At 67.9% G+C, this 57,455-nt stretch carries 51 protein-coding genes (1 of these 51 running past the window's edge); 17 read left to right on the forward strand and 34 right to left on the reverse strand.

Going from position 1 to position 57,455, the window contains the following annotated elements; all coding sequences use genetic code 11:
• The 8 genes from A5624_RS02985 to A5624_RS03020 form a co-directional block, all read right to left on the reverse strand.
• Positions 1–366 (reverse strand): DUF222 domain-containing protein (locus A5624_RS02985; RefSeq protein WP_156748765.1); only part of this gene is annotated, 366 nt, incomplete at its 3' end.
• An 82-nt stretch (positions 367–448) separates the two neighbouring features.
• Positions 449–1,567, reverse strand: a complete 1,119-nt coding sequence (locus A5624_RS02990; RefSeq protein ID WP_066861300.1) for a Xaa-Pro peptidase family protein — start codon at positions 1,565–1,567, stop codon at positions 449–451.
• Positions 1,557–2,792 carry a Xaa-Pro peptidase family protein gene (locus tag A5624_RS02995; protein ID WP_066861303.1) on the reverse strand — a complete coding sequence of 412 codons (1,236 nt, stop codon included), beginning with the start codon at positions 2,790–2,792 and terminating at the stop codon, positions 1,557–1,559. The genes A5624_RS02990 and A5624_RS02995 overlap by 11 nt, the downstream gene beginning before the upstream one ends.
• Positions 2,789–3,961: an amidohydrolase family protein gene (locus tag A5624_RS03000; protein ID WP_066861447.1), complete on the reverse strand. Its 1,173-nt coding sequence runs from the start codon at positions 3,959–3,961 to the stop codon at positions 2,789–2,791. The genes A5624_RS02995 and A5624_RS03000 overlap by 4 nt, the downstream gene beginning before the upstream one ends.
• A gap of 23 nt (positions 3,962–3,984) precedes the next feature.
• Positions 3,985–7,506, reverse strand: coding sequence for a carboxylic acid reductase (car, locus tag A5624_RS03005; RefSeq protein WP_066861306.1), 3,522 nt, complete (start codon positions 7,504–7,506; stop codon positions 3,985–3,987).
• 19 nt (positions 7,507–7,525) lie between these two features.
• Positions 7,526–8,473, reverse strand: a complete 948-nt coding sequence (locus A5624_RS03010; protein WP_066861311.1) for an SDR family oxidoreductase — start codon at positions 8,471–8,473, stop codon at positions 7,526–7,528.
• Positions 8,467–9,690, reverse strand: a complete 1,224-nt coding sequence (locus A5624_RS03015) for a cytochrome P450 (protein WP_066861314.1) — start codon at positions 9,688–9,690, stop codon at positions 8,467–8,469. The genes A5624_RS03010 and A5624_RS03015 overlap by 7 nt, the downstream gene beginning before the upstream one ends.
• Complete coding sequence (locus A5624_RS03020; protein WP_066861317.1) at positions 9,687–10,409, reverse strand: TetR/AcrR family transcriptional regulator; 723 nt, start codon at positions 10,407–10,409, stop codon at positions 9,687–9,689. Before A5624_RS03020 ends, A5624_RS03015 begins: the two co-directional genes overlap by 4 nt.
• 136 nt (positions 10,410–10,545) lie before the next feature.
• Between A5624_RS03020 and A5624_RS03025 the strand changes: the two genes are divergently transcribed.
• A complete protein-coding gene (locus A5624_RS03025; protein WP_066861320.1) occupies positions 10,546–11,022 on the forward strand; it encodes a nitroreductase family deazaflavin-dependent oxidoreductase in 477 nt (158 codons plus the stop codon).
• Positions 11,023–11,062: 40 nt separating this feature from the next.
• On the opposite strand, the gene A5624_RS03030 is transcribed toward A5624_RS03025, so the two are convergent.
• The 3 genes from A5624_RS03030 to A5624_RS03040 all read right to left on the reverse strand — a co-directional run bounded on the left by A5624_RS03030 (position 11,063) and on the right by A5624_RS03040 (position 13,134).
• Positions 11,063–11,554: a DUF2231 domain-containing protein gene (locus tag A5624_RS03030; RefSeq protein ID WP_066861323.1), complete on the reverse strand. Its 492-nt coding sequence runs from the start codon at positions 11,552–11,554 to the stop codon at positions 11,063–11,065.
• A gap of 27 nt (positions 11,555–11,581) precedes the next feature.
• Entirely contained in the window at positions 11,582–12,208 is a 627-nt protein-coding gene (locus A5624_RS03035; RefSeq protein ID WP_066861326.1) for a hypothetical protein, read from the reverse strand.
• Positions 12,209–12,321: 113 nt separating this feature from the next.
• Complete coding sequence (locus A5624_RS03040; RefSeq protein ID WP_066861329.1) at positions 12,322–13,134, reverse strand: SigB/SigF/SigG family RNA polymerase sigma factor; 813 nt, start codon at positions 13,132–13,134, stop codon at positions 12,322–12,324.
• An 849-nt stretch (positions 13,135–13,983) separates the two neighbouring features.
• Between A5624_RS03040 and A5624_RS03045 the strand changes: the two genes are divergently transcribed.
• Positions 13,984–14,904, forward strand: a complete 921-nt coding sequence (locus A5624_RS03045; RefSeq protein WP_066861332.1) for an SDR family NAD(P)-dependent oxidoreductase — start codon at positions 13,984–13,986, stop codon at positions 14,902–14,904.
• A gap of 28 nt (positions 14,905–14,932) precedes the next feature.
• On the opposite strand, the gene A5624_RS03050 is transcribed toward A5624_RS03045, so the two are convergent.
• The 3 genes from A5624_RS03050 to A5624_RS03060 all read right to left on the reverse strand — a co-directional run bounded on the left by A5624_RS03050 (position 14,933) and on the right by A5624_RS03060 (position 16,974).
• Positions 14,933–15,568, reverse strand: coding sequence for a cutinase family protein (locus tag A5624_RS03050; protein WP_066861335.1), 636 nt, complete (start codon positions 15,566–15,568; stop codon positions 14,933–14,935).
• A gap of 142 nt (positions 15,569–15,710) precedes the next feature.
• Entirely contained in the window at positions 15,711–16,217 is a 507-nt protein-coding gene (locus tag A5624_RS03055) for a hypothetical protein (protein ID WP_066861338.1), read from the reverse strand.
• A gap of 85 nt (positions 16,218–16,302) precedes the next feature.
• Positions 16,303–16,974 (reverse strand): TetR/AcrR family transcriptional regulator, encoded by a 672-nt coding sequence (locus A5624_RS03060; RefSeq protein ID WP_066861341.1) that lies wholly within the window; start codon positions 16,972–16,974, stop codon positions 16,303–16,305.
• A gap of 205 nt (positions 16,975–17,179) precedes the next feature.
• Here A5624_RS03060 and A5624_RS03065 point away from each other — a divergent pair, with 205 nt between their 5' ends.
• A complete protein-coding gene (locus A5624_RS03065) occupies positions 17,180–18,946 on the forward strand; it encodes an amidohydrolase family protein (RefSeq protein WP_066861344.1) in 1,767 nt (588 codons plus the stop codon).
• Between the two features lie 43 nt (positions 18,947–18,989).
• On the opposite strand, the gene A5624_RS03070 is transcribed toward A5624_RS03065, so the two are convergent.
• Positions 18,990–19,589 carry a TetR/AcrR family transcriptional regulator gene (locus A5624_RS03070; protein WP_066861346.1) on the reverse strand — a complete coding sequence of 200 codons (600 nt, stop codon included), beginning with the start codon at positions 19,587–19,589 and terminating at the stop codon, positions 18,990–18,992.
• Positions 19,590–19,708: 119 nt separating this feature from the next.
• On the opposite strand from A5624_RS03070, the gene A5624_RS03075 reads away from it, so the two are divergent.
• Positions 19,709–20,254, forward strand: a complete 546-nt coding sequence (locus tag A5624_RS03075; protein WP_066861348.1) for a bifunctional 2-polyprenyl-6-hydroxyphenol methylase/3-demethylubiquinol 3-O-methyltransferase UbiG — start codon at positions 19,709–19,711, stop codon at positions 20,252–20,254.
• A 16-nt stretch (positions 20,255–20,270) separates the two neighbouring features.
• Here the strand turns inward: A5624_RS03075 and A5624_RS03080 are convergent, their stop codons facing one another.
• From A5624_RS03080 to A5624_RS03095, 4 genes are all read right to left on the reverse strand, one after another.
• Positions 20,271–21,644 (reverse strand): DEAD/DEAH box helicase, encoded by a 1,374-nt coding sequence (locus tag A5624_RS03080; RefSeq protein ID WP_066861450.1) that lies wholly within the window; start codon positions 21,642–21,644, stop codon positions 20,271–20,273.
• A 274-nt stretch (positions 21,645–21,918) separates the two neighbouring features.
• On the reverse strand, positions 21,919–22,269 hold the full coding sequence (locus A5624_RS03085; protein ID WP_066861350.1) for an SH3-like domain-containing protein: 351 nt from the start codon (positions 22,267–22,269) through the stop codon (positions 21,919–21,921).
• Positions 22,270–22,283: 14 nt separating this feature from the next.
• Positions 22,284–23,000, reverse strand: coding sequence for a thiocyanate hydrolase subunit gamma (scnC, locus tag A5624_RS03090; protein ID WP_066861353.1), 717 nt, complete (start codon positions 22,998–23,000; stop codon positions 22,284–22,286).
• Positions 22,997–23,857 (reverse strand): SH3-like domain-containing protein, encoded by an 861-nt coding sequence (locus A5624_RS03095; protein ID WP_066861356.1) that lies wholly within the window; start codon positions 23,855–23,857, stop codon positions 22,997–22,999. Before A5624_RS03095 ends, scnC begins: the two co-directional genes overlap by 4 nt.
• 104 nt (positions 23,858–23,961) lie before the next feature.
• Between A5624_RS03095 and A5624_RS03100 the strand changes: the two genes are divergently transcribed.
• The gene (locus A5624_RS03100) at positions 23,962–24,801 is read left to right on the forward strand and encodes an enoyl-CoA hydratase-related protein (protein WP_066861359.1); all 840 of its coding nucleotides are present in this window, start codon (positions 23,962–23,964) and stop codon (positions 24,799–24,801) included.
• Here the strand turns inward: A5624_RS03100 and A5624_RS03105 are convergent.
• The 8 genes from A5624_RS03105 to A5624_RS03140 all read right to left on the reverse strand — a co-directional run bounded on the left by A5624_RS03105 (position 24,798) and on the right by A5624_RS03140 (position 33,477).
• The gene (locus A5624_RS03105; protein ID WP_066861362.1) at positions 24,798–26,507 is read right to left on the reverse strand and encodes an FAD-binding protein; all 1,710 of its coding nucleotides are present in this window, start codon (positions 26,505–26,507) and stop codon (positions 24,798–24,800) included. The genes A5624_RS03100 and A5624_RS03105 overlap by 4 nt on opposite strands.
• On the reverse strand, positions 26,504–27,853 hold the full coding sequence (locus A5624_RS03110) for an aromatic ring-hydroxylating dioxygenase subunit alpha (RefSeq protein WP_231998007.1): 1,350 nt from the start codon (positions 27,851–27,853) through the stop codon (positions 26,504–26,506). Before A5624_RS03110 ends, A5624_RS03105 begins: the two co-directional genes overlap by 4 nt.
• A gap of 76 nt (positions 27,854–27,929) precedes the next feature.
• The gene (locus A5624_RS03115) at positions 27,930–29,459 is read right to left on the reverse strand and encodes an acyl-CoA synthetase (protein ID WP_066861368.1); all 1,530 of its coding nucleotides are present in this window, start codon (positions 29,457–29,459) and stop codon (positions 27,930–27,932) included.
• Between the two features lie 7 nt (positions 29,460–29,466).
• The gene (locus A5624_RS03120) at positions 29,467–30,339 is read right to left on the reverse strand and encodes an enoyl-CoA hydratase-related protein (RefSeq protein ID WP_066861372.1); all 873 of its coding nucleotides are present in this window, start codon (positions 30,337–30,339) and stop codon (positions 29,467–29,469) included.
• 19 nt (positions 30,340–30,358) lie between these two features.
• On the reverse strand, positions 30,359–30,595 hold the full coding sequence (locus A5624_RS03125) for a biotin/lipoyl-containing protein (RefSeq protein WP_066861375.1): 237 nt from the start codon (positions 30,593–30,595) through the stop codon (positions 30,359–30,361).
• The gene (locus A5624_RS03130) at positions 30,588–31,586 is read right to left on the reverse strand and encodes an alpha-ketoacid dehydrogenase subunit beta (RefSeq protein ID WP_066861377.1); all 999 of its coding nucleotides are present in this window, start codon (positions 31,584–31,586) and stop codon (positions 30,588–30,590) included. The genes A5624_RS03125 and A5624_RS03130 overlap by 8 nt, the downstream gene beginning before the upstream one ends.
• A 3-nt stretch (positions 31,587–31,589) precedes the next feature.
• Positions 31,590–32,570, reverse strand: coding sequence for a thiamine pyrophosphate-dependent dehydrogenase E1 component subunit alpha (locus A5624_RS03135; RefSeq protein ID WP_066861380.1), 981 nt, complete (start codon positions 32,568–32,570; stop codon positions 31,590–31,592).
• A 43-nt stretch (positions 32,571–32,613) separates the two neighbouring features.
• Positions 32,614–33,477: a mycofactocin-coupled SDR family oxidoreductase gene (locus A5624_RS03140; RefSeq protein ID WP_066861383.1), complete on the reverse strand. Its 864-nt coding sequence runs from the start codon at positions 33,475–33,477 to the stop codon at positions 32,614–32,616.
• A gap of 257 nt (positions 33,478–33,734) precedes the next feature.
• Between A5624_RS03140 and A5624_RS03145 the strand changes: the two genes are divergently transcribed.
• From A5624_RS03145 to A5624_RS03160, 4 genes are all read left to right on the forward strand, one after another.
• Entirely contained in the window at positions 33,735–34,991 is a 1,257-nt protein-coding gene (locus tag A5624_RS03145) for a CaiB/BaiF CoA transferase family protein (RefSeq protein ID WP_369827432.1), read from the forward strand.
• A 257-nt stretch (positions 34,992–35,248) separates the two neighbouring features.
• Positions 35,249–35,536 (forward strand): ANTAR domain-containing protein, encoded by a 288-nt coding sequence (locus A5624_RS03150; protein WP_066861389.1) that lies wholly within the window; start codon positions 35,249–35,251, stop codon positions 35,534–35,536.
• 246 nt (positions 35,537–35,782) lie between these two features.
• Entirely contained in the window at positions 35,783–36,658 is an 876-nt protein-coding gene (locus A5624_RS03155; protein ID WP_232002190.1) for an AraC family transcriptional regulator, read from the forward strand.
• 7 nt (positions 36,659–36,665) lie between these two features.
• Complete coding sequence (locus A5624_RS03160) at positions 36,666–37,490, forward strand: SAM-dependent methyltransferase (protein ID WP_066861392.1); 825 nt, start codon at positions 36,666–36,668, stop codon at positions 37,488–37,490.
• 15 nt (positions 37,491–37,505) lie between these two features.
• Here A5624_RS03160 and A5624_RS03165 read toward each other — a convergent pair whose 3' ends face one another.
• Positions 37,506–39,338, reverse strand: a complete 1,833-nt coding sequence (locus tag A5624_RS03165; RefSeq protein ID WP_066861395.1) for a DUF4407 domain-containing protein — start codon at positions 39,336–39,338, stop codon at positions 37,506–37,508.
• A gap of 226 nt (positions 39,339–39,564) precedes the next feature.
• On the opposite strand from A5624_RS03165, the gene A5624_RS03170 reads away from it, so the two are divergent.
• Positions 39,565–40,122 carry a hypothetical protein gene (locus A5624_RS03170; RefSeq protein ID WP_066861398.1) on the forward strand — a complete coding sequence of 186 codons (558 nt, stop codon included), beginning with the start codon at positions 39,565–39,567 and terminating at the stop codon, positions 40,120–40,122.
• A 106-nt stretch (positions 40,123–40,228) separates the two neighbouring features.
• Positions 40,229–40,657 carry an SRPBCC family protein gene (locus A5624_RS03175; RefSeq protein WP_197498191.1) on the forward strand — a complete coding sequence of 143 codons (429 nt, stop codon included), beginning with the start codon at positions 40,229–40,231 and terminating at the stop codon, positions 40,655–40,657.
• 21 nt (positions 40,658–40,678) lie between these two features.
• Here A5624_RS03175 and A5624_RS03180 read toward each other — a convergent pair whose 3' ends face one another.
• The 5 genes from A5624_RS03180 to malQ form a co-directional block, all read right to left on the reverse strand.
• Positions 40,679–40,948: a LapA family protein gene (locus tag A5624_RS03180; RefSeq protein WP_066861401.1), complete on the reverse strand. Its 270-nt coding sequence runs from the start codon at positions 40,946–40,948 to the stop codon at positions 40,679–40,681.
• A 101-nt stretch (positions 40,949–41,049) separates the two neighbouring features.
• Positions 41,050–42,792 carry a molybdopterin-dependent oxidoreductase gene (locus A5624_RS03185; protein ID WP_066861404.1) on the reverse strand — a complete coding sequence of 581 codons (1,743 nt, stop codon included), beginning with the start codon at positions 42,790–42,792 and terminating at the stop codon, positions 41,050–41,052.
• Between the two features lie 307 nt (positions 42,793–43,099).
• Positions 43,100–43,570, reverse strand: a complete 471-nt coding sequence (locus A5624_RS03190) for a nuclear transport factor 2 family protein (RefSeq protein WP_066861407.1) — start codon at positions 43,568–43,570, stop codon at positions 43,100–43,102.
• On the reverse strand, positions 43,567–44,448 hold the full coding sequence (locus tag A5624_RS03195; RefSeq protein WP_066861409.1) for an LLM class F420-dependent oxidoreductase: 882 nt from the start codon (positions 44,446–44,448) through the stop codon (positions 43,567–43,569). Before A5624_RS03195 ends, A5624_RS03190 begins: the two co-directional genes overlap by 4 nt.
• 36 nt (positions 44,449–44,484) lie before the next feature.
• Entirely contained in the window at positions 44,485–46,641 is a 2,157-nt protein-coding gene (malQ, locus tag A5624_RS03200; RefSeq protein WP_066861411.1) for a 4-alpha-glucanotransferase, read from the reverse strand.
• A gap of 421 nt (positions 46,642–47,062) precedes the next feature.
• Here malQ and eccB point away from each other — a divergent pair, with 421 nt between their 5' ends.
• Positions 47,063–48,580 carry a type VII secretion protein EccB gene (gene eccB, locus A5624_RS03205; RefSeq protein ID WP_066861415.1) on the forward strand — a complete coding sequence of 506 codons (1,518 nt, stop codon included), beginning with the start codon at positions 47,063–47,065 and terminating at the stop codon, positions 48,578–48,580.
• Positions 48,577–52,743 carry a type VII secretion protein EccCa gene (gene eccCa / locus A5624_RS03210; RefSeq protein ID WP_066861418.1) on the forward strand — a complete coding sequence of 1,389 codons (4,167 nt, stop codon included), beginning with the start codon at positions 48,577–48,579 and terminating at the stop codon, positions 52,741–52,743. The genes eccB and eccCa overlap by 4 nt, the downstream gene beginning before the upstream one ends.
• Before the next feature lie 53 nt (positions 52,744–52,796).
• On the opposite strand, the gene A5624_RS03215 is transcribed toward eccCa, so the two are convergent.
• Positions 52,797–53,960, reverse strand: a complete 1,164-nt coding sequence (locus tag A5624_RS03215) for a cytochrome P450 (protein WP_066861421.1) — start codon at positions 53,958–53,960, stop codon at positions 52,797–52,799.
• 306 nt (positions 53,961–54,266) lie between these two features.
• On the opposite strand from A5624_RS03215, the gene A5624_RS03220 reads away from it, so the two are divergent.
• The 4 genes from A5624_RS03220 to A5624_RS03235 all read left to right on the forward strand — a co-directional run.
• Entirely contained in the window at positions 54,267–54,461 is a 195-nt protein-coding gene (locus A5624_RS03220; protein WP_066861425.1) for a ferredoxin, read from the forward strand.
• Positions 54,462–54,958: 497 nt separating this feature from the next.
• Positions 54,959–56,197, forward strand: coding sequence for a PPE family protein (locus tag A5624_RS03225; RefSeq protein WP_066861428.1), 1,239 nt, complete (start codon positions 54,959–54,961; stop codon positions 56,195–56,197).
• A 42-nt stretch (positions 56,198–56,239) separates the two neighbouring features.
• Positions 56,240–56,536, forward strand: coding sequence for a PE family protein (locus tag A5624_RS03230; protein ID WP_066861431.1), 297 nt, complete (start codon positions 56,240–56,242; stop codon positions 56,534–56,536).
• 7 nt (positions 56,537–56,543) lie between these two features.
• A protein-coding gene (locus A5624_RS03235; RefSeq protein WP_066861434.1) for a PPE family protein crosses the window boundary here: on the forward strand, positions 56,544–57,455 show its 5' portion. The gene runs 306 nt beyond the window's last position; only the first 912 of its 1,218 coding nucleotides appear in the window; the start codon lies at positions 56,544–56,546; the stop codon falls past the right edge of the window.

The raw sequence follows: 57,455 nt of genomic DNA on the forward strand, positions 1-57,455 counted from the left end.
GCCCCGGCGTTGTCCGGCGGCGGTGGCGGGCAGCATCGGGCCCAGCGGTTCGCCGGTCAGGCCGTGGCGCGGGCCCAAATCGCGTGCCTCGTTGAGGCGGCGGGCGGCTTCGGCACGGCTGATCAGCGTCGCCTCGGCGATGGCGTGGACCACCGTGGCGCCGAGTTCGACCGAGGGTGCTTGACGGGCCAGGGAATTGATCACGGGGTGCTCGACGGCCGGGATGCGCCGGCGCTGCTTCTCGCAGTGCGCCAACACCGCCAACTGCTGCCGGGGCTTCAGCGCGTCGACGTTCAGCGCGCACACCCGATCCCAGGCGGCATCGAGCGCATCGAACGCCGCCTCGACATCCTGCTCATCACTCACACCGCCAAACTAGCGATGCCCACCGACAAAACGTCCCGCTTTGTGACCACTGAAACCAAAGTGGCACAAGTTATTTCAGCCGCTAACCCCACGATCGACTGGTGGTCAGTACATCGACACCATTAACGGTGATGTGCACGGTGTCCCGGCGGTACACCGCGCCGAGGCCCTCTCGCCACACATATCCGGTGATCGCCAACACCATCCCCGCCTCGAGCACGTCGTGTTCGCCCGCGGCCAGCAGCGTTTCGGACACCACGGGCGGATCGAACCCCAACCCCAGCCCGTGCGCGACCGGCATCGGCGGCACCGGCTCACCGGCCGTCGCGTAGGCGGCGAGCAGGTCGCGGGTGGACGCGCCGGGGCGGCATGCGGCAACCATCTTGTCGTACAACACATGCGAGCGCTCGAAGAGCGTGCGGACCTCGTCGGTGACGGTATCGCCGGCCGGCCGGGTCCGCCCCACCTCGGCGACATAGCCGTTCGCCAGTGCGCCCGCGGCGAACGCGACGAGGTCACCCGGCCGGACCTCGGACGCGGCGGCGCGACGCCACGGTTGTTCGCGCGACGTCACCCACGCGGCGTCCTGGGTCGCCGGCGTGCTCACCCCGCCCGCGGCCATCGCCTCCATCATCACCCCAGCCAGCGTCCGCTCCGACACGCCCGGCGCCAATTCGCTGAGCGCGGTTGCCAGTCCGTGTTCGGCGACCCGGACGGCCTGGCCCATCGCCGCGATTTCGTCCGGCGTCTTGATGCGTCGCGCCGCCCGCATGGCGGGCTCCGCGTCGACCAGCTCGGCATTGGGGAACGCCTCGGGCAGCAACGCCGCGAAAGTCGGTGTGATCGCATCGGTTCCGACCCGCCGTGCCGCGTCGGCGCCCTCGATCTTCTTCAGGACGTCGATGAGGGTCAGTGGGTTCCAGGCCAGCCCGTAGAGGTGGTCGTGGCCGATCTCCTCCGGCACACCCTCGTCGTCGGTGCTGTTGAGATAGATGTCTCCGGTGTCGCGCACCAGCACACACATCGGGCCGAACGGGCGGGTGCCGGCAATCCATAGCTGCGGGGCGCCGGTGACGTAGCGGATATTGGCCTGCCGGCCCAGTACCAGGATGTCGAGGTCGTGCTCCGCCATCTGGGCCAGCGCCCGTTCCCTTCGGCCCGAACGCAATTCGCGCGCGTCGGGCAGGACTTCAGTCGCCATACGGGGTGTAGGGGTAGTCGGTGATCGGCGCGTAGCCGTCTTCGGTGATCACCACGATCTCCTCACTGCGGTAGCCTCCGGTGCCGTCCTCCCACATCACCGGCTCCAGAACCAGCACCATGCCGGGCGGAAAGACGAAGTTGTCGTCGAACTCCGCGCCGAGATCCGTTCCGATCATCGGCGCCTCCGCGGGGTAGGTGCCGATGCCGTGACCCAGATAGAAATGCGGCAGCCATGGTTTGCGGCCACCGTTGGCCGTGATCGCGGCGCGCGCCAAATCCCCCGAAGTCACACCGGCTTTGGTCACGGCGAGCACGGCGTCCAGGACCGTGCGCCACTGCCGGAACTGACCTTGCTGCCGCGGCGTGGGCCGGTCGCCGACGATCCAGGTGCGGCCGAAGTCCGAACAGTATCCGTGGTAGGTGATGCTGATGTCGGTCCACAGCACGTCGCCGGCGGACAGCTCCCGGTCGGTGGGCAGCAGGGGCAGCGCCAGATCGCCGTGCGTCGTCCACACGCCGGCTTCCCGCGAACTCGGCATCACCTGCCAGATCGCCTCGAGCATGTTGGTGGTGGCACCGAGTTCGAACGCCCGCCGCACGAAGGTGGCCGAGAGATCGATCTGTCGTACGCCCGGCTTCAGCGCCTCCTGCACGTCGACGATCGCCTGTTCGGTGATGCGGGCGGCCCTGCGAAGACAGGACAGCTCGTCGCGGGTCTTGACCAGTTGCGCCGCCCCGAGCACGATCGCCGCGTCGGTCGGCGGGCCACCCGGGAACAGCGTGGACGTCGAGCGGCGCATGGCGCCGGTGAGTTCGTCGACGGCCACGCTGGCGCCCGGCGGAATGAGATCGGACAGTTTCCGAGCGAAATCCTCGACGCCGGAGTCGAACTCGAGGTAGGCGGGGCCGTGCAGGTGGTCGTCTGGCACGGGGTACTCCGCGGACGCCCCGCTGCGCAACGGCATGAACAGGTGTGGATGCACGTCGTCGGCGAGCACGACGGCGACCGGACGCTCGACGTGGGACAGGCCGGCGTCCAACAGCGGCCAACTCACCCCGGTCGCGTATCCGACGTAGCCGTTCATCAGCAGGATCAGCGCGTCGACGCCGTGCTCGGACATGGCGGACCGCAGCCGCGCTCCTGTCTCGATGCGCATGCGGGCCCAGTCGGGTTCGTCGGGTATATCGAGCGCCGAGGTGCGGGCGGCCACCGAGTTCGTCATGCCGAGATCCCCAGAAAATTCCTGATGTTGCCGCCGACCACCCGAACGGCGTCATGCGCACCGACGGCGTCGACCACGGCGGCCAGGGACCGCTCCGAATAGCCGAAAGTGCTTTCGTTGTGCGGATAATCGGATGACCACATCACCTTGTCGATCCCGATCTCCTCGATCTGCCGCAGCCCCAGCGGATCGACCATGAACGAGGCGCACATGTGCTCATCCCAGTAATGGCGGACCTCCCGCTCGGGTTGGTGCGCCAGCATGTGCCGGTAGGAGGCCAGCACATGCTCGGCGTCCTGCAGGGCCGTCGGCACCCACGCGATGCCGCCCTCGAACCAGCCGATCCGCAGCTGCGGATGCCGGTCCAGGATGCCGCCGAAGATATACTTGGAGAACATCTCCCGGAATGAGTCGATGTTGACCATCATGGCCACCGCGACGCTGTTGACCTCGCTGGGAAACTTGGGCTGGCTCTCGCCGATGTGGTGCGTGACGGGCAGCCCGGCCTCCTCGATCTCATCCCAGACCGCACTCATCGCCGCGCTCGAATAGTCGATGGGCTGGCCGTTGGCATCGTTGCCGGGGCTGATCGGCATCAGAAACGTGGTGAGCCCCAACGACTTCAACTCGGCCAAGGTGCGGCGCGCGCCGGCCGGATCCCACCAGTTGATCAGTCCGACGCCGTAGCACCGCCCGCGGGAGCGTTCCTGAACGCCAGCGATGTGCTCGTTGTAGACGCGAAAGATCCGCTCGCGGATCTGGTGGTCAGGGTGGTGGAACAGCGCGAGCACCGCGTTGGGGAAGGCCAGTTCCCTGTCGACGCCGTCCTCGGCGAGCTCGCGAACCCGGGCTTCGACGTTGTTCGTGGCCGCCCCGGCCAGATCGTCGTATTGCATGAGCACCGCGCTGAAATCGCCGACCACCATGGATTGCCCGGGCGACCCGAGCAGATACGCGCCGTCCTCATACCAGATCCGCGGGGCCTGCTCCTTGAGCTCGTCGGGAAAGCCTTGGTAGAAGATGTCATCGGCCACCGAGACGTGATTGTCGGCGGAGAACACCTCGGTGCCGGGTGGCAGGCCGGTGCTGAACTCCGCGGCGTGACCGCGGCGATCCTTGGGCGCGCCGATCACGCCTTCGGGGTAAAGCGTTTGGGCTGGGCTGGACATCATCGTCCCTTCGTTGCGATCACCTACGTTTTGAACCGGGGGGAGAGCACACCGATCCGTTCCAGGTCTTCGAGGTACTTCTCGATCAACTGCTGCGAGACATGCGGGATGGTGCGACCCGAATGTTCGACGGCCGCCCGGAATCGCGCCCCGGGCACCGGCGACCCGGCTATCGCGGTCATGGGTTCACGGTAGACGTCCAGCACGCCGAGGACGGACTGTGCGCGCTGGCGTTCGGGTAGCGCGCGCATTGCCGTCTCGAACCGCGCCAGCCAGGCCGGATAGTCGTCGATCTTCTCGACCGGATAGCCCGCCGCGACGATCCAGTCGACGAAGGTGTCCAGCGAGATTCCGTCGTCGTGCGGATTTGTCGTGTTGTAGGTGTCGAAGCTGATGCCGTGCCGTGGCCCGATCGAGGCGATCGCGTCCGCCAGGAAGTCCACCGGCAGACCCTCGTAGTGTGGGCGGGCGCCGTCCGGATCGTTAGCGCCCCGGTAGAACGAGCGCGGAGCGACGCCGGTGGCGACCAGGCTGAACAGCAGCCGGGTGAAGATGTCAGGCACGTTGATCTGTCCCGCGTGCCGGCTGTCGGCCAGGATCATGCCGGGCCGGAACACCGCAATCGGTAACCCGCACACGTCGTGTGCCTCGCGCATCAGGACCTCGCCGGCCCATTTGCTGATCCCGTAACCGTTGGCGTAGTCGTCGCCGATTGTGCAGCTGGGCACCGAGCGGCGGATGTCGGTGTCCTCGTCGACGAGTTGATGGGCGACGGCGCTGACCCCCAGGGTGGAGACGTAGTGAATCGGCTTGAGCCTGGCCGTGATTGCCAGCCGGATGATTTCGGCGGTGCCCACGACATTGGGCGTGAAAAGTTGGCGATAGGGCAGCACGTGGTTGACGTGCGCCGCCGGGTGCACGACGAGGTCGACGGTGTCGGCCAGGCGCCGCCACGTCGCCTCATCCAGCCCGAACCGTGGCTTGCCGATGTCACCCGGGACGACTTCGAGATGATCGGCGGCGAGGGACCGGAAGCGTTCCAGCAGCGTGGGATCCGAGCCCAGCGCCGCCTCGATTCGCTGACGGGCCTGCACGGCATCGGCACCCCGGGTGAGGCAGATCAGGTTGCCGTCCTTGCCCGCAACCCCCTCGAGCCATTCCATGGCGAGGAAACGGCCGAGGAAACCGGTTGCGCCGGTGAGGAGAACGGTGCGCACCTCGGCTGTCGGCGGTGGGAGCAGCGTCGCGGACTTCAAAATGTCGTCGTCGAGGAACTTGTTCAAGGTCAGGTCTTCGGCGTGGACCTCGACGCCGTCGGTGCCGTGGACCGACGCGAAGCTCAGTACGTCGGAGTCCCGATGCCGGTCGATGTGGTCGGCGATGGTGAGCAGGTCACCGGTCGGGTCGATCACCACGCCGACCGGAACGTCGACGCCGTAGATGTCGGTAAGCAGGGTCGAAAAGGTCAGCGCCGAAAGGGAATCACCGCCCAGGTCAATGACTCGCGCCTCCGGGGACACATCGGCCGCGGGCACGCCGAGGGTGGCCTGCACCGCCTTGGTGACGGTGGCCAGCACCGGCTGATCGGCGCCGCCGGTGCGCAGGGCGCGAAGCTGCCCGAGCTGGTCGTCGGCCATGTCGGCGTAGAGCTGTTCGAGCCGCTCACCGTAGCGCTCTCTGAGCTTGGGTCGTAGGAACTTTCCGACGCCGGACAGCAAGCCGTTGGCCAGACTGAACGGTTCGGTTTCGATCAGGAATTCGCGGGGGATCTCGTAGCCGTTGAGGTGGTTGTCGCGTGCGATCTGCCGCAGCGACCGGGCGATCGCCGACGCGTCGGCGCCGCCTTCGGCCGGCACGATCACGGCCAGCAGGAAGGAGCGGGCGCTGTTGCCGTAGATGTAGATCTGATGGATCAGGGCGCTGGTCGAATACAGCGCCTCCAGGCGAGAGACCGCCACGAACTCACCCTGGGCGAGCTTGATCACGTTGTTGCGGCGGTCGACGTAGCGCAACTGGTCCGGGCCGACCTCGGCCATGATGTCACCGGTCTTGTAGTAACCGTCCTCGTCGAACATCGTGGCGGTCAGGTCGGGCCGGTTGTAGTAGCCGGCCATGAAGCGAGCCGACTTTACCGCCAATTCGCCTCGCGGATAAGGCTTGTCGGTGGTGAAATAGCCGAGTTCGGGTACGTCGAGCAGTTTGTAGTCGATGACCGGGGGCCGCAGCACGTGCTCGTCGGCCACGATCATCCCGCCGGCGATCTCGGTGGACGAATAGCCGATCAGCAGGTGCTGATCGAGCACCTCCTCCATGAACTCCTTGATCTCCGGCGACAACGCGGCCGAGCCGCAACCCACCGCCAGCACGCGACCACCTAGGATCTCCTCGCGGATCGCCGTGGTGATCTGCGCCCCGGCGGTATCGGAGTCGGCACCGGCCATGACGTGGCGGTCCAGCTCGCGCTGGTAGTGGTGAAAGAACATCTCACAGACCCGTGGCACCAGGCTCATGGAGGTGGGCCGCACCAGTGCCAGGTCCTCGAACAGGGTCGAGAGGTCGCTCTTGGCGGCGAAATAGCTGGTGCCCCCGTTGGCGAGGGTCAGGATTACATATCCGTAACCGATCAAGTGACTCATCGGCATGTAGCTCAGCGTGATGACGGGCTGGTCGGATTGCGCCAACCAGGTCCCTATACAAAGGCTTTCGGTGAACATCGCGCCCTTGGGCGTGCCGGTGCTGCCCGACGTGTAGAAGACCCAGGCCAACGGGTCTTCGCCCGCCGCGGCGACGTGCAGGGGCGCGGGTGGCAGGACCGCGCCGTGGGTGGCGACGGCATCGATCGTCTCGATGGTCAGCGCACTGCCCGCCTCGGACAGCCGCGCGACCGCGGCCTCGAAGGCGGCGCGCTGGTCATCGTCACGCAGCTCGTAGTCGAACACGATCAAGCGATCGGGCGCGGTGCCCGCCAAGGCCGCCTCGACGGCGGTCGCGAGGTTGTCGAGGCCCACGGCCAGAACGCGCGGCCGGGTCTCGGCGAGGATCGGCGCGTGCTGGGCGGCGGGTGCGCTGGTCTGCAAGGGCACCACCACGGCGCCGAGGTGGATGCAGGCGCATTCGATGGCCGTGTAGTCGATGCTGGCGAACCCCAGCACGCAGACGAAGTCCCCGGCGCGAACCGGGAACCGTCGGTGGTGATGCCAATCGGCGGCCGTGGCCTGCACCCGCGCCCACAGATCGGCATAGGTGATCGTCTCGAAGCGCGGCAGGAAGTTCAGCGCCGAACGGCCCGTTTGCGGATCGGTGACGACCTCGCGGGCGCGCTGCGCGAGCGCCGGCCGCCCGGCGTAGCCCTGCAGGACGGTGGCCATCACCTCGGCGATCCGCAGCCCCGGAGCGCGTGCGGCCGCGGCGATTTCGTCGTCGGGCTTGGTATTGCGGAACTGTTCGTCGTCGGCGTACAACCGCTCACGCCTGCGCGCCAGGCGTTCCCACTGGTCCTGCTGCGCACCCGGATCTTTGACGTCACTGCGACCAACGAACGCCATCTATCACCACTTTCTGAGGTCAATCCGGATAGCTGAAACCGGTGAGCCGTTCGGAGAGCCCCCACAGCTCGCGCAGGTCGGCCTCGCTGCGCGCCAGCCGGGGGACATTCGCGAAAGTGACACCGCCCCGGACCGTTTCGTAGAAGCCACGCGGCCCGTAGTATGTGGCGCCCTGCGCATCCGGGGACACCGCGGCGTACAGCGTCGGCTTGATGCCCTCGTCGATGTCGAGCCACATGAACGGCAGCAGCCGCCACGTCAGCTGCGTCAACCGGGCCTGCAAGGTCGGTGTGGTGCGACCGTACGACGCGCCGCTGAGCAGGTTCGTCTTGGTCAGACCCGGGTGCGCGGCGTTGGACATCAATCCCCACCCCCCGCATCGACTGCGCCGATCCAATTCGACGGCGAACATCAATTGCGCCAGCTTGGCGACCCCGTACGAACGCATGGGTTTATAGCCGCGTTGCGCGTTGACGTCGCCGAAGTCGAGATTGCCCTGGGTCGCGGCGAGGCTGCTGACCGTCACCACCCGCGCGGACTCCGCCGCCCGCAGCAAGCCCAGCAACCGTCCGGTCAGCGCGAAATGCCCCAAATGATTTGTGCCGAACTGCAATTCGAATCCGTCACGGGTCTGCTGCCGGCGCGGCGGCGTCATGACGCCGGCATTGTTGATCAGGATGTCGATCGGGCGGCCTTCCGCGGTCAGCTCTTCGGCCAGCCCGGCCACGCTCGGTAGCGACGACAGGTCGAGTTGCCTGATGGTGAGCTTGGCCTGCGGCACCTCCCGGCGGATGTCGGCGACCGCCCGCTCGCCCTTGGCCCCGTCGCGGACGGCCAGCACCACCTCGGCACCCGCGGCGGACAGCCGCTTCGCCAGGCCGAACCCCAGACCGCTGTTGGCCCCCGTCACGACGGCGAATCTGCCCCGCAGGTCGGGAACGTCCAGCGCGAGATCGGGTTTCACCATGTCACGGGCAACTCGTAGAGACCGTAGGCCAGCGCGTCGTGTTTGAACGGAAGCTCATCCAGTGGCACGGCGAGCCGCAGGGTCGGGACGCGGCGCAGCAGGGTGGGCAGGACGATCTGCAACTCCATGCGCGCCAGCTGCTGACCCACGCACTGGTGGCGTCCGTAGCCGAACCCGACGTGCGGCCCGTCCTCGCGCAGCAGGTCCAGCCGGTCGGGATTGGGGAACTGGCGCTCATCCCAGTTCGCGGGGGCGACGTCGAGGATGATGCCGTCACCGGCGCGGATGGTTTCGCCGCCGATCTCGATGTCCTCGACGGCAATTCGGCGCTGCCCGGTCTGGATGATGCTCAGGTAGCGCATCAGCTCTTCGACCGCGGTGGCGATGACCTTGGGATCGTCGGTGTCGTGCAACAGCGCTCGTTGATCCGGGTGTTCGAGCAACGCCGCGATGCTCAGGCTGATCATGTTCGCCGTGGTCTCGTGGCCCGCGATCAGCACGCCGGTGGCCAACTGCGCGGCCTCGCGCACGCTGATCTCGTCGGCGTTGACCCGCTCGGCCAGGTCGGATACCAGATCCTCTGACGGGTCTTGCATTTTCGCCCGCACCAAATTGGCCAGATACTTGGCCAACGAGGCAGCACCCTGGGCGGTGTCCTCCTCGGTCGCGTAGCGGCCCATGCCCCGCTGGGCCTGAGCCTGGAAGAATTCCGCGTCCTCATAGGGCACGCCCAGCAGTTCGCTGATGACCAGCGAGGGGACCGGCAGCGACAGGGTGCTGACGATGTCACCGGGCTTCGGGCCGGCGAGCAGGGCATCGATGTGGTCGTCGGTGATCTTCTGGACCGCCGGCCGCAGCGCCTCAACCCGCTTGAACGTGAACGGTTTAGACAGCATCCGGCGGAACCGGGTGTGTTCTTCGGCGTCGGAGGTGAACACCGAGCGGGGGCGCTTGTGCACCGTGGCCAGCATGCCTTCGTTCCAGTGCGGATAGCCGGGCAACCGGTCGTCGACGCTGGTGCGCGAATCGGTGAACAGCGCGCGTATCGCGTCGTAGCCGTGGATGAGCCAGGGGGTGCTGCCATCCCAGATCCGCACCCTGCTCAGCTGCTTGTCGGCGTTGAGCGCCAACACCTTCGGGGGTGGGGCGAACGGGCAGCCGGGGGCCCGCGTCATCGGGAACTCCGGGAGATCGGTGGCGGTGGATCCTGCGGTCATCGTGCTCCTCTGTTGTCGGCCTGCGCGGTGGTGTGTCCCGGCTGGCCGCCGGCCGCACCCACATGGACGGGCGCGCGCCAGAGGCCGACGATCGCGTCGATCAGCCCTTCGCCGGCCACCGGCCACGCCGACCGCGACCGCGGTCCGTGTTCGGCCAGTGCGCCCTCGTGTTCGGCGCAGGTGTGCATGAGTAGGTTGCGCACCATCACCATCCGTTCGGCACGCACTCGCTTGGGTAGCTCCGGCAGGCAGCGGTTGATGCCGTCGAGCGTGCGGACCAGCAGCGGTGACGCCAGGGCGTCCTTGGTGACCACATGCCGGTATGTCGGGTCGGCCATCGCCTGCGCGGCGAACCGGGCGTACCAGGTCGGGGTGCCCAGCGCGGACAGATGATCGGTCAACGGGCGAACCAGCGCGCCGACCCAGTCCCGCAGCTCGCTCGATTCGCCGATGGCGCCCAGCATCTGGGCGCGCAGTTCCTCGATCGGCTCGCGGTGCTTGCTCTCGATCGCGCGGAGCAGGTCGACCCGGGTGCCGAAGTGGTAGCACGCCGCGGCGTTGTTGCCCTGCCCGGCCGCCTCGCTGATCTGCCGATTGGACACGGCGTACATCCCGCGTTCGGCGAACAGCACTTCGGCGGCCGACAAGATCGCCTCGCGAGTGCTTGTCGACCTATCGGAGCGGGCGACCCGCTCGGCGGTCATCGCCTCAGTGAACACGCCGCGCCGGATTAAATCAAGCAATTTATTTATCCGGCGGCGATCGGTCGCGAGCCGTCGCCGAAACCCCGGTTCGTCAGCGGTATTTCATCGACGCGTCGCCCTAGTCCGGCACCGGGGGCCATACAGTCGTCGCATGAATCCGCTGCAGCGGTGGGCCCGCAACCCGACGGTCTACCGCGTGCTGATCCTGAACGGTCACCGGCTCGTGGAGTGGCTCGAAGCCGCGCTGCGTTTCCTGACCAACGGACGCCTCGGCGTTTTGGATGTGGCCGGCCTGCCCAACGTGCGGATCACCGTCTCTGGTCGCAAAACCGGCCTCGCCCGCAGCGCCACCGTGCAATACGTCCCCCTCGATGGGGCCCTGTTGCTGATCGGAGCAAACTGGGGGCACGCACGCCACCCATCCTGGTCCGCGAATCTCAAAGCGGCGCAACGTGTCACCATGCGCCGGCGTGGGCACCGTTGCGTGGCGGCGGTGCGCCTGCTCGATGGCGCGGAACGCGAAGAAGCGTGGGACAAGGCGCTGGCGTCCTGGCCGAATTATCGCCTCGCCCAGGAACGCGCCGGCCGGCGCCGATTCCGGTTGTTTCTACTCACGCCCGCCGGTTGAATCGCGATCGGCCGTCCTGCTTTTGGCCGACAGGGGGCCCTCAGCCCGCGTGGCTCTTGGTCAGGCGCGCGATCTCGGTGCCCCAGACGGATTGAGCACCAGCGTCGCCCACCCGGTAGATCTGGACCATCGACGAGATCCCCACCGCCAGCGCGACTATCGCGACGAGTGTCCGGGTGGCGGCGCGGCCCTTGTCGGATCGGCGTTCGATCACCCGCACGACGACGAGCACGACCGCGGTCGCCAGCAACGCGCCGGCGAAATAGGCCATCAGGCTGCCCCGCTCGGCGTGCTCGCGCAAGATCGGGCTGGGGTTCGCCCTCAGGTCGTAGAGCCATCCGCCGGCGTTGATGGTGATGGGCGTCAACACCATGGTGACCACGGCAAGGATCAGCGTCAGCCACAGCAGCTGTCCGCGCCGGGCCGCCGGCCATAACCCGCAGACGATCACCAGCAGGGCGGTCAGCGGCACCAGCACCAGGACGAAGTGCAGCCATAGGGCGTGAGCCGGCATGCCGTTGATGACGTTCATGGCGTCCCTCGCGGTTTGAAGCGGCGCCTAGCCGCCGAGCCCCTTCTTGATGGCCGCGTCCTGCTTCTGGCCGACGTCGTTGACGAAGTCCGGGGGTGCCAGCGTGTCGGTCGGCCCGTCGAACTCCAGCGTCGCGAGCGCCTTGCCCTCGGTGAAGAGCAGGATCACCACGCCCTTGCTGCGGTCGGGGGTGTTGCCCATCAGCATCGTTCCACCGCTGCCGATGTTGGACGGCTGCGTGGTGGGATCTTTGATCGCCCCGCCCTGTTGACCCTTGGCGGTGTTCAGCGCGTTGGTGGCGGCGTCGGGGTCGTCGTACACGTTGATGGTGACCTTGATGGCGTGGCTGCCGTCGTCGTCTTTGAAGGTGGTCGCCACGCCCGGCTGGCCGTTGGGATTGTCGGTCGGGGGAGCGGCGGTGAAGGGGACCGGGGCGTTGATGTCACTGGCCTGGATCAGCAGCTTGGTGTACTCGTTGGGCTGCGCCGGCGCCGGTGACGCCGGCGCCGAGCTGCTGGGTGCGGAGGTTGCCGAGGTGGCCGATCCCGACTTCGACGGCGACGGCTGCGGTTTGTTGTTGCCGCAGCCGGCGACCGACACCGCAAGTGCCGTCGTCGCTGCGACACCCGCGAGCACCGTTCGTGACATCCTCATCGCATCGAGCTCCTTCCAGGTTTTCCTGGCGACACCGTCGGGTGATCTTTCGAATCGCACAGTACATTGCTGCGCGGCGGCGGATGCCGCGCAGCGCCCTGGGGAGCCGAGCGCTACTCGAGCTGATCGCGCAGGCAGCTCAGCGTGTTGGCCAGGATGCGGGACACCTGCATCTGGGACACGCCGATGCGCTCGGCGATCTGGCTCTGGGTCATGGATTCGAAGAACCGCATGCGCAACACCTCGCGTTCGCGCTCGGGGAGGGTGGCAACCAACACCCGCAGCGCTTCCCGGTTGGTGATGTGCTCGATCTGCGGATCGATGTCGCCGACCGAGTCGGCCACCGAGCGAGGAGTTCCCGAACTGTCGGCGCCGAGGGGCGCGTCGAGGGAGTCGAGCCGGTAGGCGTCGCCGGCGACGAGGCATTCCACGATCTCCTCGCGCGGAACCTCGAGCACCTGCGAAAGCTCACCCGCGGTGGGCGCACGGCCGAGTTGTTGCGACAAATCGGCAGTCGTCCTGCTGATCTGCACGTGCAACTCGCGCAGCCGCCGCGGGACGCGCATTCCCCAGCTGTAGTCGCGGAAGTAACGCCTGACCTCGCCCATCATCGTGGGGACCGCGAAGCCGATGAAGCTCGGACCCTTCGCGGGGTCGAACCGGTTGACGGCGTTCATCAGGCCCAGCCGAGCAACCTGAATGAGATCGTCGAGGCCCTCGCCCCGGCGGGCGAAGTGGCTGGCCACGTGGTCGGCCAGCGGCAGGCACCGGGACACGATGCGTTCGCGCTGATGGGCGTATTCGTACGATTCGGCCGGCAACTCCTGCAGTACCAGGAACATTTCGACGACATCGTCGTAGGAATCATCGGATTTGGTGGTCCGCGTGGTCGGGGCCGGACGGGTTGCAGAAATTACGTTGGTCATCGGCTGGCGCACCCCACGTTCACTCGAAGAATCGGGTAAACGGTTGCGCGAAAACAAGTTTGCATCGCTGACTCCTAGAGTCGTCCGCGGTGAAGGTTTGCAGCTATGCGCACTTCTCGCCCCCACAGCATCTCGATCCGCAGGACGGTCGGTGGGCCAACGCGCGACACGAAGCGAAAGGTGACTCGGGCTGATTCGCCGGAGCCATACCAAGCTCAGTAGCCATGCGGCTGACTGGACCGCTTTTAGCTAAACGGCGACACGTCCACAACGGACTTCATTGGAGACTATACGCCCCCTTGCACCATCCGGCGATCGCTCGGGGCGACGGATTCAGATAATTTCTGAACAGTTTCCACGGTGTAGCAGCGGGGGGTCGGCAACCCGCGGTTGCAGGGCTTCGACGCCCTCCCGAGCGCTGGCGCACGTCCCCCAGCTGCGGTGTTATCGAGGTGCTGCGGCCCGCGGGGAAGCGCCCGGCAAACTGATTCGGGCCGATTCGGGGCCACTTCTACCTGAGGTGATTGCTTTACCTTCCACGCCCGGTGGACGGTACGCGGCTTTGCCCGGCGGGGCAGCGGGGCCGCACCCGGCGCCGCCGGGGGTGCGTTTGTGCAGCGCGATGGCGGCGACGAGGTGCCGAACCTGCCCGTGTTGGCGGGTTGCCGGCGGCGTGCAGCGCCGCGTGCGAGGTAAACGTGGGTTTGCGTTCTCATTTCTGAGTCGGCTGGGTACTGTTCGCCTAATGTTCGTGACCACCGTCGAGCGCGTGCCCATCAGCCGGCCGCGAGAGCAATTCGCGGGCAACGCTTTACGGTGCGCACCGGTTGGCGCACACCGGAGCTTGCGATGAGCCGAATCGGTCCCGAGGGCCCGCTGTCGGGGCAAGGTGTGGTGGTTTCGGGCGGTAGTCGCGGTATCGGCCGCGCGGTCGCCGAGCTGCTGGGCAGCCTCGGTGCCGGCGTCGTCGTCAACGGGCGCGACGAACAGGCCGTGCACGAAACGGTCGCGGCGATCACGGCGGCCGGCGGGCGGGCCCACGCGGTGGTGGGAGCCGCGGACGACGAGCGCGTCGCCCGTCGGCTCGTCGACGCATGCGTGAGCACGTTCGGGCGGTTGGACACGCTGATCAATTGCGCCGGGATCGCCGAACCGCCCGGTTCGTCGATCCTGACCGTCTCCCCGGCCGAGTTCGACCGTCTGATCAGCGGTCACCTCGGCACGGTGTTCCACACCTGCCGGGTGGCCGCTCCGGTGCTCGCCGCCCAGGGGCACGGCGCCATCGTCAACACCAGCTCGGTGGCGTTCCTGGGTGACTACGGCGGCACCGGATATCCGGCGGGCAAGGGCGCCGTCAACGGCCTGACGATGGCGATCGCCGCCGAACTGAAGCCCTACGGCGTGCGGGCCAACGTGGTGTGCCCCGGGGCCAGGACCCGGCTGTCTACCGGCGCCGACTACGAGAAGCACATCGAAGACCTGCACCGCCGGGGGCTGCTCGACGAGATGACCATGCGGGCCTCGCTCGACAGCGCTCCGCCCGAGTTCGTCGCACCGGTCTACGCGTATCTGGCCGGTGACCTCTCGCGCGACGTGACGGGTCAAATCCTTGTTGCCGCAGGCGGTTTCGTGGGCAGTTTCGATCGCCAAACGCCGCGGCTGCTGGGCTACCGCGACCACCACCAAGCCGGGCCGTGGTCGGTGCAGGACGTGCACGAGATGGTCGGCGGCACGCGCGCCGAAGAACCGGCCGGAAAGTCGGCGACCTAGCCACGCCTGAGGCGTCCGCGCGCCCCGCTTACGAGAGGCGCTTGGCGGCGAAATCGGCCGCCTGGTCGACCATGCCTGCCTCGACGTACTGCCGGTGCGCGGCGGGGTTGCCCCCGTCGGAACACACCGGATCGCCGGGCACGCACAACTCGAGGGTCTTCGCCGCGTACAGCGGCCCGATGGTCACCGGCGGCTCGTTGATGATGCTCATGAACTGGCTCGACGGCTTGCCGAACAGCGCCACCGCGGCCACGTGGTTGGCCACCTCGGCCGGCATCGGCTGCAGCGCCTGCACCAGGTGCACGCCGTCGGGTACGGCGCTTTCGGTGACGAAGCCCATCACCGCCGCGCCCTGCGAGTAGCCGCCCAGCACCATCTTGGTGCGCGGGCAATTCGCGGCCATCTGCTCGACGTGATTGCCGGCGTCGCTGATGCCGTCGGCGGCGGTGGGAAAGTCGGTAGTGGCCGGATAGTTGACCGGATAAACCCCCACCGACTTCCCGCCGACGTGCGAACGCAGGGTGTCGACGAAGCTCTGGCCGATGCGGCCGATACCTGGGGGCTCGGTGGTGCCCCGGGCGAACACCACCTCGACGTCGGGGCATGGTTCTGCGGACGCCGGCTCGACCGGGCCGATCAGCAGAGCCGAAAACGGCGACAGCACAGCACAAGTCAACACGGCGAAAGGATGGGCCTTCACATCGCGATCCTGCCACAGGACGCCGCCGCGCGCGCGTCGTGCGGATCGTCCCCGCCCCGGATGTGACGAAGACCTCCACGTCGACTGGTCACGTCGACGAGCTGCGCTACCTGTGGGCGCGACCCTGCCGCTTCGCGCGGAACGCGGACTGGGCGGCGTGCAGCGCTCCGCGGAATGTGTACGCGGCAGCCACCACGCACAGCAGGATCAACACGACGAACATCGGCAGCCAGTTGTCCCTGCTGTGACTGACGTTCCACCAGACGATCGTGAAGAGCACGGCACAGAGCAGCAGGACCCCGTCCCGCCAGTTGCCGTGGTAGGACAGCGCGGCCCGGCGCAGCACGCGGCTGCGGTCCGCCGCATCGATCAGGTCGTCGACGCGACCCTCGATGCTGCGCCGCAATTCGGCGCGCCTGTCGACGTCTTCGGGCGGGAGTCGGTCGAGCAGGTCCATGTCCTGCTTGATCGCTTCGCGGTAATCACGACCCCGGAATTGCCCGGCCGCCACCGCGAGCAGCGCGCCACCAAAGATGGGCGCGCTGTTCAGCGCGACCTGTGCCAAACCCACCACGTCGAGGCCTCCTTCGATCGTTGGACAGCGTCGGCCCATTGAGGATTAGCGCATCGCCCGCGCGCGACTTCAAGACATAACGGCGAATGTGTATGGTCAAAATCGCCGCTCCGACCGCCCGGGATCAGGACGCTTTCGAGGACCGGCGGCGCGTTGGGGCCGGCTCGGGCGCGCCGAGGGCATCCATGGCGCGGACCAGCTGCGGGTAGGCGATCGCCGGCCCGATCCAGCGGCTGAGGTAGCGGCGCAGATCGTCGCCGGTGCGCGGTGGCCGTCCCGGGTCCGCCAGGAAGGAATGCAGAACCCGCAGCGAGAATTCGTTCAGCTCGTCCAGGCCCGCTTCGTCGAAACCGTAACGCTCCCAGTCGATGTCGTAGCGGTGCAACATCGAACGGCCGAACGCCAACGCGGTATCGGAGACGATCGACACCTTCTGGCCGCCGCGGTGGCGCTGGTTGAGCACGAATTCGACCTGGTTGTCCGAGGCGAGCTCTTCGACCGCGAAAGCCATGCCTTCGGTGATGGCCACCACCGGATCGGTGACACCTTCGAGATGGGCTGCCATGCGATCGAGGAAGCCGTCGGCCGACCGCATCGCCGACGCCACCAGCAAGGCCTGCGTGCCGGGAAAGTACCGATAGACGGTCTGGCGGGTGACCCCCAGCGCGCGTGCCACGTCGGCGATCCGCATCGCCGAGCCGCGTTCGTCGATGATCTTGTCTGCTGCGTCCAGGATGCGCTCGATCGCCTCCGCGTCCGAGGCGGGGGTGTTTCCCGCCCAACCGTGACTGCGCATGATTAACGGACGGCAAACCCGTAGCCGATGAACCCCACCGCTGGATCATATCGTCTGCCGGGGCGTCATCGGTGCTGGCTAACCGCGCGGTCGGGCGCCGATTACGCGGCAAGACAAAACGGGCATTATGTATGATCACTGCGGAACTCCGAGGCAGCGGCCCGACGGTCTCCCCACGCGCCCGGCGCAACAGAAAGGCCGACCGATGCAGTACGACACCGTGATCGCCAATGGACGCTGGTTCGACGGGACGGGCGGGCCGTCGGCCTACCGGGACATCGGCGTGCGGGACGGGCGGGTCGTCACCATCGCCAAGGGCCCGCTGGACACCACCGGCGCCCGGGTCATCGACGCCACCGGTCAGTGGGTGATCCCCGGCATCATCGACATTCACACCCACTACGACATCGAAACCCTCTGTGAGCCGGCGCTTTCCGAATCGCTGCGACACGGCGTGACGACCGTGATGTTGGGGTCCTGCTCGCTGTCCACGGTGTACCTGGACAATGTCGACGCGGGCGACATCTTCGGCCGCGTGGAGGCGATTCCGCGGCGCTATGTCATCGAGCAGCTCAACGCGACCCGGTCGTGGAACAGCCCCAAGGAATATGTGGCCGCGCTCGAGCGGCTGAACCTGGGCCCGAACATCGCGGCGTTCATCGGGCACTCCGACATGCGCGCCGCCACGATGGGCCTGGACCGGGCGACCCGCAAGGACGTCCGCCCGTCGGCGGCCGAACTCGCGCGGATGGAGGCGATGCTGGAAGAGGCGCTCGACGAAGGCTTCGTCGGGTTGTCCTCGCAGCAACTGCTGTTCGACAAACTCGACGGCGAGGTCTGCCGGTCGCGCACCCTGCCGTCGACCTATGCCAAGCCTCGCGAGCTGCGGCGCCTGAACGCCATCCTGCGGCGGCGCAATAAGATCCTGCAGTCGGGCCCCGATATCAAGAACCCGCTGTCGATCGTTTCCCAGTTGGCCACCTCCCTCGGGGTGGGGCGCCGCCGGTTGAAGACCAGCCTGCTCTCGGCCGCCGACGTCAAGTCCCTGCCGCCCGTTATCTACCTGATGGACTGGCTGGCGCGGATGGTCAACGCGCTCGGCGCCGATTTCCGCTGGCAGCATCTGCCGGTCCCGTTCGAGGTCTACGCCGACGGGATCTCGCTGGTGATCTTCGAGGAGTTCGGCTCCGGCGCCGCGGCCCTGCACCTACAGGACGAGATCGCCCGCAACGAGCTGATGCGCGACGAGGACTACCGGCGGCAGTTCCGCAAGGACTACGACCAGAAGTACGGCCCCCGGGTGTGGCACCGCGACTTCTTCGATGCCGACATCGTGGCCTGCCCCGACGAATCGGTCGTCGGTAAGTCGTTCGGGCAGGTGGGCCTGGACCGCGGCGGCCTGCACCCGGTCGACGCGTTCCTCGACCTGGTGCTCGAGCACGGCGAAAAGCTGCGCTGGCGCACCACGATCTCCAACCACCGGCCCGAACTGCTCAAGAAGCTGGCGCAAAGCCCGGGCGTGCAGATGGGGTTCTCGGACGCGGGCGCGCACCTGCGCAACATGGCCTTCTACAACTCCGGGCTGCGCCTGCTGCGCCACGTGCGCGACGCCGAGAAGCGGGGCACGCCGTTCATGTCGATCGAGCACGCCGTGCACCGGCTCACCGGCGAGCTCGGCGCCTGGTACGAGCTCGACGCCGGCACCCTGCGGGAAGGCGACCGCGCCGATATCGTCGTGATCGACCCCGAGAGGCTCGACGACTCCCTCGACGCCTATGCCGAACATCCCGTCGAATCCTACGGCGGGCTGTCGCGGATGGTGAACCGCAACGACGCCACCGTCACGGCGGTTTTGGTGTCCGGCAACCTCGCGTTCGGCGGCGGCAAGGCGTCGCCGGAGCTGGGCGAGAAACGATTCGGTGAGTTCCTCCGGGCGGGCGCGTCGGCGCGAAAGCCTGCCTACGCCGGCTAGCCGCGCCGATTGCACGGGGGTTTGTGCTGGGGCGCCGCAGTTTTCAGGCCACCGACGCACCCAGGATGAGGTTGACCGCCTCGTCGAGCTGCCCGGAGATCTCGGCGAAGCTGACGAACCGGGCGGTCATCAGCGCACCCGAAAAGGTCATCTGCAGCGTGGATCTCACGGCGCGGGGCCACCCCGGACCGAGCGCGGCCGCGATCCGCTTGGCCACTTCCTCGCCGATCTGTTCGCGAAGGGGGGTGACCGCCGGATCATCGGCCATCAGGGCCGCGCCGCAGGCGGCGGTCAGTTCCGGCTCGTCGGCGACGACGACCGCCATGTCCCGCAGGGTTGCGCTCACCCGGGTTTTGGTCGTCTCGTTGACGTCGGTGTGCAGCGGCAGGTCCCGCAGGAAGCGCAGATACACCGCCGCCACCAGCGCACTTTTCGACGGGAAGTAGGTGTAGGCGCTGGCCGGCGACACCCCGGCGCGCGTCGCCACCGCGCGCATCGTCAGATTCGCGTACGAGGATTCCCGCAGCTCCGCCAGCCCGGCGTCGAGCACCTTGCGGATGGTCTGCCCGGGCCGGCGGTCGGATCGGCGGGCCGCGCCGACCGTTTTCCCGGCGACCGCCGGGGACGACGCATCTCTAGACACCCGTCCAGTGTAGAAACGGGTCCTGCCACCAACAACTTCCATCGCGGGCGGTCGGCGCGAGCGCGGGATCCCGATAACGGACAAGTGTCCAGAAGAAGCCGGGTTCTAGAGTGGCGGCTATGGGCGAAGCGGACCGGCGTCGCTGGGACGATCGGTACGCGGCCAAGGGGCCGCCACCGTTGAGTTCGGTTGCGCCTCCTGGCGTTTTCGCGGGCCACGCGGATGTGTTTCCCGCCGCGGGGCGGGCCCTCGACCTGGCCTGCGGGCAGGGGACCGGCTCGGTCTGGCTGGCGGCACGCGGCCTGCAGGTGCTGGGCCTCGACGTCTCGCCGGTGGCCATCGCCCACGCGCGGGCACTGGCCCAGCGGGCCGGCGTGGGTGACCGCTGCCGCTTCGACGTCGTCGATTTCGACGCCGGCCTGCCGGCGGGGGCGCCGGTCGATGTGATCCTGTGCTGCAAGTTCCGCGACCCCCGCCTCGACCGGGCGATCGTCGATCGGCTCGCGCCGGGGGGGCTGCTGGCGATCGCCGCATTGAGTGAGGTCGGGGCGAGCCCGGGTCCCTTCCGCGCCGTGGCCGGCGAACTGCCCGCCGCGTTCGCCGGCCTGGAGCTGATCGGCGCCGGCGAAGGCGACGGTCAGGCGTGGCTGCTGGCCCGGCGCTGACCGCCGCGACCGCGGGCTAGCCGGTAGCGCCCTGCGCGCGGCTGGCGCGGCGGCGATCCGGCCGTCGTCGAGGCGCAGCGGTGCGGTGCGACATCGCCGATTCCGTGGGGGTGGGATTGGTCCTCGGCGACCTGCTGGTCCGGCGGCGCCGCTGCCCGCCGGAGTTGGCCCGATGCTGCACCGGCGCGTGCGAGGGCGCCCGGGCCGGCGCGGGGGCCTGGTAGGGCGCGACCTCGCCCACCAGCGCCTGCACCGCCTCGGACGCGGCGGTTACCTGCACCGGGGCGACCTGGATGCCGGCCTTGCGCATCAGCAACTGGGTGTCACGGCGCTGCTCGGGCAACACCACGGTGACCACGTCTCCGGCGCTGCCCGCCCGCGCCGTTCGCCCGGACCGGTGCAGATAGGACTTGTGCTCGGCGGGCGGGTCGATGTGCACGACGAGCTCGACCTCGTCGACGTGCACGCCGCGCGCGGCGATGTCGGTCGCCACCAGCACCCGGGCGCCGCCCGAGGCGAACATCGCCAGGTTGCGCTCGCGTGCCGGCTGAGACAGGTTGCCGTGCAGGTCGACTGACGGAACTCCCGATTCGGTGAGCTGCCTGGCGAGCTTGCGGGCCTGATGCTTGGTGCGCATGAACAGAATCCGCCGACCGGTGCCGGAGGCGAGCCGGTGCACCACCTCTTTCTTGGCCTCGGCGTTGGCGACGTGGAAGACGTGATGGGTCATTTCGGGCACCGGCGAGTTGGGCTCGTCGACCGAGTGCAGCACCTCGTTGCGCAGGAATCGCTGTACGAGCTTGTCGACGCCGTTGTCCAGGGTGGCCGAAAACAGCAGTCGCTGGCCGTCTTTCGACGTCGCGGCCAGGATCCGGGTGACGCCGGGCAGGAAGCCGAGATCGGCCATGTGGTCGGCCTCGTCGATGACGGTGATCTGCACGGATTCCAGGCTGATCAGCCGCTGCTTCATCAGGTCCTCGAGCCGGCCCGGGCAGGCCACCACGATGTCGACGCCGGACTTCAGCGCGGCCACCTGGCGGCTTTGCGAGACGCCGCCGAAGATCGTGGTGATCCGCAGGCCGGCGGCATTCGCCAGTGGCTCGAGCGTCGCTGTGATCTGCGTCGCCAGCTCCCGGGTGGGGGCCAGCACCAGGCCCGAGGGCCGCGAGGGGCGCCGGCTGCCCGACGCGAGGCGGCTGACGAGCGGGATGGAGAAGGCCAGGGTCTTGCCGCTGCCCGTCTTGCCGCGACCGAGCACGTCGCGACCGGCCAGGGTGTCGGGCAGGGTCTCGATTTGAATCGGGAAGGGATGGGTGAGGCCGCGCTTGGCGAGCGCATCGACCAGGTGGGTGCGCACGCCGAGATCGGCGAAAGTCTTACTGGTGGTCACTTTTCGGTGCCTTTCGGGCATCGGTGGTGCCGCGCCGGAGGCGAGAACGCCGCGCGGCATCGGCACGAGGTGGCGAGATTGCCGGATGGCAAAATCGATCGCCGCGAGACAAGCTAGTGCGCGATGCACGGATCATCTAGGTGACAAGCGCGATCTTTTCGCTGGCACCGGAGGGATGAGGAAGCGTTCCACGACGGTGTTGGCATGCAGTGTCATGAAGCCAACGTTGCTGCCAGCGTAGCGTATGCGACGCCGAACGGCTAAATGGCGTAGCTCACTCTTCGAGCCGCGCACGAACGGCCGCCAGCCGCGCCGCCAGCTCGTCTTCGTCGATGACGCCGCGCGCCACCAGCGAGTGCGCCAATGCCACCAACCGATTCTCCGGATAGGGCAGGCCCGCGTAGACGGTTGCCGACAGCGCGTCCTCGTCGCTGCGCCGCTCGGCGAAACTGAGTACCTGTGCCCCGCAATTACTTTGATCGAGGGCATCGCAGATGCCGTCCAGGCTCGTCTGCCACGGGGGCACCGGGTTGCCGACGCCGTGTTTGGCCGCCATGCGGCTCCAAATCTGGTTGCGTTCAACGATTTTCGTCAGCGGCGCGATGCTGGAGTGTTCGATGCTCATCGATGCGCCCCGGGTCAGTCGCCGACGGGGTGTACGGCCGGGCGCGTCTGGGTGACGGCGTTGGTGGTCACCCCCGGCTTGGGCAACGCGACGCCGATCAGGCAATCGCGCGTGATTATTTCGACGAGTTGGTCCTCGGTCCAGCCCTGCGTTCCGTCCGGCCGGACGGGCATCACCATGAACCGATGCTTCTGGTTGGAGTCTTCCACCCGGATCTCGACGTCCGCCGGGAGTATCAGGCCGAATTCCGCGAGCACCTGCCGCGGCCAGCGCACGATGCGGCGCCGATAGTTAGGGGTGCGGTACCACTCCGGCGAGTTGCCCAGAATCGGGCGCGGGTAGCACGAGCACAGCGTGCAGACGATCACGTGATGCAGCGTCGGGGTGTCTTCCAGCACGTGCAGGGCGGTGAAGTCACTCGGCGTTCCGAACCCGGTCGGTTCCAGCCAGTCGACCCCGACCTCCTTGCTGGCCGCCAGCGCATCGGTGCGCACCAACTCCTTGAAGTCGGGATCCAGCCACGCCCGGGCCACCAGGCGGGCGGCCGGCGTGGGGCCGATTTGTTCCGCGTACTCCGTCATCAGGCGGTGTTCCTCGGCGGTGAAAATGCCCTTCTCGATGCACAATTCGCGAAGCGCGATCTCGAGGACTTCGAAATCGGTGATCTCGTCCACCATCGGCGCGGCCGTACGGTCGTGATCGTGATCGTGGTCGTGGTCGTGGTCGGTCATGATGACGTTCCTTCAGAGGTCGCGGCCGCCTGCAGCCATCGCTCGGGAAGCTCAGTCTGCAGCGAGTCATGGAAGGGACCGGTGTAGCCGGGCCACAGTTCGGACATAGTGAACCGGACGATGTAGAACCACTCGGGTTGTTGGTCCGGCGCGTCCCACGTCTCGTCCTCAGCGGCGGGGCTTTCGTACGAGACGACCGCGATCTCGCCCGTCGCCCCACGCACGTACTCCTGCGTGCGGGTGTAGAGCAACACCGGCAGATCGCGGACCACGACCTTGTCGCCGACGTTGAACTTCGGTGCGCCGGCCTGTCCGGCGTACACCTGCGGGTCGCCTTTGCCGACGGCGTGGCGGTGGTGCCGGTTGCGTGAGACGGCGGCGGGATCGCCTTCGGACTTGGGCTTGGCCTGCAAGGGATTTCCGCGCAGGCCGTCGGCATAGCGGGCCCTGACCTCGGCCATGCGTTCGGCCAATTCGCTGAGGCCGATGTGGTGCTTTTCGACGAGGACGCGTGCGACGGCAAGCAGCCACCGCCCGTAGTAGGGCAGTCCGAGGTAGATGGTGCGGCCCAGGTCGACGTTGCCCATCCGGCGTCGTTCCTCGGACAACCAGATCCCGCGCCAGCCGAGCACCTCGCACAGCACATAGGTGTTGTGCTCCCAGATCTCGTACTGCTTGTTCTCGAACTCGATGGGAGCGTCCGGCTCGCCGCCGACGTCGTGGGGGGTCTTGACATAGGCGTTGAAGCGTTCGTGGTCAATGAGATCCGGCGTGGGAGCGTCGGGGAGCTCGGGGTAGGACGATTGCAGCCGGGCTATCAGGTCGAGCTGTGCGGCTCGGTCCGACGCAGTCGTCATCCCAGCTCCATTCGACTAGTCCAGCGCCTTCGTACACTTCACTCTTCCGGCGGACATTGCGCAACCGCAAAGCGAATGTCGCCGTCTCCGGTAACGTCACCGCAATGGAGCGGCGCGTCCTGGAAGCGGTCATTTATGAGCGTGAACCGCCGATTGCGCGGATCATTCTGAACCGGGTGGACAAGGCCAACACCAAGGACGCGGTGCTGGTCGGCGAGGTCGACAGTTGCCTGCACGAGGCCGACCGCGACAAGGACATCAAGGTCGTCATCCTCAAGGCCAACGGCAAGGGATTCTGCGGCGGCCACGTGGCGCGCTGGGGCCCGGACGAAAACCCGTATCCGGATTTCGGGGACACGTTCGAGGACCTCTACAAGGGCACCGCCGATCTGTTTTTGTGGCCCACGCTGTACCTGTGGGAGTTTCCCAAGCCGACCATCTCGCAAATCCACGGCTACTGCATGGGCGGTGGCATCTATCTCGGACTGCTGACCGACTTCTGCGTCGCCTCCGAGGACGCGTATTTCCAGATGCCGCTCGCCCAGAGCCTCGGCGAACCCGGCGGGCACACCATGATCGAGCCGTGGCTGCTGATGAACTGGCATCGCACCATGGACTGGCTGCTGCTGTCGCCGACCCTGACCGCGCAACAGGCGCTCGAGTGGGGCCTGCTCAACCGGGTAGTGCCGCGCGACGACCTCGAGGACACGGTTGAGGAGATGGCGCGCAAGATCGCCCAAATCCCGTTGACCACACTGATGGCGGTCAAGAACAACGTGAAGCGCGCGTGGGAACTGATGGGCATGCGGGTCCATCTTCAGGTCAGCCACATCCTGACCAACATGGTCGGCGCCGCGTCCGACGTGCAGGCGCGGCGCGCCGAGCTGATGCAGTCCGGCATGAAGCCACGCGAATTCGTCGACAAACCCGAATCGCCCGCCTAGCGGCTCATCTCACCGGCGATCTTGCGTCCGGCGGCATGGCGCGCGGCGACGTACCCGAACACCATCGAGCTGGCGATGCTCGCGCCGGCGCCGGGATAGGTCCGGCCCATCACCGTCGCGGTCGTGTTGCCGGTGGCGTACAAACCCTCGATCACCCGGTCCTGTTGGTCGAGAACCTGCGCGTGTTCGTTGGTGATGACGCCGCCGCACGTGCCGACGTCGGCCGGCAGCACCCTGGTTGCGTAGTAGGGGGCGGTGTCGAGCGGGCCGATGGCGGCGTTCGGCCGATAGCCGGGGTCGCCGAGGCAGTCGTTGTAGGCGGACTGGCCGCGGCCGAAGTCGGGATCCAGCCCCTTGGCCGAGAATTGGTTGAATCGCCGAATCGTGCGCGCCAGTTCGTCGGCGGGAAGATCGATCTGGCGGGCGAGGTCGGGGATGCTCGCCGCCCGGGTGACGGCACCGGATTCGATCAGCTCGGCCGGCAGCGGCTGGTTTCGCTTCAGGGTTTTCAGGGGGCTTGCGCTCGTGACGTATCTGCGTACGTATCCCTCGTCGAAGATCATCCAGCACGGCACCGCCTTGTTGGCGTACATCGCCTTGCCGACCTCGACGTAGGAGTTGGACTCGTTGCAGAACCGCCGCCCGGTCGAGTCGACGTAGATGGCACCGGGACGCTGGCGTCCCGAACCGAGCGAGGCGGCGACGGCGCCGCCGTTGGCGATGAAAACCGAAGGCAGCCACCAGGCCTCGTCCAGCAGGTCGGTCTTCGCGCCCAGTCGCATCGCCGCCTCGAGGACCTCGCCGGTGTCACCGGCGTTGGCGATCGACCACTTCCCCTCGTTGGGCTGGTTGCCGCTGTAGCGGCGGCGCATCTCCTCGTTGTGACCGAAACCGCCGGCGGCCAACAGGACTCCCTTGCGGGCCTCGACGGTCAGCGGCCGTCCGTCGCGGACGACGCGCACGCCGACCACCCGGCCGTCGTCGACGACCAGATCCGTCATCGCGGCTTGTGTCCACAGCGGGGGATCACCGTCGCTGAGATCGATCAGCGCCTTGAGCATCTGGGCGATCAGCGAGGCGCCGTTGGTGAGGAGCTGACGCCGCCGGGCCCGGGCGATCGCGGTGCGCAGGAATACCCGCGCCGCGACGGCGAAGGCGCGCGGTGCGCGGTTGAAATACTGGACCGACCGTAACTCGTTGGTCAGCACCACATATCCGTAGTTCTTGGCCAGCGGCGGCTGCACCTTGTCGCTCCAGTCGCCGAGCCGCGCGGCGTCGAACGGGATGCCCTCGACGGCGCGACCGGAGGCGTTGCCGCCCTTGTGGTTCGGGTAGTAGTCGCTCCAGCCCGCGCAGCGGATCAGCGCCACGCCCTTGCGGGTGAGGAAGTTGATCATTTCGAAGCCCGCGGTGAGGAACATTTCGCGTCGTTCGGGTGAGGAGGGCGCGCCGATGTCGCCGACCACGTCGGCCAGGTAGGCCAGGCCCTCCTCATGGGAGTCGGCGATGCCGTCGGCGCGCATCAACGGGTTGTTCGGCAGCCACACGATGCCGCCCGACAGCCCCGTCGAACCGCCGACCAGCGGCTGCTTTTCGATGATCAGCGGTTCGAGGCCGCAGTCCAGTGCGGCCAGCCCGGCGACCATGCCGCCCCCGCCGCTGCCCGCGATGACCAGGTCCACCGAGTGGTCCCACCGGCCGGTCATCGCGCCGCCGCGCCGAAGCCGAGGTCGACGATCGGTACGTCGATGGTGGTGTTGGTCTTTCCGATGGCGGGCAGCAGCGTGGTGTAGGGCAGCCCGGCCAGGAAGCCGTCGATGACGCGTTCGAAGTTCGAGATCAGCCCCTCGATCTGATCCGACAACCGCATGAAGTCAAACCCCCTGGAATGCAGGCCCTTCTGTTGTCGGGGCAGGTTGGAGAAATCCTGGGCCGGGATGGGCGGCCACCGCGGGTCGTCGGGTGCCATGGGTTCGGGAGGCGTGGGCTTGCCGGCCGAGGCGTCCGCGGGATACCGGGTCAGCGACCAGATCTCGAACAGCGTCTCCTCGGGACCCAGCGGGCGGATGCGGTACGAGGAGGCGCTGCTGTAGGTGGGCAGGATGAAGTGGTGCGGGAAGGCGAATCCGATCGCGTCGGTGATCCCGCGCCGAACCAGCTCGTTGAGGTCGGGCATGGTGCTGCCGCGGGCGCGATGCCAGTTGACGACGGCGTCGTTGAGCGCGTCGCGCCACCCCGCCATCGCCGCGGCCGGGTCGGCCGGCAACTCGATGTGCTGCAGTCCTTCGGCGATGCGAATGTCGTTCTCGTGCGTCATGCCACCCATGCCGGCGCCGAGCGTGCGCATGAAATACAGGCTGCTCGCGACGACGGGATGCACTGCCGCGCAGGGCTGTCCGGTCTGTGCCGACGGCAGCAGCTGCGGATGGGTCTGCGGGACGTGGTAGCCCTCCATGAACGCCGCGGTCGCGAGTTTCCAATTCACCGGCAGCCGGCACGATTGCCACCACTCCACCCGCAGCGACTCCACCCGCCACGCGTCGTAGATCGAGGCGAACGGTTCCATCCAGTCGCGCAGTGCCGGTGCGTCGTCGTCGAGGTTGATCCACGCGCAGCCACCCCAGAGCTCGCAGCGCACCGCGACGAGTTCCAGGTCGTCGGGACGCAGGTTCTCTTCGGCGAACGCTTCGGGGCGCAGCACGAAGGTGTTGCGCCCGTCGATGCCCCAACACCAGCCGTGGAAGGGGCAGACGAACGTGCGCCGGTTGCCGTTGCCTTCCACCAGCTTCACGCCGCGATGCCGGCAGGCGTTGTGGTAGGCGCGCACGGTGTCCTGGTCGACGCGCACCACGATGATCGAGTCATCGAGGATCTCGTACTCCACGTAGTCGCCGGGCTTCGGGATCTCCTCGAGCCGGCAGGCCATCTGCCACACCCGGGGCCAGAACAGCTGCGCCTCCAGCGCGTAGAACTCCGGATCGAAGTAGCGCTGCTTGGGGATTCGATCGGCGGCCTGGACCGCCCACGGCACCGGTAGCGGCGTCCAATTCACCGCCGACCCGCGGGGGGTGTGCGGGTCGGAAATCTCGTTGCCCATTCCTATAGCCATCTCGTCATCCCTTGTCACATCACAAGATCCGCGACACCCGCCCTTGCCAATAGCGGTCGCGGATGCGTCTCTTGTAGAGCTTGCCGTTGGGGTCGCGCGGCAGGGCGTCGAACTCGACGGTGCGGGGGCACTTGTACCCGGCCAGGCGGGTCCGGCAGTACTCGATGAGTTCTGCCTCCAGCTCCGGCCCGGGAAGGACACCGTCGGCCGGTTGCACGACGGCCTTGACCTCTTCGCCGAATTCGTCATTGGGGATCCCGAACACCGCCGCGTCCACCAGCTTCGGATGCATGACGAGCAAATTCTCGACCTCTTGCGGGTAGATGTTGACCCCGCCGGAGACGATCATGAACGTCGAGCGGTCGGTGAGGTACAGGTACCCGTCGGCGTCGACATAGCCCATGTCGCCGAGCGATCGCCAGCCGCGGTCGTTGGACACCGATGCGGTCTTGGCGGGGTCCTTGAAGTATTCGAAGTCCGGTCCACCCTCGAAATAGAGTTCACCGGATTGGCCGACGGGAAGCTCCCGCCCGTCCTCGCCGACCACGTGCACCGGGGCCATCGGAATGCCCACCGAACCGGGATGGTCGAGCCACTCCCGTGGCCCGATCGTCGTGCCCGCGAAACCCTCTGTGCCGCCGTAGTATTCGTGGATGATCGGGCCGAACCAGTCCATCATCCGGTGCTTCACATCGACCGGGCACGGTGCCGCCGCGTGGATGACGCACCGCAGGCTCGACACGTCGTAGCGCCGCCGGACGGCTTCGGGCAACTTGAGCATGCGCACGAACATGGTCGGGACGAACTGCGCGTGGGTCACCCGGTGGGTCTCGATCAGGCGCAACACCGCCTCGGCGTCGAATTTGGGCATGAGGACGGTCGCGGCGCCCACCCGGTTGGCCGCCATGGTGTAGTTGACGCCGGCCGCGTGATACAGCGGCGCGGGGGACAGGTACACGCTCGAGGAGTCCATTCCGTATTTGTGAATGAGCGCGAGCTCGAGCACCGACTGCGCCCAGGATCCGTTGCCGTCGGCGGGAAGCGGTCGCCGCACCGCCTTGGGCCGCCCGGTGGTCCCGGACGAATACAGCATCTCTGACCCGTCCGACACCGGTGGGGCCTCGCCGGCCGTCGCCAGCGCGTCGTCGTAGGACCGCCAGCCCGGCAGCGCGCCGCCGACCGAAAAGCGGGCGACCACCGCGGCGTGGGCGGCACCGATGTGCGCGGCCAGTTCGGGCATCGCGGCATCGACGAACACCGCCTTGGCGTCCGAATCGTCGATGACATAGCTGACCTCGTCGGGCAGGAAATGGGTGTTCACCGCGGTGTAGTAGAGGCCGGAAAGCTGAGCGCCCCAGGTGATCTCGAGAAACTCCGGCCGGTTGGGCAGCACCAGCGCCATGCCATCGCCGCGTCGCAACCCCGCCTCGTGCAACGCGGCGGCCACCCGCTTGCTGCGGGCATGCAGTTCGCCGAACGAGATCGTACCGCCGTCGCTGATCAGGGCCGGCGACGCTGCGGCGGCGATCGCGTGGTCGGCGATGTTCACCAGGGGCCTAAGTTGTTGCGGCGCCGTCGGTCTGGGCGGCGGCCGCGGCCTGGCGGCGGGCGTGCTCGGAGGGCAGCACCTTGTCCTTGAACACGGTCTGGATCAGCTGTTGCACGTCCTTGCTGATGGAGGCCAGCGCGACGAGGTCGTTGGAGCTCTGCCAGTGCACCCGCATGCCCATCAGTTCCCAGGCGCGTTTGAGGTTGGCCTTGGTGAGCATCAGGGTCGTCAACGGCGCCTGGGCGATGTGGCGGGCGATCGCGTCGACGCGGTCGTCGAGGTCCTCCCGCTTGACCACCTCGTTGACCAGGCCGACCTCCAGCGCCTTCCGGGCGTCGATCACCTCCGCGGTGAACAGGTAGTAGGCGGCGCGGCGCCAGTTCATGAACACCCAAGGCTCGATGGAACATTCACCCGACGGCATGCCGAAGCCCTGCAGCGGCGGGTAGGAGAAGTAGGCGTCCTCGGAGGCGATGACGATGTCGGTGGTCAGGCCCAGGTGCGTGCCGCCGCCCACGCAGTAGCCGTGCACCTGCGCGATGGTGGGCTTGGAGAACTCCCACAGGTTCAACGTCGGCTTGACGAACAGGTCCGACTGCGCCTTCCACGGGTGGCCGGTCACCATGGCGTTCTCGACGAACGACGGGTAGTCGACGGCGTTGTTGCCGATGGCGTGCCCGGAGCAGAAGCCCTTGCCGTTGGCTTTGAGCACCAGCACCTTGATGTCGTAGTCGCGGTCGGCGTCGGCCAGCGCGGCGTCGACCTCTTCGGCCAGCTTCTGGTCCTGGGCGTTGGCCTTCTCCGGCCAGTTCAACGTGACGCGGGCGATCGGGCCGTCCTTTTCGTAGATGATTCTCTCGCGGGTCTCGTTGAGATCCATCGGGCTCTACCTTTCCTCGTTAGGACGTGATGACGCCGATTTCGGCGCCGATGTCGTAGGTGGTCCCGACCTGACCCGTCCAGCGCACGGTGCCGGATGCCCCCGCTTCGATTTCCTGTTCCACCTTCTCGGTGGCGACCACATAGATCGGCGTGCCCTCCTCGACGTGTTCGCCGGCTTCGACCAGCAGGCCGGTGAGTTCGGCCTCGGACACCGCCACCGATACCCGGGGGATGCGAATGATGAAGTCAGCCATGCACCTTCGCCTTCTGACAGGTGCGCTGCGCCGCTGCGACGATGCGCGCCGGCGACGGATACACCTGTGCCTCGAGCGCGGCGGCGGCCGGGTTGGGCACGAATCGCGCGGCGACCCGCTCGATGGGTGCGGCGAGTTCGCCGAACAACTCGGTCGACAGGATCGCGGCGATTTCGGCTCCGGGACCGGCGAATTGGACGGCGTCGTGCACGATGACGGCCCGGCGGGTGCGCCGGACGGATTCGACGATGGTCCCGACGTCAAGCGGCACCAGGGTGCGCAGATCGACGACTTCGGCATCGACACCCCGCTCGGCCAGGGTGGCTGCCGCGGCAAGCGCGTCGTGCACGCAGCGTCCGTAGCCGATCAGGCTCACGTCGGTGCCGGGCCGCTTGATATCGGCCTGGCCCAGCGGGATCGAGAAGCCGGGATCGACGGGCACGAACCCCTTCTTGCTCTGCAGCCGGATTGTTTCGACGAACAGGCAGGGGTCGGGGTCGAAGATCGCCGTCGTCAACAGGCCTTTGCCGTCGCGCGGGGTGGACGGCACGATCACCTTCATCCCGGGGACGTGCATGAACCAGGCCTCCAGGCTCTGCGAATGCGTCGCACCGGTGGCCAGTCCGGCGTATACCTGGGTGCGCACGGTGATGGGCGCCGACGTGCGCCCGGCGGTCATGAACCGCAGTTTGGCGGCGTTGTTGATCAATTGGTCGGCGGCGATACCGATGAAGTCCATGATCATGATCTCGGCGACCGGCAGCAGCCCGTCGATGGCCGCGCCGATGGCCGCGCCCAGGATGGCGGCCTCCGAGATCGGTGTGTCCAGCACGCGTTCGTGACCGTATTTGGTCGACAACCCCGCGGTGGGACCGGACGCACCGGGATCGGCGATGTCCTCGCCGAGCAGGAACACCCGCTCGTCGGCCTCGAGCGCCTGATCCAGCGCGAGGTTGAGGGCCTCGCGCATCGTCATCTCCTGATCGGCCATGTCCTACACCGGAAACCCGATGGCCGCCGCATAGACGTCGCGGTCGAGCTCGTCGATCGATGCCGCGTCCGCGGCCAGGACGGTGCGCAGCGCGGCTTCCACCGCCGCCACCGCCTCGCTGTCGATGCGGTCCAGCTCGTCGTCGCGGCAGGCGCCCGTCTCGGCGAGGTGGCAGCGGAACCGGGGCACCGGATCGGCGGCCATGGCCGCTTCGAGTTGCTCGGCGGGGATGTAGGGCATGCGGTCGCCGAAATAGTGGCCGCGGAAGCGGAACGTCACACATTCGATGAGGGTCGGCCCGCCGCCGCTGCGCGCCCGCTGCAGCGCGTCCTCGAGCGCGGCCTGCACCGCCAGCGGGTCGTTGCCGTCGACGCGCGCCCCCGGCATCCCGTATCCGGCGGCCCGATCGGCCACCCGCTCGAGCTTCATGGTGTCGCCGGTCGGGGTCATCTCGGCGTACTGGTTGTTCTGGCACACGAAGACCATGGGCAGGTCCCACAGCGCGGCCATGTTGGCGGCTTCGTGGAAGGAGCCGGTGTTGGTGGCGCCGTCGCCGAAGCTGACCACCGTGACACGGTCTAGTCCCTTGCGTTTGGCGGCCATCGCCAGTCCCACGGCCACCGGCGGCCCGGCGCCGACGATGCCGGTCGAAAGCATCACGCCCACCTCGGGTTTGGCGATGTGCATGGTGCCGCCCTTACCCCGGCTGGCGCCGACGGTGCGGCCCATCATCTCGCCGTAGATCTCCTCGAGCGGCACTCCCTTGCCGATGAGATCGTGCAACCCACGGTAGGTGGTCACCAGCTGATCGTCGGGCCGCAGCGCGACACCCATCGCGGCGGCGATCGCCTCCTGCCCACGGGAGGGCCAGTACACGCACATGAATTCGCCGGTGCCGATCCCCTTGGACAGCCGGTCGTCGGCCGCCTTCATCAGCACCATGAGTTCGTAGAGGCGTCGCTGGATCTCGGAGTTGTCGGTCATCGCCGAACCCCGTTGCGGTGCACGATGATCGGTGCCACCGCCGTCACGCGCCCGACCATGGCTTGACCTTGAGGAAGCCGCCGCCGTCCACGCGCAGTTGCTGTCCGGTGACATAGCGGGCGGCGTCGGACGCGAGGAACAGCACCGCCTCGCTGATGTCCTCGGGTTCGACGTAGGGGATGGGCATCGCCTGCACGAACGGGAAGATCGGTTCGGCGTCCTCGCGGGTCGGCTCCGTCAGGTCGGGGCGGAAGGCGCGGTACATCGGCGGGCTGTGCAACATGTCGGTGTTGACGTTGGTCGGGTGCACCGCGTTCATCCGGATGGAAAACGGCGCCAGCGCCAGGGCGAAGTCGTTGACATAGTGCGCGGCAGCCAGTTTCGCGAAGGCGTAGCCCGCTCCGCCTGGACCGCCGTCGATGCCGGTGGTGTTCAGGGACGACATGAAGGCCGCGTTGGAACCGATGACGACGATCGACGCGCCCGCCTGCAGGTGTTTGAGGCTGGCGTGCACCAGGTTGAGCACGCCGACCAGGTCCACGTCCACCGCGTCGGCGAACGCCTTCGGGGGCAGCCCCGCGGTCAGGGGGCAGATGCCGGCGTTGGCCACCACGACGTCGAGGTGCCCGAGTTCGGCGACGCCCGCGTCGATGGCCGCCGACAGCGCGACACGGTCGCGGACGTCGGCGACCGCGGTGTACGCGCGCTGCCCCTCCTTTTCCACCAGCCGCGCCGTCTCATCCAGGTCCTCGGGGCGCGCCAGGGGATACTCGTTGGTGTCGATGTCGGCGCAGATGTCCACGGCGATGACGTCCGCACCTTCGGCGGCCAGCATCCGCGCGTGTGAACGGCCCTGCCCGCGCGCGGCCCCGCTGATCACGGCCACCTTGCCCGTCACCCTGCCCATCGCCCGTCCTTCGTCCGTGTCTACACCACGACCCGCGTTGGCGCCCAACGCCGTTCGTCGACATCACTGAAGCTGAAGCGGGAACCTTGCGACCGCTCACCCGCCCGCGCCGCGGGGCGGCGCGCGGTCACCGCGGCGGGCGTCGCAACGAGACCTTCGGTCGGCTGCATCGCATCTCTTCCCCGAAAAACCGCGCTGACCTGCAGATGGGCTATCACTACGACCAAGACTAGCTAGAATATCTAAAATAGCAAGGAATGGCCGCGACGAGGGGGTTGGCGATGTCTGACGTGCACGGCGGCGTCCTGCGCGGGGTGCGGGTCGTCGAGCTGGCGTCCTGGACCTATGTGCCCTCGGCCGGGGCCGCGCTGGCGGACTGGGGTGCCGACGTCATCAAGGTCGAAGGCGTCGCCTCCGGTGACCCCGGACGGGCGCTGGTGGTCGGCGGGTTCACCCGGCAAGCGGCCCGTCCGGATGCCGACTTCATTCTCGAACTGGGCAACCGCGGCAAGCGCAGCATCGCCATCGACGTCAAATCGGAAACGGGTCGCGAGTTGTTCGGCCGGCTATTGGCCAGTGCCGATGTGTTCTTGACCAATTGGTTGCCCGGCGCGCTCGAACGGGCCCGGCTGACCGTCGAGGACGTCCGCTCGTTCAACCCGAACATCATCATCGCGCGGGGCACCGGCCTGGGCGTCCGCGGCCCCGATCGCGACCGCGGCGGCTTCGACGCCGCAACCTATCTGGCGCGCGGCGGGGTCGCCTACACGCTGACACCGTTCGGCAGCGAGACGCCGGCGGTCCAGGGGCCCGGTTTCGGTGACCTGCAGGGCGGGGCGACGCTGGCCGGCGGCGTCTGCGCCGCGCTGTTCCACCGGGAACGTACGGGCGAACCGACGATCGTCGACTCTTCGCTGCTGGCGCAGGCGATGTGGTCGATAGCGCCATCCATCTGCGCGGCCGACTTCTTCGACATCGACGGGATCCCCGGTGCGCCGCCCGGCCTGGCCATCAACCCGTTGGTCAACCGGTACAAGACGAAAGACGGCAGGTGGATCCAGCTGGTGTTCTTGCAGCCGGACAAATTCTGGGCGGGCTTCTGCCGGCGCATCGGGCTGGCGGAACTGGCCGACGATGACCGATTCGTGCCGTCGGCCAACCTGATCGCCAATGCGGCCGCCGCGACCGAGCTGCTGGCGAATACGTTTGCCGGCCATGACCTCGCGCACTGGCAGGCGGTGCTCGCGGACGAACCCGGCGTGTGGGGTGCGCTGGCGACTCCGCGGGAAACCCTCAACGACCCGCAGGTCGAACCCAACGGCTATGTGGTGACGAACGTCGACGACCACGGGGAGAAGTACCGAATCGTCGCGGCCCCAGTGCAATTCAACGAGACACCACCGTCTCCGGCGCGCGCCCCCGAACACGGACAGCACACCGAGGAGATTCTGCTGGAGCTCGACATCGGCTGGGACGACATCGCCAAGGCGAAGGAGTCCAAGGCGATTCTGTAGGTGGCCCGGTCGGTCGCTAATTATGCTGTTTCACAGCCGGTTTCGATACCACGGGTCGCGAATTTCGCGATGAGCAACCGATCCCGAAACGGTCACAGCCGGGTATCAATGTCAGTGGTGGACTGGCACAACGCGACGGATCCGCAAATCATTGCACAGGGCGCCTTTTGGGGATTTGCGGCCGCGACGACGCGCACGGATTCCTGCCGCTATGCGAGTAGCGGTTTCACCAGGGCGCAGCAGGAGGTATCAACAGCATGACGACGAACTGGGTTCCCGCCCAAACTTCGTGCGGCCCGAACTCCGGCCGCATTCTCGACACCGCGCGGGGCATCCTCATCGGTCTTCGCCGGTGTCCGTCCGACGCCGCACTGGACGAGTTGCACAGCGCGGCAATCCGGCACAAGGTACCGGTATTCGCGATGGCGTGGGCATTGGTCCACCTGGCGGGAGACGGCGAGAAGACCCCGAGCTTCGTCGACGCCCAGTCCGCGGCCCGCCGCGAATGGGGCGCGCTGTTCAAATCCCGCGCGCTTACCTGCTGAGCGCGCACCAAGACGTTGGGGCGGCCGAGCTTTCGAGGGGTAACCCGGCCGCCTCCAACCACAAAAACATCGGCCCGAAAGCGCGTTCGGATGGTGGCGCCCTCGGGCTGCGGCTGCAGTAGCCGACGCGGACGAGGGGGTTGCGGCGCCCACGGATGAGCCGTGCCGCGATGCGGTCCGACCCCGATCCGGACTACGTGATCACCCTGCTCCGCTGAGCCGGCGTCGAGTGCGAGAATTCTCGTCGTGTCCGCAATCGAGCGTGGGCGGCCGACGGGTCCCGGGCCCAGGCTGCACCGTCCGCGCGGTCCGCTGGCCGACCACATCGAATTCTTCGGGCATTGGCTGCACCGCGGCAGCAGCTACCGGAGCCGGGCGCTGCCACGCGGCGCCGTGACGGTCGTCTTCGACGTCGGCCCCCGGCAGCGGCTGGACTTCTATGCCGCGGACGGCACGACCGAAGAGCGTGTTCCGCCCGCGTTCCTCACCGGACCGCAGAACGTGTCCTATGTGTCGGACATCGCGGCCGACGAGCCCGTCATGGCCATCCATTTCCGGCCCGGTGGCGCTTTCCCGTTTCTGGGCATGTCGCTGGGTGACTTGGCCGGCGCGCCCGTCGGCGCCGACGAGATCTGGGGTGGTGCGGGACGCGAATTGCACGAGCGCCTGATCGAGGCGCCGTCGATCCCGGCCAGGTTCGCCCTGCTCGAGCGATTCATGCTCTCGCGGATGGGCTCGTCGAGACAGCCGAGCCTGGGCGCCGCGTTGGCGGCCATCGAGGCCGATCCCTCGGTGCGGTTGGCCGAACTCCGCCGCCTGACGGGATTGTCGAGCAAGCGGCTCGTCGCGCTGTTTCGCGCCGAGGTGGGTTTGGCGCCAAAGGAGTTCGCCCGCGCTCGCCGATTCCAGGCGGCGCTGAGGCGACTGGGCGAGGACGCCGGCGGCGGCGCCCGCATCGCGGCCGACCTGGGCTACTTCGACCAATCCCATCTGGTGCGGGAGTTTCGCGCGTTCAGTGGAATGACGCCGACGTCCTACCGGCGGCGGCGAATCCTGTTGCCGAGCCACGTTCCGTTCGAGCGGCGCAAAAATCCAAGACCGCCCGGTTCGGGGCGCAGATGATGACCACATGGAGGAAACCAGACAAGCCGTAGCGGACACCGGATTTCTGGTCGCTGCGATGCGCGCCGAGGAATCCAAGCGCCCGGACCGGCTCTTCACCGACCCGTTCGCCGACCGCCTGGCCGGCGCGGAAGGTCGCGCGTTGCTCGCCCGGGCCGCCGCGAAGACGGGCGCGTCCTCGCCGCAGATCGCCATCCGCACGCGGTTCTGGGACGAGGCATTGCAGAGGGCGGAGTCGGACGGCATTGCGCAGGTGGTGATCCTCGGGGCGGGCATGGATGCGCGTGCTTACCGGCTGCCGTGGCGCCCCGCCACCACCGTCTACGAAGTCGACCAGCCGCAGGTGATCAGAATCAAGGATCAACGGCTCGCCGGTGAGCGTCCCCGCTGCCGTCGCGTCCCGGTGGGCGTCGACCTGGCTGACGACTGGCCGAAAGCCCTGATCTGTGAAGGGTTTTCCTCGGACACCCCGGCCGCGTGGCTGGTCGAAGGCCTGCTACAGTACCTCGACGCTGCCGATGTCGACGTCTTGTTCGCCCGAATAGATGCGTTGTCCGCGCCGGGTTCGCGTGTCTGCTACGACCTGGTCGGCACGGCGCTGCTGGAGGCGGACTTCATGCAGCCCACCCTCGAGTACATGCGGCGCAGCGGCGCGCCGTGGACGTTCGGCACCGACGCGCCGGCCACCCTGATCGAGCGGCACGGCTGGATGGCGGAGGTCACCGACGTCGCCGAGCCCGGCGCGAGGTGGAATCGCTGGGATCATCCGGCCGTCCCGCTGAAGGTGCCCGGCGTACCGCGCGGCTACTTCGTCGAGGCGACGAAGTCCTAGCGCGACAGCGGCGGGCTATTTGGGCGGCGGCAGCTCACGCGGACCGTCGGGCGGGCCCAATTCCGGCGGACCGTCTCGCTTTGTCAGCGCCCGCCGCCGGTCGCGATCCGCGGGCGGGACCGACAGGCGCTCGACGTCAGGGGCGGCCCGTCCCGGCAGGGACGCGCCCGACCCGCGCCCGGACACCCGGCGCTGCGCCCGCTCGGCGGGGTGGTGTCGCGATGAGGTGACGAATTCCGCCCGGCCCGAGGGTGTTTCGGTGTCGGCGGGGTGATCGGACAGCCGGGTGTCGGAGGCCTCAGAGCTGATCGCCACCTTGCGGGTGCGCTTGAGGGTGAACGTGATCTCTTCGGTTTCCTCGAGGACGCCTTCGAACACCTGGCGCGCGGTGCGTAGCGGCTGGGTGGTGGTGTCGATCACCTTGGCCACGAACGGCGGCACCAGCGGGCGGATCCAGCGGGCGGCGGCCTTGGTGGCGTCCGGAATCGACGGGATCAACGGCGCATGGCGTTCTTGGTGTTGCTCGACCGCGCCGCCCCACGGCTCCGGCGCGGGCAGATGCTCCGGAAGGTCGGTCTCGGGACCGGCCAAGCCGGCGGCGGGCTCCGGCGTGGGCAGTCGGGTGATGGCCCTGCTGGCCGCCTCGGCTTCGGCGGCGATCGGCAGGTACACGTCGTCGTCGCCCGGCTCGAACTCGCGCTGCGACGGCGCGTGCACCGGAGCATCCAGGGCTTCGGAAACCCGCCGGCGTTGCTGCTCACGGTCGATCTGGGTCTGCGCCTCGACGGCAAGCCGGGCCTGTGTCAATTGGTGCTCGGCCCACAGGATTTCGGCCTCCCGCCGCACCTCGGCCCGTTTGATCGCGATGGCGGTGTCCGCGTCGAGTTCGGCGCGTTCGCGCTCGGCCCGCGAGGTGGTGCGGCGATCGTGCGTGGTCTCGCCACGCCAGCACCCCAGGATCAGCGGCGCCAGGTAGAGCAACACGCAGGCCCCGATCGTCAACAGCCGCAGGCTCATCGCCCCGGCGTCGGCCGCGGTGAGGTCGTTCATCGCCACCCAGCGCGCGCCCAGGCCGCGGTCGGCGTCCGCCGCGACACCGTCCCGCGCGTCACGTAGCGCCAGCTCCTGTCGCGAGATCGTGGCGTCCAGCCCTGGTGCGCGGCCGTCGCGCGCGGCGAGGGCGGTGTCCAATTCGTGCTGGGCATCGCCGAGAAGCTCGTTGGCCGTGCGTGTTTCGGGCCCGGCACCGGGATCGCCGGTGATCCGGGTCTGCGGGCAGCCGGGGGTGGGGTGGTATTCGCAGCGGGCGACGACCAAGGCCTTGTCCTGACGGTCGCGGGCCGCCGCGACGGTGTTGTCGAGTGCCGTGCGGGCGTCCCTGGTCTGCTGCAGGGCCGCCGCTGCCCGCGCCACGGCCGGGGCCGATTCGGCGTGGCGCAACGCCCGTTCGTCGAGCCGGTGGGCGATCGAGCTGGACAGCAGAACGAGCGCCGCGAGTTCACCGACCACGACGCCGACCGCCGCCGCCACCGCGACGCGTCCAATGACACCAGCGCGACTCCGGCCGGGCCCCGGAATGGTGGCGCGGCCGATGGCGCCGACCAGCACACCGAAGACCAAGGTGGCGGGCACCACCGCCGGCAGCGGCCAGGGGGTCGAGCCGGTGACCGCGAGCGTCGCGACCAGCCAGGCCAGCATCGCACCGGACAGCGTGACGGCGCCGGCGACCGCGTGAGCGGACCGTTCGTGACGCTCGCCCAGCTCGCGCCGGTGCCCGCCGCCGAGCCAGATGAGCATCCCCGCCGCCCGGGCCAGGCCCGATGGCTGCTCGATCACTTCCTGGTGCATAAGACTGAAAACACCTCCACCATCAAGCCTCGCAGGCCACCGCCCGACACTTCGAATCGAAGCGCCCCGCCTGTGGCGCGCTTCACAGATCCGCGAACCGACGCGGATCGCCGGCCGCGCATCGCTCGCACCCGCCGGTCCAACGAGGGGGCACCTGACGCGGAATTCCTGCGACGCGAGCAGATCAGCGACCGTTCTGGCAGGTGACATGAGACGGTATAAGCCTATGACGAATCACGATTATGTCACCTACGAGGAGTTCGGCCGCAGGTTCTTCGAGGTCGCCGTCACTCCCGAGCGTGTCGCCGCGGCGTTCGCCGACATCGCCGGCAGCGAGTTCGCCATGGAGCCGATCGCGCAGGGGCCGGGCGGGATCGCCAAGGTCAGCGCCAACGTCAAGATTCAGGAGCCCCGGGTCACGCGCCGGCTGGGCGACACCATCACCTTCGTCATCCACATCCCGCTGTCCATCGATCTGCTGATCGATTTATGGCTCGACAAGCCGCGTTTCGTGGTTTCCGGAGACATTCAGTTGCGGGCCACGGCGCGCGCGGCAGAACCGCTGCTGCTGATCGTCGACGTGGCCAAACCGCGGCCGTCCGACATCACCGTCAATGTCTCGTCGAACTCGATCCGCGGCGAGGTGCTGCGCATCCTGGCGGGCGTGGACGGTGAGATTCGGCGTTTCATCGCCCAGTACGTCGCCGCCGAGATCGACGCGCCCCAGTCGCAGGCGCCGCAAATCATCGACGTGGCCCAGCAGCTGGAGCAGGCCTGGCCCTGACCGGCCGAGCCCACGAATACGCCCGAGGCCGTCGGGGTACCCAGTCAGGGTTGTGCGTCAGTCGCCGGTGGGCGACGGCGCTGCCGATCGCCAGGGGAGGAAGACGTTGGCTCGCGTAGATGTGTCGGTGTCGTCGCAGGTGGAACCGGAAGCGGCGTGGAAGCTGGCGTCCGACCTGGACCGATTCGACGAGTGGATGACGATTTTCGCCGGGTGGCGCGGGCCGGTGCCCGACACCATCGAGAAGGGCACCTGCGTCTCGTCGTGTGTCAAGGTCAAGGGTTTCCGCAACGTGATCCACTGGGAGGTCACCCGCTACGACGAGCCGAAAGCGATTGAGCTGCAGGGCCGCGGCCGCGGCGGTATCCGCCTCACGGTGGCGATGACCGTCACCGACAATCATCCCGGATCGACGTTCCACCTCACCGCCGACCTCGGTGGCGGTCTGCTCAGCGGGCCGGTCGGGGGACTGGTCGCCCGGGTGCTGCGGTCCGACGTGCAGAAATCCGTCAACAACCTGGCTACCCTGCAATAACCGGCCCCGCGGGGTCCGCCGCTAGCGCGCCGGGTGGCTGATCATCCAATGGCGCTCGGCGTCGCGAATTCGCCTGCGGTCCATGGCAAGCCACGACAAACCGGCGCCGAAGGCGAGCATCGCGACGATCGCGGTGGCAACCCCGGCGCCGGCCTGCCCCAGAGCGAAGTTGGCCACACATGCGACGAACGCCAACGCGGCCGCCGCGACAACCAGCAGCCCGGGCGTTTGCCGCGACCCACCCGTGTGCGGGTCAGCGGTCCGACCATGGTCGACAGGGTGCTGCCTCATGGCGTCTCCTCTGCTGTCACTTGGAGTTTCGGCCCGATCTCTTGGAGCTACCCAGCTGGCTATCGGGACAAACGACTTGGCGGAGGTGACGCGCGATACGCCTAGAGCGTCTGGTGGCGGCCGAAGTACTTGTGGTCTTCGCTGTAGCCGCCATAACCGCTACCGATGTCGTGGTAGTCGGCGACGAACTCGATGCCCTTGATCCACTTCACCAGCTTGAAGCCGTGCTGCAATTCGTTGCGCAGCCGCAGCGGCCTACCGTGCATGTAGGGCAGCTGCTGGTCGTTCATGTTGTAGGCCAGCATCGTCATGTGGTGGTCCATCTGGCCGATGTGATGGGCGTTGTAATAGATGCCGCCCGTGGCGCCCAGACCCATCGAATAAAAGACCGCCCACTTCGCTTCCGGGAGCGGTTTGACGATGTCCATGATCGTCTTCATCTGCACGCCACCCCATTTGGCGACGCCCGACCACGCCTGAATGCAGAAGTGCTGGCTGATCTGCTCGTGATAGGGCAGCGCCATCAAGTCCTCGAGGGAGAACTCCATCGGGTGCTCGACCAGTCCGTAGACCTTGAGACGCCAGTCCTTGAAGTCGTCTCGCTCCAGTTCCTTGTACTCGACGGTCTCGGGCAGGCGCCCGTTACGCCAGTGGTGCGGCGAGATGTCCTTCTCGGTGAAGGCACCGGGCTTGGGGTCCAACTGCTCGAGCATCCGCTGGAAGGGACCCACCAGCGCGTAGCCGACCCGCTGCACCACGCGCGGGTGGCGAATGGTGAAGGGAGTGGCCCAAACCCACGCGATCGCGGTCAGCACCATGGCCGCGGCGAAGATGCCGAAGCCGACCCAGCTGTTGTCGTCGCGCGAAGCGAACATGTGGTTGAGGTTTCGCAGTGCCTCGGTGGTCAGAACCATGGTGACGTGCACCAGGATGAAGAACAGGAAATAGACCAGCACCACGAAATGCAGGGACCGCGCGTGCTGAATGCTCAGCCGCTTGCTGAGCCAGTGGACCCGCTGGGACAGCGCGGGCGACATTCCCAGACCGGTGATCAGCGCGGCCGGGGCGGCGATGAACACGGTGGTGAAGTACGACAGCAGCTGCAGGCCGTTGTAGGCGACCCAGCCGTTATCGGTGGGCCAGTCCAGCGACAGGTACTGAATGGCCACCGACGCCGCGTTGGGGAAGACGTCCCAGCTGGTCGGCACGATGTGGCGCCACTGTCCGGTGGCGAACAGCAGCACGTAGAAGACGGCCCCGTTGACCAGCCACAGGACGTCGACGCCCAGATGCCACCAGCGGGCCAGGCCGATGGAGTGCCGGAACCCGGGCAGCCCCAATTGCGGTGGCAACGCGACGGTGTCGGCGTTGGCGGTCCACAGCTCGTCGTCCGGAACGGGCGGACCCACCCGCAGCCACTCGTCCTTGCCAGGGGTGGCGTTGCGGCTGAAGTAGAGCCGGGGATGATCGCAGAGGATCTGGATCCCCGTCCTGATGATGAACATCATCATGAAGAGGTTGAAGAAGTGCGTCCAGCCGATCCAGGCGGGCAGTCCCGGGGGGATGCCGGCGCTGTCCGAGCCGGGGTAGCGGTGGATGAACGACTGCACCGCCGGCATGTTGTGCAAGCCTTTGCCGACCGCGATCCCGGCGATCAGCACGGCAAAGCCGATGGGGATCAACCAGAGCAGGTTGAACCATCGGTCGCGGCCGACGCGCAGTTTGGGGGCGGTGGCCCGCCTGGTGAGATCGAAGCCGCCACCGTAATGCTCCACATCGATGACGTCTTCGGCGGTGTGTATCTCGTTGCGGTAGTCCGGGATGGACGTCAGCGGCGTGCCCACTGCCAGGGTCGATACCGAGCCGCCCTGCGCTGCCCGCCCTCCACCGGTCCCCGCGGAATCAACGGTGTTGGTCACGCGGCCGAAATTACACGAACGCACCTGGATTAATTGGAGTCAATCGGGAACGAAGGCTCTGGTCGCGGCCCGGATCAGGGCGGCGGAACTCCGATGCACGCGTCGAGCGCGCAAAATTCGGCCGGGCCTCGACGGCGTTAGCCGCACCTACCCACGAAACTGCCGATTTTGAGCCGCAGATACGAACCGATGAGTTTTGCTGTGAGTGTGCGCATAATGTGCTGCCAACACGCTAAGCGGGGTCGCGCGGCAGCAGCCGGCGCACCGGGCGGGTCTCGATGGCGTTGACCGTCAACACCCGGCGGGCGATCCGCCAACCCGCCTGCGTCAACGCGTATTCGTCGTCGTAGCGCAGGTGCCATGCCACGTCCACCAGCTCGTCGTCGCGCTGGTTCCAGTGGTGCGCGACGCACGCGATGCGCCCGCGGGCGGTGCCGGGTCGCCCGGCCGCGTCGTATACCTCACCGACGATCGCGTGCTGGGTGCGCACGACCGCGGCGACGGCCGCGACCGCCGTGCCGATGGCATCCCGGCCGCGATGCGTTTTGTTCGGCCGCAGATCGGCGGGTGGTGCCGGCACCAGCAGCTCGGCGTCGACAGTGAAAAGCTCTGCCACGGCGGCGAATTCGCGGTCGTCGACGTGCGCCGCGTACCGGTGCACCAGATCGCTCAGGGCAGCCCGGTGATCGGCGGAAAGCGTCATGAGCTCAATGACAACCGTTGCGCGCAGGCCGACAACAGATCCTTGGCCTGCTCGATGTCGGTGGTCGGCGGCATGGCCAGCACCAGCCGGTCGGCCCCCTGGTCGGCGAGGGCGGCCGCGCGCTCGGCATCGACCTTGGTGACCGAATGGCCCAGCGACACTTCGAGTGCCGCCGGGTCGCGCCTCGCCGACGACGCCTCGTCGCGCATCAGCGCAAGCAACGACGCGAGTTGCGGACCGGTCACCCCGAGCGGCTGGAAGCCGTCGCCGAGGCGTCCGGCGCGGCGCGCGGCCGCTCGGCTGTGCCCACCGATGTGAATTGGGAGACGTTCGCCCGCAACGGGTTTCGGGTAGCTCATGACGTTCTCGAAGCTGAAGAACTCGCCCGCGAAAGATACCCCCTCGGGCCGCTGCGCCCACAACGCGCGCAGGACGGCCAGCTGCTCGTCGGCCCGCCGGCCCCGGCTGTCGAACTCCACGCCGCAGGCGGCCAGCTCTTCGGAGAGCCAGCCCACCCCGACGCACAGGTGCAGCCGGCCGCCCGACAGGGCGTCGACGGTGGCGGCCCGCTTGGCCAGCACCACCGGGTGGTGATTGGGCAGCACCAACACGCCGGTGGCCAGCCCCAGGCTGCTGGTGTGGCCGGCCAGAAAGGCAAGCAGGTCAAGGGGATCCGGGATGGGGCAGTCTGCCGCCAGGCCGACGCGTCCCGAACTGTCGTAGGGATAGACGCTGTCGTAGCGGGTGAGCAGGACGGTGTGCTCGACAACGACGATCGATTCGAACCCGCAGGCCTCCAGATGGCGCGCGAAGGCCACCATCCAGTCGGGGTCCGCAGTGACACCGTCGGCGACCGGGGCCACCACCGAGACCTTCATGGTTTTCGAAGCTAACGAAGGCATCCCGCCGGTCGATTAGCGGGTCGCGCTTTCGGCCACGGCGGGCGCTATCGCGGCGCGCACGGCTTCGGCGAGCGTGGCGGCCCGGCGGTCGGTGAACACGTCCTCGAGCATCACCGCGCGCCCGTCGGGCCCCGTCAGCGGCACCCTCCAGTTGGGGTATTCGTCGGTGGTGCCGGGCTGATTCTGGGTCCGGCGGTCACCGACGGCGTCCGTCAGCGCCACGCCCAGCAGCCGCGACGGCGTCCTGCCCAGATAGCGGTACAGCGCCACGACGACGCGCTCGGGGTCGTCGTCGCCGTCCTCGAGCAACCCGACCCGGCGCAGCTCGGCCAGCCACGCCGCCAGCTCCGTCCGGTCGGCCTCCTGCTCCTCGTCGACGGGGCGGGTCAGCAGCCCCAACGAATCACGCAGCCGCACATGGTCGCCCGCCAGATAGCCGGCGGTCGGTGGCAGATCGTGCGTGGTGACCGAGGACAGGCAGTACTCGCGCCAGCGCTCCGCCGGCAGCGGGCCACCGGTCCCGTCGCGGTCCAATTCGAACCAGAGGATCGAGGTGCCCAGCAAGCCCCGCAACAAGAGGTAGTCGCGCACCCACGGCTCGACCGTGCCGAGATCCTCACCGACGACGACCGCGCCCGCGCGGTGCGCCTCCAGGGCGACGATGCCGATCATCGCTTCGTGGTCGTACCGCACGTAGGTGCCTTCGGTGGGCGAGGCGCCCCGCGGGATCCACCAGAGCCGGAACAACCCGATGATGTGGTCTATGCGCACCCCGCCGGCGTGCCGCAGCACCGCACGGATCAGCGCGCGAAAGGGCCGATACTCGTGCTCATCCAACCGATCCGGTCGCCACGGCGGCTGCGACCAGTCCTGGCCGAGCTGGTTGAACTCGTCCGGCGGCGCACCCGCGGTCACGCCCAGCGCCAACACATCCTGCAGCGCCCAGGCGTCGGCACCATTGGGGTGCACCCCGACGGCCAGGTCGTGCATGATGCCCAACGACATGCCGGCCCGGATCGCCTGTGACTGCGCCGCGGCCAGCTGCTCGTCGAGCTGCCACTGCAACCACCGATGGAAATCGATTGTGTCGGAATGCTTTTGGACGAAGGCCGCCACCCCTGACGCGTCCGGGTGCTGCAACGCCTCGGGCCAGGAATGCCAGTCGTCGCCGTGCTTCTCGGCCAGCGCGCACCAGGTGGCGAAGTCGTCCAGCGCGCGGCCCTCCCGGTCGCGGTATGCCGCATAGGACAACTCGCGACCCGCCGACCGCGGTTCTTGGTGCAGTAGCCGCAGCGCCGCCCGTTTGGCCGCCCACGAGGCGTCGCGGTCGATGGCGTCGACGTCGCCGGCGCGCTGCTGGACCTCGGAGCGCAGCCGCCGGACCCGGCTGCGCTTGGTCAGGCCGGCGAACTCGGGAATCGCCTCGACATGAAGATAAATCGGATTGACGAAGCGTCGCGATGTCGGCAAATATGGCGACGCCTCCATCGGCTTGGTCGGGGCCGCGGCGTGCAGCGGATTGACCAGCAGGTAGTCGGCGCCGTGCCGGGAGGCCGACCACACCGCGAGGTCGGTCAGATCGGTCAGGTCGCCGACGCCCCACGACTGCCGCGACCGCACGCTGTACAGCTGCGCGGCCAGGCCCCACGCGCGCCGGGCGCCGAGCCGCTCGGGCAACCCCAGCCAATCCGGCGTCACGATCAGCGCGGTGCTCCTCTCGGCGTCACCGGAACGCAGATGCACCCGGTGATAGCCCAGCGGCAGGTCGGCGGGCAGCAGGAAGCTGGCCTCACCCACCCAGCGACCGTCCAGGTCGAACGGCGGGGTGAAGTTGTCGACCTGTGCCACACCGCCGCGCACGGTGCCGTCTTCGAGCTGCAACCACACCTCGGCGGGATCCCCATGGGTGACATGCACCCAGAACCGGATCTGCTCGCCGGTACGCCCCACGATGGTCGGCGGCAGTTGGCGCGCCCAGTGCGACCGCAGCTTCGCGGTCAGCGCGACGTTGCGCTCCTGCTCGTCGTCGGCCGCCACGCCGAGGGCACCCAGCACCGCCTTCAACGTCGCCTCGGCCACCCGCACCCGTCGGCCCGACCAGTCCTCGTACTCGGTCGCGACGCCATATCTGCGGGCGAGTTCGATCAGCGACGGAGCGAGTTCAGTCATGACGTCATCTTGCTGCCCGGATTCGGCGGACGGCGACTCGGACCCGGGGCGAGTTGGCGCATTCTTTGCTGGGCGGTCGCCCGCCATTCATTTGAGGCCACTGCCGGCAATGGCTTCGCGCGCTCGACAGGACGAGCGGGCCCGCGGCGATTACGATGCCTTGAGGAGATCACCCGGCTCCGCTCGGCTCATCCATGGGGGAACGAAACTGCCAGTTCAGTGGCGCGCGTCGGGACCGCCTCTCCTGGCGGCCCGCAGCGGTGGACGGGGCCGATTCGGGTGCATAAACAGATGTAGAAATGAATGCGCTCCGGCGCCGCGTGGCGAGGTCCGCGCAGGTGCCTTAACGTTGTCATGTAATTCGCGCTGGATCGGTCAAAGGACGATATCCAGGCGCTTCAGCAGACCGGATGGTGAATAAGTGGCGGAAGAGAGTCGCGGGCAACGCGGGTCGGGGTACGGCCTGGGGTTGTCGACCCGGACCCAGGTGACCGGCTACCAGTTCCTTGCGCGCCGCACCGCGATGGCGCTGACCCGGTGGCGCGTCCGCATGGAGGTCGAGCCGGGACGGCGGCAGAACCTGGCCGTGGTGGCATCGATCTCCGCCGCGCTCGTCATCTGCCTGGGCGCGCTGCTCTACTCCTTCATCAGCCCGGCCGGACAGATCAACGAGTCACCGATCATCGCGGACCGCGACTCCGGAGCGCTGTACGTCCGCGTCGGCGAGAAGTTGTACCCCGCGCTGAACCTGGCCTCGGCGCGCCTGATCACCGGTCGGCCGGACAACCCGCACCTGGTCAAATCCAACCAGATCGCCAGCCTGCCGCGCGGCCCGATGGTGGGCATCCCGGGCGCGCCGTCGAGCTTCCACCCGACCAGCCCGGCCGCGTCGTCGTGGTTGGTCTGCGACACCGTGGCGAACTCGACCGGTGCCGGCGCCCCGTCCGGTGTGACGGTGACCGTCATCGACGGCAACCCGGATCTGAGCAACCACCGGCGGGTGCTGACCGGCTCGGACGCGGTGGTGTTGAACTACAGCGGGGACGCGTGGGTGATCCGGGACGGGCGCCGCTCGCGCATCGACGGGTCCAACCGGTCGGTGCTGCTGCCGCTGGGACTGACCCCCGAACAGGTCAGCATGGCCAAGCCGATGAGCCGCGCCCTCTACGACGCGCTGCCGGTCGGGCCGGAACTGACCGTGCCGCAGATTCAGAACGCGGGCGCGGGGGCGTCGTTCCCGAACGCGCCCGGCCCGATCGGCACGGTGATCGTCACCCCGCAAATCAGTGGGCCGCAGCAGTATTCGTTGGTGTTGGCCGACGGGGTGCAGACCCTGCCGCCGCTGGTGGCCCAGATCCTGCAGAACGCCGGACCGGGCAACACCAAACCGGTGACCGTGGAGCCGTCCGCGCTGGCGAAGATGCCGGTGGTCAACAAGCTCGACCTGTCGTCGTACCCGGACGCGCCGCTGAACGTGATGGACATCCGGGAGAACCCGGCGACCTGCTGGTGGTGGCAGAAGACCTCCGGTGAGAACCGGGCCCGCGTGCAGGTCATCTCCGGCGCGACCATTCCGGTCGAGCAGAAGGACGTCAACCGGGTGGTGTCGCTGGTCAAGGCGGACACCACCGGGCGCGAAGCCGACCAGGTCTTCTTCGGGCCCGACTACGCGAACTTCGTGGCCGTCACCGGAAACGACCCGGGAGCCAAGACCACCGAATCGCTGTGGTGGCTCACGGACGCGGGCGCCCGCTTCGGGGTCGACGACACCCGCGAGGTGCGAGAAGCGTTGGGCCTCAAGACGAAACCGGGCCTGGCGCCGTGGGTGGCGCTGCGGCTGCTCCCGCAAGGGCCGACGTTGTCGCGGGCGGATGCGCTGGTGGAGCACGACACGCTACCGATGGATATGTCCCCAGGAGAGTTGGCGGTACCGAAGTGAAACGTGGATTTGCGCGGCCGACGCCGGAGAAGCCTCCGGTAATCAAGCCGGAGAACATCGTCCTCCCGACGCCGCTGAGCATCCCGCCGCCGGAAGGCAAGCCATGGTGGATCGTGGTGGTCGGCGTCGTGGTGGTCGGTCTGCTGATCGGCATGGTCGCCATGACCTTCGCCAGCGGCTCGCACGTGTTCGGCGGCGCCGGCTCGATCTTCCCGATCTTCATGATCGGTGGCGTCGCGATGATGATGTTCGGCGGCCGGTTCGGCGGCCAGCAGCAGATGAGCCGCCCCAAGCTGGACTCGATGCGCGCCCAGTTCATGCTGATGCTGGACATGCTGCGCGAGACCGCCCACGAGTCGGCCGACAGCATGGACGCCAACTACCGGTGGTTCCACCCGGCGCCCACCACGCTGGCCGCCGCGGTCGGGTCGTCGCGGATGTGGGAACGCAAGCCCGACGGCAAGGACCTGAACTTCGGCGTGGTCCGCGTCGGCGTCGGCATGACCCGCCCCGAGGTGACCTGGGGTGAGCCCCAGAACATGCCCACCGACATCGAGCTGGAGCCGGTGACCGGCAAGGCGCTGCAGGAATTCGGTCGCTATCAAAGCGTCGTCTACAACCTGCCCAAGATGATCTCGGTGCTCGTCGAGCCCTGGTACTCGCTGGTCGGAGACCGCGAGCAGGTGGCGGGGCTGATGCGGGCGATCATCTGCCAGCTGGCCTTCTCGCACGGGCCCGACCACATGCGGATGATCGTGGTCAGTTCCAACGTGGACGAATGGGACTGGGTGAAATGGCTGCCGCACTTCGGTGACCCGCGCCGCCAGGACGCCGCGGGCAACGCCCGGATGGTGTACAGCTCGGTGCGCGAGTTCGCCGCCGAGCAGGCCGAATTGTTCGCCGGCCGTGGTTCTTTCACGCCCCGGCACGCCAGCTCGTCTGCCCAGACCCCGACGCCGCACACCGTGATCATCGCCGATGCCGTTGACCCGCAATGGGAGTACGTGATCAGCGGCGAAGGTGTCGACGGGGTGACGTTCTTCGACCTCACCGGCTCGGCGATGTGGAGTGCGGTCCCGGAGCGCACCCTGCGCTTCGACGAGAAGGGTGTGATCGAGACCCTGCCCCGCGACCGCGACACCTGGATGGTGATCGACGAGAAGCCCTGGTTCTTCGCGCTCACCGACCACATCAGCACCGCCGAGGCCGAGGAGTTCGCGCAAAAGCTGGCGCGCTGGCGGCTCGCCGAGGCGTACGAGGAGATCGGCCAGCGGGTGGCGCACATCGGCGCCCGAGACATCCTGTCCTACTACGGAATCGACGATCCCGGCCGCATCGACTTCGAGGCGCTGTGGGGCAGCCGCAACGACACGATGGGCCGGTCGCGGTTGCGGGCGCCGTTCGGTGTTCGCTCCGACAACGGCGAGCTGCTGTTCCTGGACATGAAATCGCTGGACGAAGGTGGCGACGGCCCCCACGGTGTCATGTCCGGTACGACCGGTTCGGGTAAATCCACCCTGGTGCGTACCGTGATCGAGTCGCTGATGCTCAGCCACCCGCCGGAGGAGCTGCAGTTCGTGCTGGCCGACCTCAAGGGTGGGTCGGCGGTCAAGCCGTTCGCCGGCGTGCCGCACGTGTCCCGGATCATCACCGACCTGGAAGAAGACCAGGCGCTGATGGAGCGCTTCCTGGACGCACTGTGGGGTGAGATCGCCCGCCGCAAGGCGATCTGCGACAGCGCCGGCGTCGACGACGCCAAGGAATACAACTCGGTGCGCAGCCGGATGCGGGCGCGTGGCCAGGACATGGCCCCGCTGCCGATGCTCGTGGTCGTCATCGACGAGTTCTACGAATGGTTCCGCATCATGCCGACGGCGGTCGACGTCCTCGACTCGATCGGCCGGCAGGGCCGCGCGTACTGGATCCACCTGATGATGGCGTCGCAGACCATCGAGAGCCGTGCCGAAAAGCTCATGGAGAACATGGGTTACCGGTTGGTGCTGAAGGCGCGTACCGCCGGTGCGGCGCAGGCCGCCGGCGTGCCGAACGCGGTCAACCTGCCCGCCCAGGCCGGTCTGGGCTACTTCCGCCGCAGCCTGGAGGACATCACCCGGTTCCAGGCCGAATTCCTGTGGCGGGACTACTTCCCGCGCGGGCTGACCGACGACGGAGAAGAGGCGCCGGCGCTGGTGCACAGCATCGACTACGTCCGTCCGCAGCTGTTCACCAACTCGTTCACCCCGCTGGAAGTCAGCGTCGGGGGACCCGAGGTCATCGCGCCCGCCATCCCCGCCGACGGCTTGCCGGTCGAAGTCGAGGGCGGCGATGACGACGACGCCGAAGGGATCAGGACGCCCAAGGTCGGTACCGTCATCATCGACCAGCTGCGCAAGATCGACTTCCAGCCCTACCGGCTGTGGCAGCCGCCGCTGAACCAGCCCGTCGCCATCGACGAACTGGTGAACCGGTTCCTCGGCCGCCCTTGGCAGCAGGACTACGGCACCGCTCAGGACCTGGTGTTCCCGATCGGGATCATCGACCGCCCCTTCAAGCACGACCAGCCGCCGTGGACGGTCGACACGTCGGGCCCGGGCGCCAACGTGCTGATCCTGGGCGCCGGTGGTTCGGGCAAGACGACGGCGCTGCAGACGCTGATCTGCTCGGCGGCGCTGACCCACACGCCCGAGCAGATCCAGTTCTACTGCCTGGCCTACAGCAGCACCGCGCTGACGACGGTCGCCCGCCTGCCGCACGTCGGTGAGGTGGCCGGCCCGACCGACCCGTACGGCGTTCGCCGCACGGTGGCCGAACTGCTGGCCCTGGTGCGGGAGCGCAAGCGCAGCTTCCTCGAGTACGGGATCGCCTCGATGGAGGTGTTCCGGCGGCGCAAGTTCGGCAACGAGCCCGGCCCGGTCCCCAACGACGGGTTCGGCGACGTCTACCTGGTGGTCGACAACTACCGGGCGCTGGCCGAGGAAAACGAGGTGCTGATCGAGCAGGTCAACGTGATCATCAACCAGGGCCCCTCGTTCGGGGTGCACGTGGTGGTCACCGCCGACCGCGAATCGGAGCTGCGGCCGCCGGTGCGCAGCGGTTTCGGGTCCCGGGTCGAGCTGCGGCTGGCCGCCGTGGAAGACGCCAAGCTGGTGCGTTCGCGGTTCGCCAAGGACGTTCCGGTCAAGCCGGGTCGCGGCATGGTCGCGGTCAACTACGTGCGCCTCGACGCCGACCCGCAGTCCGGTCTGCACACCCTGGTGGCGCGGCCGGCGCTGGCCAGCACGCCGGACAATCGGTTCGAGTCCGACAGCATCGTCGAAGCCGTCAGCCGGATCGCCAGCGGCCAGGCGCCGCCGGTGCGCCGACTGCCGGCCACCTTCGGCGTGGAACAGCTTCGGGAGCTGGCCGCACACGACACCCGTCAGGGCGTCGGTGCGGGCGGAATCGCTTGGGCCATCTCGGAATTGGACCTGTCGCCGGTGTATCTCAACTTCGCCGAGAACGCGCACCTGATGGTGACCGGCCGGCGCGAGTGTGGGCGCACCACGACGCTGGCCACCATCATGTCCGAGATCGGGCGGCTGTACGCGCCGGGAGCGACCAGCGCCCCGCCGCCGCCGGCGGGCCAGCCCTCGGCCCAGGTGTGGCTGGTCGACCCGCGCCGTCAGCTGCTGACCACGCTCGGCGCCGACTACGTGGAGAAATTCGCCTACAACCTCGATGGCGTGCAGGCGATGATGGGTGAACTGGCCGCGGTCCTGGCCGGCCGCGAGCCGCCACCCGGGCTGTCGGCCGAAGAGTTGCTGTCGCGCAACTGGTGGAGCGGACCGGAGATCTTCTTGATCGTCGACGACATCCAGCAGCTGCCCGCGGGCTTCGATTCGCCGCTGCACAAGGCCGCCCCCTGGGTGACCCGGGCCGCCGACGTCGGCCTGCACGTGATCGTCACGCGCACGTTCGGTGGTTGGTCGTCGGCCGGCAGCGACCCGATGTTGCGGGCCCTGGCCCAGGCCAACGCCCCGCTGCTGGTGATGGACGCCGACCCGGACGAGGGATTCATCCGCGGCAAGATGAAGGGTGGCCCGCTGCCCCGTGGTCGAGGCCTGCTGATGGCCGAGGACACCGGTGTGTTCGTCCAGGTCGCCGCGACCGAGCTGCGCAAGTAGGGCCCGAGTAGGTACCGGCCGCTGCGCCGGGGCTGACCGGTCACACCGGGGAGTCAGCCCCAGCGCAGCGGCAATTCCTTGAGCGCGAAGCTCTTCGACGGGTAATTGATGACGGGGGAGTAGCCCTCGGGCAGCTCGAAATCCGGAATCTGGGTGAGCCATTCCGCGACGATCACCGTCAGCTCGATGCGCGCCAGGTGAGAGCCCAGGCAGCGATGCGGTCCGCCGCCAAAGCCCCAGTGGCGGTGGACTTTTCCGTCCATGTTGAGCTCGTTGGTGGACATCGCGTCGCTGTCGTCGCGATTGACCGCGGCCATACACAGCCGCACCGACGTGCCCGGCGGCAGCGTCATGCCGCCGACCTCGACGAACTCGGTGGTGACCCGCGGTGCCACCGGCGCCGACGGCTCGAGGCGGACGATCTCCTCGATGAAGACCCGGATCTGCTTGGGGTTGTCGCGCAGCTCCTTGCGCAGCTGCGGTCTGCGGGCCAATTCGAACAGCGAGAACCCGATCGCCGCGGTCACGGTGTCCAGACCGGCCAGGATCAACAGATGGGTCATGCCGAGCAGTTCGAGGTCGGTGAAGTTGCCCTTGCCGGTGATCACCTGCGACAACATGTCCGACTGCGGGTTTTGCCGGCGCTGCGCGATGACGTCGGCCAGGTACGCCAGCAACTGCTCGGATTTCTCTATGTCGCTCTGAGTGACGAAGGGCTTGTCGCTGACGACGGCGTCCTTCCAATCGATGAGCCGGTCACGATCCTCGACCGGCAGACCGTAGAGGTCCAGGAACACCTGAAACGGGTAGAGGTTGGCGAAGTCTGCCATCGCCTCGCACTCGCCCCGCCCGGCCAGCGCCGCGATCATCTCGCTGGCGTGGCGCTGCAGCACCGGGCGTGACTTGCCCAACGCGTGCGGGCTGAAGTACGGCTGCAGGATCTGGCGGTAGCGGGTGTGTTGCGGCGGATCGTAAGCCAGCGGCAGCACCGGCAAGGGGTGGCCGGGCGGCTGCAGGATCGTCGACGAAAACACCTTGGTGTTGCGCAGGGCGGCCAGCACATCCTCGCGGCGGGTGATGTAGTAGTGGCCGTTCATGAACACGACGGGTCCGGCGTCGCGCAGCGTCTTCCAACCCAGACCGCGGTCCTCGGTCATCGGCAACGTGGCGAAATCAAGCCGGGGCAGGTAGAACGACCCTTGCTGGCCCTCGCTCATGCGCTTCGATCTCCGGTTGTCTGTCTTGGATGAAATAGCTCCGACGCGAGTGCGTCAATGTCGGAATTCGTCGATACCAACACCTGGCGGCACATCAATATTGCATCGGTTCGTCAATATTGCATGCGGGGCAACGGAACACGGATCCGCCCGCCCGGGCTGAACCGGGTTTGGGCGCGAAAGCGATCGGCGATCACCTCCGACACTGTACCGACCGACTAATCTGGGGACCGCACCGTGAAGTGCGAGCTCGCCTGCTTGCGAAGACGTTTACGGCCGCGCCGTGCCGGCTAGGGAGGAAGCCTCGTGAGGGTTCGTCTGGACCAGTCGAAATGTGTTGGCCACGCCCAGTGCTACGCCGTCGACCCAGACCTGTTCCCGATCGACGAGTCCGGCTATTCGATCCTCGAGGAGCACGAAGTCAGGCCCGAGGACGAGCAATCGACACGCGACGGCGTCGCATCGTGCCCCGAGATGGCGCTGATCCTCGAAGAGGACTGACGCCTCGACCGCCCGAGAAGACCGGGCGGTGCCGCCGTGGGCGTTAAGCAAACGGCGAGTGAACAATCCATTGCCGTGTATGAACTCCCGCCGACCGGGAATGAACAGTGGCTGGCCATTGATGAACAGGTGCCTTTGCGTGTCGGTGTTTGCTTCATAACGAACTAATCTCAGTGCCGGGCGGCAGTTCGGGCACACGCGAGCTGTCGCTCGGTTGCTGATAGCGGGAGATTAGCCGAGGCAGAAGGTGCATGTCTTTCCTGACCAGACATCCGAGAAGCGCGGTGGCAGACCAGCTTTGCGGACGCGGTCCACTGGTCAGCATGCGCCGGCCCGCCCGGCTGATGGGGTTGCGGGGCGAAGGGGCTCCGTTGGTGACTCCCGTGGGTGCAGCGGCCAACCGGTGGCGTCGTCTACAGAGCCGTGACCACGGCCACCACTGATTCCTACGTGACAGCCGAGATCGCCTGCGGTCCCGGCCGACTGAGGAGGACACGGTGTTTGACTTCGCGGCGTTACCGCCCGAAATCAATTCCGGTCGCATGTATGCGGGTCCGGGGTCGGGGCCGATGATGGCTGCCGCCGCCGCCTGGGACGAGATTGCGGCGGAATTGGGTGTAGCGGCCAGCGGCTACAACTCGGTGGTCACCGAGCTCACCAGCGGGCCATGGGTGGGACCGGCGTCGATGTCGATGGTCTCGGCGATCACCCCGTTCGTGAGCTGGCTCACCGCCATGGCCGCGCAGGCCGAGGAGACGGCGGGGCAGGGCCGGGCCGCCGCGGCGGCCTTCGAGGCGGCGTTCGCGATGACGGTGCCGCCGCCGGTGATCGCCGCCAACCGGGTGCTGTTGGCCACCCTGATCGCGACGAACTTCTTCGGCCAGAACTTCCTGGCGATCGCGGCCACCGAGGCGCAGTACATGGAGATGTGGGCGCAGGATGCCGCCGCGATGTACGGCTACGCCGCATCGTCGGCGACCGCGTCGGAGCTGGCTCCGTTCGCATCGCCGCCGAACACCACCACCCCGGACGCGGAATCCGACCAGGCCGCGGCGGTCGCCAAGGCCGTTGCCGAGCCGGCGGGCAACACCGCGCAGACGACTTCCCAGCTGGCTTCCCCGCAAGCGTTGTCCGCCAGCACAACTCAAGTGGCGACCCAAACGAGCGCGGCCACCTCGAATCCGGGACTGCTCTCGAGCACACTTCAGAACCTCTTGGATTCGGGGCTACCCACCCCGGACAACAACTGGCTGGGGCTCAATCCCACGCTCTACACCGTGCTGCTGAAACAAAACACCGGTCTTGGCTATTTCTCGAACGGCATTGTGGCCTTCTGGTCGCAGCTTGCCCAGCAGTTGGTTTCCGGTCCCGGTGGTAGCACGGCCGGTGCCAGTGGTGCCTGGTATCCCACGCCGCAGTTCGCCAGCCTGGGCCTGGGCAACCTGGGCGGTGTGGGCCACGTGAGTGCGATCTCCGCGGGCACCGGACAGGCGGCCCGGGTCGGGATGCTTTCGGTGCCCCAGAACTGGGCGACGCTGACCTCGTCGGTCACCCCCGCGGCGCTGTCCGAGGAGGCTACTCCGATCGAGGCGGCGGGTGGAGCGAATTCACCGGCCAACGGGCTGCTGCGCGGCATGCCGGTCGGGTCGGTCGGGCGGCGCGGCGCGGCCGCCGGGTACGTCAACAAATACGGGTTCCGCTACAGCGTGCTGACCCGGCCACCCTCGGCCGGATAACCACCAGCCCAGATGAGTCCCACGGAAGGGGAAGGAAGCTAGATGTCTTTCGTGACCACGCAGCCCGAGGCGTTGGCAGCCGCCGCGGGCAATCTGCAAACCATCGGCTCAACGCTGAGCGCCCAGAACGCCGCCGCCGCCCCAACGACGGGGGTGGCGCCGGCCGCTGCCGACGAGGTGTCGGCGCTGACGGCGGCGCAGTTCGCCGCGCACGCCCAGATGTACCAGGCCGTCAGCGCGCAAGCGGCGGCGATCCACGAAATGTTCGTCAACACCCTGAGCACCAGCTCCGGGTCCTACGCGGTGACTGAGGCGGCCAACGCGGCCGCGACTGGTTAAGGAGTCGATGATGTTGGATTTCGGAGCACTTCCGCCGGAGGTCAATTCGGCGCGGATCTATGCCGGTCCGGGTTCGGAGTCGTTTACCACCGCGGCGTCGGCGTGGAATGCGATTGCCGCGGAGTTGCAGTCGGCCGCGTTGAGTTACCAGAACGTGGTTACTCAGCTGTCGAGCGAGGAGTGGACGGGGACCGCCTCGGCGGCGATGGTTCAGGCGGCGGTCCCGTATGCGGAGTGGTTGAGCATCACGGCTGCCCAGGCCGAGGAGGCGGCCACGCAGGCCAATGCCGCCGCGGCGGCGTTCGAGACGGCGTTCTCCTCGGTGGTGCCCCCGCCCGTGATCGCGAGCAACCGGGCGCTGGTTCAGCAGTTGATCCAGACCAACGTGGTGGGGCAGAACACCCCGCAGATCGCGCAGCTGGAGGCGCAGTACGGGGAGTATTGGGCGCAGGACGCCGCCGCGATGTACAGCTATGCGGGCCAATCGGCCTCGGCGACGAAGGTGGCCCAGTTCCAGAAGGCGCCGGAGGTCACCAACCCGTCGGGTCAGGCCACCCAGGGCGCGGCGGTCACCAACGCCACGGCCAACTCCACGGCGACCAACACCACCAAGGCCCTGCAGTCCCTGGCGCAGCCCGCGGCGCAGACGACGACCAACGCCACGACCCAGGCCGCGACGCAGGCGACCACGGATCCGCTGTCGGAGCTGTGGTTCCTGCTGACCGGGCAGACCAGCCTGCCGACCAGCCTGGGCTCGGCCGTGAACGGCTACAGCCCCTTCGCCAGCCTCTTCTACAACACTGAGGGTCTGCCGTACTTCAGTACTGGTATGGCCAACACCTTTACGCAGATCGCCAAGTCGGTCGGTGCGATCGGTGGGGCGGCTCCGGCGGCGGCCAAGGCGTTGCCCGGGCTGGGT

The organism is Mycobacterium sp. 1482292.6 (assembly GCF_001672995.1).
Taxonomy (GTDB): domain Bacteria; phylum Actinomycetota; class Actinomycetes; order Mycobacteriales; family Mycobacteriaceae; genus Mycobacterium; species Mycobacterium europaeum_A.

What these genes read in the sequence shown, in the direction of transcription:
- A5624_RS03040 (WP_066861329.1), bottom strand. Translation starts at nt 13,134, where the DNA reads ATGACCAACGTAATTTCTGCAACCCGTCCGGCCCCGACCACGCGGACC.
- A5624_RS03000 (WP_066861447.1), bottom strand. Translation starts at nt 3,961, where the DNA reads ATGTCCAGCCCAGCCCAAACGCTTTACCCCGAAGGCGTGATCGGCGCG.
- A5624_RS03135 (WP_066861380.1), bottom strand. Translation starts at nt 32,570, where the DNA reads ATGACCGACAACTCCGAGATCCAGCGACGCCTCTACGAACTCATGGTG.
- A5624_RS03130 (WP_066861377.1), bottom strand. Translation starts at nt 31,586, where the DNA reads ATGGCCGATCAGGAGATGACGATGCGCGAGGCCCTCAACCTCGCGCTG.
- A5624_RS03100 (WP_066861359.1), top strand. Translation starts at nt 23,962, where the DNA reads ATGGAGCGGCGCGTCCTGGAAGCGGTCATTTATGAGCGTGAACCGCCG.
- scnC (WP_066861353.1), bottom strand. Translation starts at nt 23,000, where the DNA reads ATGACCGACCACGACCACGACCACGATCACGATCACGACCGTACGGCC.
- A5624_RS02990 (WP_066861300.1), bottom strand. Translation starts at nt 1,567, where the DNA reads ATGGCGACTGAAGTCCTGCCCGACGCGCGCGAATTGCGTTCGGGCCGA.
- A5624_RS03030 (WP_066861323.1), bottom strand. Translation starts at nt 11,554, where the DNA reads ATGAACGTCATCAACGGCATGCCGGCTCACGCCCTATGGCTGCACTTC.
- malQ (WP_066861411.1), bottom strand. Translation starts at nt 46,641, where the DNA reads ATGACTGAACTCGCTCCGTCGCTGATCGAACTCGCCCGCAGATATGGC.
- car (WP_066861306.1), bottom strand. Translation starts at nt 7,506, where the DNA reads ATGGCGTTCGTTGGTCGCAGTGACGTCAAAGATCCGGGTGCGCAGCAG.
- A5624_RS03180 (WP_066861401.1), bottom strand. Translation starts at nt 40,948, where the DNA reads ATGAGGCAGCACCCTGTCGACCATGGTCGGACCGCTGACCCGCACACG.
- A5624_RS03105 (WP_066861362.1), bottom strand. Translation starts at nt 26,507, where the DNA reads ATGACCGGCCGGTGGGACCACTCGGTGGACCTGGTCATCGCGGGCAGC.
- A5624_RS03230 (WP_066861431.1), top strand. Translation starts at nt 56,240, where the DNA reads ATGTCTTTCGTGACCACGCAGCCCGAGGCGTTGGCAGCCGCCGCGGGC.
- A5624_RS03085 (WP_066861350.1), bottom strand. Translation starts at nt 22,269, where the DNA reads ATGAGCATCGAACACTCCAGCATCGCGCCGCTGACGAAAATCGTTGAA.
- A5624_RS03055 (WP_066861338.1), bottom strand. Translation starts at nt 16,217, where the DNA reads ATGGGCCGACGCTGTCCAACGATCGAAGGAGGCCTCGACGTGGTGGGT.
- A5624_RS03140 (WP_066861383.1), bottom strand. Translation starts at nt 33,477, where the DNA reads ATGGGCAGGGTGACGGGCAAGGTGGCCGTGATCAGCGGGGCCGCGCGC.
- A5624_RS03010 (WP_066861311.1), bottom strand. Translation starts at nt 8,473, where the DNA reads ATGGTGAAACCCGATCTCGCGCTGGACGTTCCCGACCTGCGGGGCAGA.
- A5624_RS03075 (WP_066861348.1), top strand. Translation starts at nt 19,709, where the DNA reads ATGGGCGAAGCGGACCGGCGTCGCTGGGACGATCGGTACGCGGCCAAG.
- A5624_RS03120 (WP_066861372.1), bottom strand. Translation starts at nt 30,339, where the DNA reads ATGGATCTCAACGAGACCCGCGAGAGAATCATCTACGAAAAGGACGGC.
- A5624_RS03170 (WP_066861398.1), top strand. Translation starts at nt 39,565, where the DNA reads ATGACGAATCACGATTATGTCACCTACGAGGAGTTCGGCCGCAGGTTC.
- A5624_RS03095 (WP_066861356.1), bottom strand. Translation starts at nt 23,857, where the DNA reads ATGACGACTGCGTCGGACCGAGCCGCACAGCTCGACCTGATAGCCCGG.
- A5624_RS03065 (WP_066861344.1), top strand. Translation starts at nt 17,180, where the DNA reads ATGCAGTACGACACCGTGATCGCCAATGGACGCTGGTTCGACGGGACG.
- A5624_RS03165 (WP_066861395.1), bottom strand. Translation starts at nt 39,338, where the DNA reads ATGCACCAGGAAGTGATCGAGCAGCCATCGGGCCTGGCCCGGGCGGCG.
- A5624_RS03215 (WP_066861421.1), bottom strand. Translation starts at nt 53,960, where the DNA reads ATGAGCGAGGGCCAGCAAGGGTCGTTCTACCTGCCCCGGCTTGATTTC.
- A5624_RS03015 (WP_066861314.1), bottom strand. Translation starts at nt 9,690, where the DNA reads ATGACCGCAGGATCCACCGCCACCGATCTCCCGGAGTTCCCGATGACG.
- A5624_RS03145 (WP_369827432.1), top strand. Translation starts at nt 33,735, where the DNA reads ATGGCCGCGACGAGGGGGTTGGCGATGTCTGACGTGCACGGCGGCGTC.
- A5624_RS03190 (WP_066861407.1), bottom strand. Translation starts at nt 43,570, where the DNA reads ATGACGCTTTCCGCCGATCACCGGGCTGCCCTGAGCGATCTGGTGCAC.
- A5624_RS03035 (WP_066861326.1), bottom strand. Translation starts at nt 12,208, where the DNA reads ATGAGGATGTCACGAACGGTGCTCGCGGGTGTCGCAGCGACGACGGCA.
- A5624_RS03025 (WP_066861320.1), top strand. Translation starts at nt 10,546, where the DNA reads ATGAATCCGCTGCAGCGGTGGGCCCGCAACCCGACGGTCTACCGCGTG.
- A5624_RS03125 (WP_066861375.1), bottom strand. Translation starts at nt 30,595, where the DNA reads ATGGCTGACTTCATCATTCGCATCCCCCGGGTATCGGTGGCGGTGTCC.
- A5624_RS03150 (WP_066861389.1), top strand. Translation starts at nt 35,249, where the DNA reads ATGACGACGAACTGGGTTCCCGCCCAAACTTCGTGCGGCCCGAACTCC.
- A5624_RS03160 (WP_066861392.1), top strand. Translation starts at nt 36,666, where the DNA reads ATGGAGGAAACCAGACAAGCCGTAGCGGACACCGGATTTCTGGTCGCT.
- A5624_RS03060 (WP_066861341.1), bottom strand. Translation starts at nt 16,974, where the DNA reads ATGCGCAGTCACGGTTGGGCGGGAAACACCCCCGCCTCGGACGCGGAG.
- A5624_RS02995 (WP_066861303.1), bottom strand. Translation starts at nt 2,792, where the DNA reads ATGACGAACTCGGTGGCCGCCCGCACCTCGGCGCTCGATATACCCGAC.
- A5624_RS03195 (WP_066861409.1), bottom strand. Translation starts at nt 44,448, where the DNA reads ATGAAGGTCTCGGTGGTGGCCCCGGTCGCCGACGGTGTCACTGCGGAC.
- A5624_RS03045 (WP_066861332.1), top strand. Translation starts at nt 13,984, where the DNA reads ATGAGCCGAATCGGTCCCGAGGGCCCGCTGTCGGGGCAAGGTGTGGTG.